This is a genomic window from Streptomyces sp. NPDC048479 (assembly GCF_040651435.1).
Lineage (GTDB): Bacteria > Actinomycetota > Actinomycetes > Streptomycetales > Streptomycetaceae > Streptomyces.
Window position 1 is genome coordinate 1 of sequence record NZ_JBEZKA010000030.1, and the last position, 40,442, is coordinate 40,442.

The 40,442-nt window shown below is 67.6% G+C and carries 48 protein-coding genes and 4 pseudogenes; 11 read left to right on the forward strand and 41 right to left on the reverse strand.

Annotated features, from left to right (window positions below; genetic code table 11):
* The 3 genes and pseudogenes from AB0D12_RS33275 to AB0D12_RS33285 form a co-directional block, all read left to right on the forward strand.
* Window positions 1-248 (forward strand): annotated as a pseudogene (locus AB0D12_RS33275) (ATP-dependent helicase); the annotation flags it as partial.
* Window positions 249-307: 59 nt separating this feature from the next.
* Window positions 308-706, forward strand: a complete 399-nt coding sequence (locus AB0D12_RS33280; protein WP_362691285.1) for a CBS domain-containing protein — start codon at window positions 308-310, stop codon at window positions 704-706.
* A 59-nt stretch (window positions 707-765) separates the two neighbouring features.
* Complete coding sequence (locus tag AB0D12_RS33285) at window positions 766-1,074, forward strand: SCO5918 family protein (protein WP_362691288.1); 309 nt, start codon at window positions 766-768, stop codon at window positions 1,072-1,074.
* A gap of 92 nt (window positions 1,075-1,166) precedes the next feature.
* Here the strand turns inward: AB0D12_RS33285 and AB0D12_RS33290 are convergent, their stop codons facing one another.
* Both AB0D12_RS33290 and AB0D12_RS33295 read right to left on the reverse strand, forming a co-directional pair.
* Window positions 1,167-1,715, reverse strand: coding sequence for a hypothetical protein (locus AB0D12_RS33290; RefSeq protein WP_362691291.1), 549 nt, complete (start codon window positions 1,713-1,715; stop codon window positions 1,167-1,169).
* A gap of 206 nt (window positions 1,716-1,921) precedes the next feature.
* On the reverse strand, window positions 1,922-3,400 hold the full coding sequence (locus AB0D12_RS33295) for a glutamate--cysteine ligase (RefSeq protein WP_362691294.1): 1,479 nt from the start codon (window positions 3,398-3,400) through the stop codon (window positions 1,922-1,924).
* Between the two features lie 242 nt (window positions 3,401-3,642).
* Here AB0D12_RS33295 and AB0D12_RS33300 point away from each other — a divergent pair, with 242 nt between their 5' ends.
* Complete coding sequence (locus tag AB0D12_RS33300; protein WP_362691297.1) at window positions 3,643-4,587, forward strand: DUF5996 family protein; 945 nt, start codon at window positions 3,643-3,645, stop codon at window positions 4,585-4,587.
* 66 nt (window positions 4,588-4,653) lie between these two features.
* Here AB0D12_RS33300 and AB0D12_RS33305 read toward each other — a convergent pair whose 3' ends face one another.
* The 6 genes and pseudogenes from AB0D12_RS33305 to AB0D12_RS33330 all read right to left on the reverse strand — a co-directional run bounded on the left by AB0D12_RS33305 (window position 4,654) and on the right by AB0D12_RS33330 (window position 8,815).
* Entirely contained in the window at window positions 4,654-5,013 is a 360-nt protein-coding gene (locus AB0D12_RS33305) for a UBP-type zinc finger domain-containing protein (protein WP_362691300.1), read from the reverse strand.
* A gap of 245 nt (window positions 5,014-5,258) precedes the next feature.
* Window positions 5,259-6,599 (reverse strand): DUF1996 domain-containing protein, encoded by a 1,341-nt coding sequence (locus AB0D12_RS33310; protein ID WP_362691303.1) that lies wholly within the window; start codon window positions 6,597-6,599, stop codon window positions 5,259-5,261.
* A 385-nt stretch (window positions 6,600-6,984) separates the two neighbouring features.
* Entirely contained in the window at window positions 6,985-7,188 is a 204-nt protein-coding gene (locus AB0D12_RS33315) for a heme-binding protein (protein ID WP_362691306.1), read from the reverse strand.
* Between the two features lie 74 nt (window positions 7,189-7,262).
* A complete protein-coding gene (locus AB0D12_RS33320) occupies window positions 7,263-7,769 on the reverse strand; it encodes a GNAT family N-acetyltransferase (RefSeq protein WP_362691309.1) in 507 nt (168 codons plus the stop codon).
* 441 nt (window positions 7,770-8,210) lie between these two features.
* Window positions 8,211-8,344 (reverse strand): annotated as a pseudogene (locus tag AB0D12_RS33325) (DUF4291 family protein); the annotation flags it as partial.
* A 105-nt stretch (window positions 8,345-8,449) separates the two neighbouring features.
* Window positions 8,450-8,815 carry a MerR family transcriptional regulator gene (locus AB0D12_RS33330; protein WP_362691312.1) on the reverse strand — a complete coding sequence of 122 codons (366 nt, stop codon included), beginning with the start codon at window positions 8,813-8,815 and terminating at the stop codon, window positions 8,450-8,452.
* Window positions 8,816-8,906: 91 nt separating this feature from the next.
* On the opposite strand from AB0D12_RS33330, the gene AB0D12_RS33335 reads away from it, so the two are divergent.
* Window positions 8,907-9,398: a hypothetical protein gene (locus AB0D12_RS33335; RefSeq protein WP_362691315.1), complete on the forward strand. Its 492-nt coding sequence runs from the start codon at window positions 8,907-8,909 to the stop codon at window positions 9,396-9,398.
* Window positions 9,399-9,802: 404 nt separating this feature from the next.
* Here AB0D12_RS33335 and AB0D12_RS33340 read toward each other — a convergent pair whose 3' ends face one another.
* Window positions 9,803-10,726, reverse strand: coding sequence for a glutamate ABC transporter substrate-binding protein (locus AB0D12_RS33340; RefSeq protein ID WP_362691318.1), 924 nt, complete (start codon window positions 10,724-10,726; stop codon window positions 9,803-9,805).
* Between the two features lie 108 nt (window positions 10,727-10,834).
* A pseudogene (locus AB0D12_RS33345) lies at window positions 10,835-10,951 on the reverse strand (amino acid ABC transporter ATP-binding protein); the annotation flags it as partial.
* Between the two features lie 297 nt (window positions 10,952-11,248).
* Here AB0D12_RS33345 and AB0D12_RS33350 point away from each other — a divergent pair.
* The gene (locus AB0D12_RS33350) at window positions 11,249-12,472 is read left to right on the forward strand and encodes a 4-hydroxybenzoate 3-monooxygenase (RefSeq protein ID WP_362691321.1); all 1,224 of its coding nucleotides are present in this window, start codon (window positions 11,249-11,251) and stop codon (window positions 12,470-12,472) included.
* Between the two features lie 48 nt (window positions 12,473-12,520).
* On the opposite strand, the gene AB0D12_RS33355 is transcribed toward AB0D12_RS33350, so the two are convergent.
* Complete coding sequence (locus tag AB0D12_RS33355) at window positions 12,521-14,395, reverse strand: transketolase (RefSeq protein ID WP_362691324.1); 1,875 nt, start codon at window positions 14,393-14,395, stop codon at window positions 12,521-12,523.
* 475 nt (window positions 14,396-14,870) lie between these two features.
* On the opposite strand from AB0D12_RS33355, the gene AB0D12_RS33360 reads away from it, so the two are divergent.
* Window positions 14,871-15,689, forward strand: coding sequence for a VOC family protein (locus AB0D12_RS33360; protein ID WP_362691327.1), 819 nt, complete (start codon window positions 14,871-14,873; stop codon window positions 15,687-15,689).
* Window positions 15,690-15,848: 159 nt separating this feature from the next.
* On the opposite strand, the gene AB0D12_RS33365 is transcribed toward AB0D12_RS33360, so the two are convergent.
* From AB0D12_RS33365 to AB0D12_RS33430, 14 genes are all read right to left on the reverse strand, one after another.
* Complete coding sequence (locus tag AB0D12_RS33365; protein WP_362691330.1) at window positions 15,849-16,226, reverse strand: DUF2795 domain-containing protein; 378 nt, start codon at window positions 16,224-16,226, stop codon at window positions 15,849-15,851.
* A 249-nt stretch (window positions 16,227-16,475) separates the two neighbouring features.
* Complete coding sequence (locus AB0D12_RS33370) at window positions 16,476-17,711, reverse strand: aromatic acid exporter family protein (RefSeq protein WP_362691333.1); 1,236 nt, start codon at window positions 17,709-17,711, stop codon at window positions 16,476-16,478.
* A gap of 64 nt (window positions 17,712-17,775) precedes the next feature.
* Window positions 17,776-18,024: a DUF5133 domain-containing protein gene (locus tag AB0D12_RS33375; protein WP_362691336.1), complete on the reverse strand. Its 249-nt coding sequence runs from the start codon at window positions 18,022-18,024 to the stop codon at window positions 17,776-17,778.
* Between the two features lie 151 nt (window positions 18,025-18,175).
* Window positions 18,176-18,841 (reverse strand): HAD family hydrolase, encoded by a 666-nt coding sequence (locus tag AB0D12_RS33380; protein WP_362691339.1) that lies wholly within the window; start codon window positions 18,839-18,841, stop codon window positions 18,176-18,178.
* Between the two features lie 208 nt (window positions 18,842-19,049).
* The gene (locus AB0D12_RS33385; protein WP_362691342.1) at window positions 19,050-19,328 is read right to left on the reverse strand and encodes a gas vesicle protein K; all 279 of its coding nucleotides are present in this window, start codon (window positions 19,326-19,328) and stop codon (window positions 19,050-19,052) included.
* Window positions 19,325-19,522 (reverse strand): gas vesicle protein, encoded by a 198-nt coding sequence (locus AB0D12_RS33390; RefSeq protein ID WP_327327759.1) that lies wholly within the window; start codon window positions 19,520-19,522, stop codon window positions 19,325-19,327. Before AB0D12_RS33390 ends, AB0D12_RS33385 begins: the two co-directional genes overlap by 4 nt.
* Complete coding sequence (locus tag AB0D12_RS33395; RefSeq protein ID WP_362691346.1) at window positions 19,519-20,289, reverse strand: GvpL/GvpF family gas vesicle protein; 771 nt, start codon at window positions 20,287-20,289, stop codon at window positions 19,519-19,521. Before AB0D12_RS33395 ends, AB0D12_RS33390 begins: the two co-directional genes overlap by 4 nt.
* On the reverse strand, window positions 20,286-20,624 hold the full coding sequence (locus AB0D12_RS33400; RefSeq protein ID WP_362691349.1) for a gas vesicle protein: 339 nt from the start codon (window positions 20,622-20,624) through the stop codon (window positions 20,286-20,288). The genes AB0D12_RS33395 and AB0D12_RS33400 overlap by 4 nt, the downstream gene beginning before the upstream one ends.
* Window positions 20,621-21,655 (reverse strand): SRPBCC family protein, encoded by a 1,035-nt coding sequence (locus AB0D12_RS33405; protein ID WP_362691352.1) that lies wholly within the window; start codon window positions 21,653-21,655, stop codon window positions 20,621-20,623. The genes AB0D12_RS33400 and AB0D12_RS33405 overlap by 4 nt, the downstream gene beginning before the upstream one ends.
* Window positions 21,648-22,223, reverse strand: a complete 576-nt coding sequence (locus tag AB0D12_RS33410) for a DNA primase (RefSeq protein ID WP_362691355.1) — start codon at window positions 22,221-22,223, stop codon at window positions 21,648-21,650. The genes AB0D12_RS33405 and AB0D12_RS33410 overlap by 8 nt, the downstream gene beginning before the upstream one ends.
* Window positions 22,220-22,465: a gas vesicle protein GvpG gene (locus AB0D12_RS33415; RefSeq protein WP_362691358.1), complete on the reverse strand. Its 246-nt coding sequence runs from the start codon at window positions 22,463-22,465 to the stop codon at window positions 22,220-22,222. The genes AB0D12_RS33410 and AB0D12_RS33415 overlap by 4 nt, the downstream gene beginning before the upstream one ends.
* A gap of 3 nt (window positions 22,466-22,468) precedes the next feature.
* Window positions 22,469-23,185 (reverse strand): GvpL/GvpF family gas vesicle protein, encoded by a 717-nt coding sequence (locus AB0D12_RS33420; protein WP_362691361.1) that lies wholly within the window; start codon window positions 23,183-23,185, stop codon window positions 22,469-22,471.
* Window positions 23,182-23,610 carry a gas vesicle structural protein GvpA gene (locus AB0D12_RS33425; RefSeq protein ID WP_362691364.1) on the reverse strand — a complete coding sequence of 143 codons (429 nt, stop codon included), beginning with the start codon at window positions 23,608-23,610 and terminating at the stop codon, window positions 23,182-23,184. The genes AB0D12_RS33420 and AB0D12_RS33425 overlap by 4 nt, the downstream gene beginning before the upstream one ends.
* A 48-nt stretch (window positions 23,611-23,658) precedes the next feature.
* Window positions 23,659-23,967, reverse strand: coding sequence for a gas vesicle protein (locus AB0D12_RS33430; RefSeq protein ID WP_327327751.1), 309 nt, complete (start codon window positions 23,965-23,967; stop codon window positions 23,659-23,661).
* A 149-nt stretch (window positions 23,968-24,116) separates the two neighbouring features.
* Here AB0D12_RS33430 and AB0D12_RS33435 point away from each other — a divergent pair, with 149 nt between their 5' ends.
* Complete coding sequence (locus AB0D12_RS33435; RefSeq protein ID WP_362691367.1) at window positions 24,117-24,323, forward strand: hypothetical protein; 207 nt, start codon at window positions 24,117-24,119, stop codon at window positions 24,321-24,323.
* Between the two features lie 49 nt (window positions 24,324-24,372).
* The gene (locus tag AB0D12_RS33440; protein ID WP_362691370.1) at window positions 24,373-25,398 is read left to right on the forward strand and encodes a PHP domain-containing protein; all 1,026 of its coding nucleotides are present in this window, start codon (window positions 24,373-24,375) and stop codon (window positions 25,396-25,398) included.
* A 71-nt stretch (window positions 25,399-25,469) separates the two neighbouring features.
* On the opposite strand, the gene AB0D12_RS33445 is transcribed toward AB0D12_RS33440, so the two are convergent.
* The 3 genes from AB0D12_RS33445 to AB0D12_RS33455 form a co-directional block, all read right to left on the reverse strand.
* Entirely contained in the window at window positions 25,470-26,153 is a 684-nt protein-coding gene (locus AB0D12_RS33445; protein WP_362691373.1) for a DUF6766 family protein, read from the reverse strand.
* Between the two features lie 87 nt (window positions 26,154-26,240).
* Entirely contained in the window at window positions 26,241-26,606 is a 366-nt protein-coding gene (locus AB0D12_RS33450; protein ID WP_362691376.1) for a hypothetical protein, read from the reverse strand.
* A gap of 166 nt (window positions 26,607-26,772) precedes the next feature.
* Window positions 26,773-27,144 carry a DUF6479 family protein gene (locus AB0D12_RS33455; protein ID WP_362691379.1) on the reverse strand — a complete coding sequence of 124 codons (372 nt, stop codon included), beginning with the start codon at window positions 27,142-27,144 and terminating at the stop codon, window positions 26,773-26,775.
* Between the two features lie 186 nt (window positions 27,145-27,330).
* Between AB0D12_RS33455 and AB0D12_RS33460 the strand changes: the two genes are divergently transcribed.
* Window positions 27,331-28,137: a VOC family protein gene (locus AB0D12_RS33460; protein WP_362691382.1), complete on the forward strand. Its 807-nt coding sequence runs from the start codon at window positions 27,331-27,333 to the stop codon at window positions 28,135-28,137.
* Between the two features lie 142 nt (window positions 28,138-28,279).
* Here AB0D12_RS33460 and AB0D12_RS33465 read toward each other — a convergent pair whose 3' ends face one another.
* From AB0D12_RS33465 to AB0D12_RS33495, 7 genes are all read right to left on the reverse strand, one after another.
* On the reverse strand, window positions 28,280-29,701 hold the full coding sequence (locus tag AB0D12_RS33465) for a cytochrome P450 (protein ID WP_362691385.1): 1,422 nt from the start codon (window positions 29,699-29,701) through the stop codon (window positions 28,280-28,282).
* Between the two features lie 3 nt (window positions 29,702-29,704).
* The gene (locus AB0D12_RS33470; protein ID WP_362691388.1) at window positions 29,705-30,793 is read right to left on the reverse strand and encodes a terpene synthase family protein; all 1,089 of its coding nucleotides are present in this window, start codon (window positions 30,791-30,793) and stop codon (window positions 29,705-29,707) included.
* Between the two features lie 355 nt (window positions 30,794-31,148).
* Window positions 31,149-33,911: an AAA family ATPase gene (locus tag AB0D12_RS33475; RefSeq protein WP_362691391.1), complete on the reverse strand. Its 2,763-nt coding sequence runs from the start codon at window positions 33,909-33,911 to the stop codon at window positions 31,149-31,151.
* Between the two features lie 214 nt (window positions 33,912-34,125).
* On the reverse strand, window positions 34,126-34,392 hold the full coding sequence (locus AB0D12_RS33480) for a DUF4235 domain-containing protein (protein WP_362691394.1): 267 nt from the start codon (window positions 34,390-34,392) through the stop codon (window positions 34,126-34,128).
* Window positions 34,392-34,853 (reverse strand): DUF3618 domain-containing protein, encoded by a 462-nt coding sequence (locus AB0D12_RS33485; protein WP_362691397.1) that lies wholly within the window; start codon window positions 34,851-34,853, stop codon window positions 34,392-34,394. Before AB0D12_RS33485 ends, AB0D12_RS33480 begins: the two co-directional genes overlap by 1 nt.
* Window positions 34,850-35,269, reverse strand: coding sequence for a phage holin family protein (locus AB0D12_RS33490; RefSeq protein WP_362691400.1), 420 nt, complete (start codon window positions 35,267-35,269; stop codon window positions 34,850-34,852). The genes AB0D12_RS33485 and AB0D12_RS33490 overlap by 4 nt, the downstream gene beginning before the upstream one ends.
* Window positions 35,270-35,419: 150 nt before the next feature.
* Window positions 35,420-36,493, reverse strand: a complete 1,074-nt coding sequence (locus AB0D12_RS33495) for a YihY/virulence factor BrkB family protein (RefSeq protein ID WP_362691514.1) — start codon at window positions 36,491-36,493, stop codon at window positions 35,420-35,422.
* A gap of 111 nt (window positions 36,494-36,604) precedes the next feature.
* On the opposite strand from AB0D12_RS33495, the gene AB0D12_RS33500 reads away from it, so the two are divergent.
* Window positions 36,605-37,081: a GNAT family N-acetyltransferase gene (locus AB0D12_RS33500; protein WP_362691403.1), complete on the forward strand. Its 477-nt coding sequence runs from the start codon at window positions 36,605-36,607 to the stop codon at window positions 37,079-37,081.
* A 74-nt stretch (window positions 37,082-37,155) separates the two neighbouring features.
* On the opposite strand, the gene AB0D12_RS33505 is transcribed toward AB0D12_RS33500, so the two are convergent.
* The 6 genes and pseudogenes from AB0D12_RS33505 to AB0D12_RS33530 form a co-directional block, all read right to left on the reverse strand.
* Window positions 37,156-37,434: a gas vesicle protein K gene (locus tag AB0D12_RS33505; protein ID WP_362691406.1), complete on the reverse strand. Its 279-nt coding sequence runs from the start codon at window positions 37,432-37,434 to the stop codon at window positions 37,156-37,158.
* On the reverse strand, window positions 37,431-37,658 hold the full coding sequence (locus tag AB0D12_RS33510; RefSeq protein WP_362691409.1) for a gas vesicle protein: 228 nt from the start codon (window positions 37,656-37,658) through the stop codon (window positions 37,431-37,433). Before AB0D12_RS33510 ends, AB0D12_RS33505 begins: the two co-directional genes overlap by 4 nt.
* Before the next feature lie 3 nt (window positions 37,659-37,661).
* Window positions 37,662-38,459, reverse strand: a complete 798-nt coding sequence (locus tag AB0D12_RS33515; RefSeq protein ID WP_362691412.1) for a GvpL/GvpF family gas vesicle protein — start codon at window positions 38,457-38,459, stop codon at window positions 37,662-37,664.
* A complete protein-coding gene (gvpJ, locus tag AB0D12_RS33520; RefSeq protein WP_362691415.1) occupies window positions 38,456-38,818 on the reverse strand; it encodes a gas vesicle protein GvpJ in 363 nt (120 codons plus the stop codon). Before gvpJ ends, AB0D12_RS33515 begins: the two co-directional genes overlap by 4 nt.
* Window positions 38,805-39,845: an SRPBCC family protein gene (locus AB0D12_RS33525; RefSeq protein WP_362691418.1), complete on the reverse strand. Its 1,041-nt coding sequence runs from the start codon at window positions 39,843-39,845 to the stop codon at window positions 38,805-38,807. The genes gvpJ and AB0D12_RS33525 overlap by 14 nt, the downstream gene beginning before the upstream one ends.
* A gap of 6 nt (window positions 39,846-39,851) precedes the next feature.
* Window positions 39,852-40,442 (reverse strand): annotated as a pseudogene (locus tag AB0D12_RS33530) (hypothetical protein); the annotation flags it as partial.

A 40,442-nucleotide genomic window follows, 5' to 3' on the forward strand; every position in this document is an offset into this window, starting at 1 on the left:
CCGGCATCACCCCGCACACCACCCACGTCCGCTCCGGCGAAGCCGAACTCAACCGCATCACCGGCGCCCAGCCCCCCTCCGGCATCCCCATCACCGTCACCGCACCCGTCACGGAGCGCCCCAAGCGCGGCGCCTCGTCGTCCCGCAGCCGGCGCAGCCGCCCCGCCCAGACCCGCCGCTCCCCCGCTGCATCCCAGGGGCAGACGGGCACCTCACAACGCCAGTCCTCGTTCAGAAGCGCCGCATGAAATCACAGCCCTGGCAGTCGCGCTCGGCCCATTGATCCACCGAACACGAAAGGTGTCCCTTGACGCTGATTCTCACGCAGCCACGGCAGACGGCCCGCATCGAGCTGACTGCCGCCGACGCCATGACTACACCCGGACCGCAGGTCGGCGATGACATGATCGTCGACGTCGCCCTGTCCGTCCTCATCGGCGCCGGCGTGGGGCACCTGATCGTCCGCGGGGAGGACGATCGCTGTGCCGGTCTGGTCTCCCGGGCCCAGCTCACCGCGTACCGCAGTGGCTCCTGGTACGCCGAGGACACGCGGTTGCGGGACATCGTCCACGACCGGGGACCGTTCACCCTGTCAGAGACGTCGCTGACCGAAGCGGAATACGCCATGCGGGCCCGAGAACTCGGCGTCTCGCCCGTGGTCGACGAGGACGGGTACATCCTCGGCGTCCTCGCCCTCGCACACTGATATTCCCCGGCCGGCCGGCTGGCCGTGTCCGCTCTTCCCTCCAACCCTGTTGAGGCACTATGCGCTGCGTCATCGCCCGCTTCCCCTTCGACCTGGTCAAGAGTGACGTGCAGCAATCGATGAAGGGCATCAAGCCCGAACCCGTCACGGGTGAGTCCGTGACCATCGGCCGCCGCACGTTCCCCGTCAAGCAGGTGGGCGAAGTGATCACCGGACAGGATCGCCGCGATTTCACCGCCGGTGAAGTAACCAGGGCTCTCACCCGCCTCGGCTTCACCTGCCACACCGCCCCCGCGCTCGTCCATCCGCCCGTCCTCACCCCGCTGCAAACGGCGTCGGCACAGCTCGGGGCAGCGGCGCACATATGACTGAGACCGGACAGCACTGAGGGCTCCGACCGGCCACCGCGCGGAGCCCTCTTCTCGCCGGCCTCCACGACGGCTTCGTCCGGACAGCACGCTCAGTGGCCCGCGAGGAGCTTCACGCCCACGACCCCTACGCCGATCGCAGTGTCCAAGAGGCCTGAAGTGAGCGCGCTCAGCGGGCCGTTGCCCATCCGCAGGCCGGTCCGCCAGCCCCACAGGAACAGGGACGCCACCTCCACCCCGGCGCTGGTCAGCAGCGCGGTGCCCAGATCCATCGCGCCCAGCGCCGACATGCCGATCAGCGCCAGTGGCCCCACGGCGCTCAGCAGCAACGGACTGGAGACATGCAACCCCGTCCGGATTTCTGCCCGGCTCGCGCCGCGCCCGGTCACGGCACGGTGCGCCTGCTCGTCGGCGACCAGCGTGGCCAGCCATACCCCGAGCGCTGTCACCGCCACGGTGAGCGCCGCCTCGGTGTGGTCGGACTCCTCTGCCTCGGCAAGGGTCACCACGACGGCGGCCAGGGTGATGGTCGCGTAGATCCGCTCCTTCAGCCGTGCGGCCGCGATGTCACCGGCGCGGGCGGCGGTGGCAGCGTTCTGCTGGGGGGCGACCGGTCGCGGTTTCGGGTCCGGTCTCGTCATGCCGACCCGGATTCGGGCACGCTGACCGCAGCGTCGGCCAGGATCAGGGTCATGCGCGCGCCCTTCCGCCGTGAAGCCACGTGCCCGAAGTACCGCTTCAGTGACAAACGGTAACCGACCGGACACGGCGCAGACCTGTCCACGAGCGTGCGGGTGTCGGGCACGGGTCCGTGTGCGGTGCCGCCGACCCGCGAGGCCTCACCGGATCACTCGACCGGCCAGGTATGTGCAGGTGCGTTGAGGTGCATGTAGTCGATGTACTGCTGTGTCATCCGCCGCAACGCTTCATGGCGCCCCACGTGGGTGGAGTCGTCGATGTGGTGGAACATCTCCTGCTGCCACACCGCGCCGTTGCGTCCGGTGACGCACCGCTGTTCGATGATCCCCAGCAGCGGTTCCCGCCACGCCGCGTCCATGCCCCAGCGCTCCAGCCCCTGGTGCGCCAGCGGAAGAAGACGCCGCAGTACCAGTTCGGACACCGGCACCTCACCCATCCCGGGCCAGTACAGACGCGCGTCCATCCCCCGCCGCGCCGCGGCGTGCAAGTTGTCCTCGGCTGCCGAGAACGACATCCGCGACCAGACCGGCCGTTCCTCGTCGACCAGGCCGCGCGTCAGCCCGTAGTAGAAGGCGCCGTTCGCGAGCACATCGGCAACCGTGGGACCAGCGGGGAGCACCCTGTTCTCCACCCGCAAATGCGGTTTGTCATGGGCGACGGCGTAGACCGGGCGGTTCCAGCGGTAGATCGTGCCGTTCTGCAGAGTGAGCTCGGCCAGTTGAGGCGCGTCTCCGCCGTCCAGTGTCTCCTTCGGATCCTCCTCGTCGCACAAGGGCAGCAGGGCGGGGAAGTAGCGCAGGTTTTCTTCGAAAAGGTCGAAGACGCTGTTGATCCACCGCTCTCCGAACCACACCCGGGGTCTCACCCCCTGCACCTTGATCTCTTCCGATCGGGTGTCGGTGGCCTGCTCGAAGAGCGGGATACGCGTCTCGTGCCAGAGCTCCTTGCCGAAGAGGAACGGCGAGTTCGCAGCCAGGGCTACCTGCACCCCCGCGATCGCTTGCGCCGCGTTCCAGTAGTCGGCGAAATCGTCCGGCGAGACCTGTAGATGGAACTGGGTACTCGTGCATGCCGCCTCGGGCGTGATGGTGTCCGCGTACGTCCGCAACCGGTCCACCCCGTCCACGTCGATCCGCAGATCCTCACCCCGAGCCGCGAACACCTGCTCGTTCAGCAGCCGGTACCGCGGGTCCTCCGACAGTCCCGCCTCACTCACATCCGACTGCCGAAGCGTCGGCAGGATGCCCACCATGATCAGATGCGCGCCGACCGCCGCGGCCCGCTCCTCTGCGTGGTTGAGGGCGTCCCGGATCTCCTTCTCCCACGCATCGGGACCACCGGCCGTCAGTGTCCGCGGTGGGATGTTGATCTCCAGATTGAACCGGCCCAGCTCAGTCGCCCAGGCCGCATCCGCGATCGCCTCGAGCACCTCCGTGTTACGCATGACCGGCTCGCCGCTCGCGTTCACCAGATTCAGCTCGATCTCCAGACCCACCTGCGGCCGCTCGAACTCGAATCGTGCCTCACGCAGCATCTGCTCGAACGCGTCGAGGCACTCCTGCATCTTGATCCGGTAACGGCGGCGGTCCTCACGGGTGAACACCATCGCCGGGACATCTCGACCCATCGGCCCTCCCGAGTCCCCTCGGCAGACACCCCCGCTCCGCTCCAAGCGTCCCACTCCCCCGCCGCCCGGACCAGCCAAGACGGGCCCGTAGGCCACCCGTATGCCCCGTGACGTGCACCGTGACCGCACGTAGGGCTGCGGACACAAGGAGTCCCCCTGCGCGACGAGGTGCCGTACGTGTCGAGCCATGGTCATCATGGAATTGCCCGGCCGCAGGAGCGCGGGGCAGGAAGGGAAACGCGATGGAGCTGTTCCCGCCAATGCCGCTCGCGGAGTGGCAGGAAACCAAAGAAACTCTGCACCGATTCGCGCAAGTCGTCGGCAAGATCCGTCTCGCCGCGAGCGCCCGCCGCAACCACTGGTGGAACGTTCCGTTCCATCTCACCGGACGCGGCGTCACCACACGTCCGATGCGAGAGGTCGACGGTCATTCGGTTTTCACGATCGACTTCGACTTCGTCGACCATCAACTGGTCCTCGCGACCTTGGACGGCAGAGCGATGTCCGTCCCGCTCCTGGGCCAGTCGGTGGCGTCCTTCCACAACAGCACCCTTGAGGCACTGGCCGCACTGGGCGTCCGGGTGAGCATCAACATTCCCCGGCCGTTCGACCTGCCCGATGCCGATCGGCCGTTCGCCGAGGACACTGAGCATGCGGCCTACGATCCCGTGCTCGCCAACCGCTACTGGCAGGTACTCAGCCAGGTGGCGTTGGTGCTGGAGGAATTCGCAGCCGGCTTTTCGGGAAAGGTCAGCCCCGTACACCATTTCTGGCACACCTTCGATGTCGCCCACAGCCGGTTCTCGGGGCGTCACATGGACCAGCCGCCGCAGGTCGATCCCGTATCACGGGAGGCGTACTCCCGGGAGCTGATCAGCTTCGGATTCTGGTTCGGTGACGATGCGTTCGCCGCGCCCGCTTTCTACTCCTACACCGCGCCCGAGCCTGCGGAACTGACCGGGGAGCCGCTCACGCCCGCTTCGGCACATTGGGTTGCTCGCAATACTGGCCACCTGGCCGTGCTGCCGTACGACTCGGCCCGCGCCGAGAGCGATCCTCGCGCCGTTGTGCTCGCCTTCTACGAAAGCGCGTACCAGGCCGGAGCCCGACGGGCCGGCTGGGACATCGCCGGCTCCGCAGCACCGGGCGGTATTACGGACCCTCAACTGCCGGTCCCAGGTCTGTGAAGGCCAGGGGGTGACCGCTCGGAGGCCCTCGAAGCACGGCAGTGTCCGGAGCCCTCAACAGCAACGTCACCGCAGGCGTTGCTGCCAGTCCGCGGGGACCTTGCCCTGCGGGCCCGGGGTCGGCTGGGAGGCCGGGTGCGAGGCAGGCGGGAGCAGCTGCGGGCCCTCGTAGTACTGATCGGTCTCAGTGTTCCAGAACCAGTTCTCTCCCGGCTCGAAGCTGGTCAGGAAGGCGTGCCCCGCCTGGCGTGCATGCTTCGTACCGTGTTGCGAGGGGGATGAATCGCAGCATCCGATGTGCCCGCACGCGGCGCAGCGGCGCAGGTGAAACCACCATCCCGGTCCGTCGCCTGCCAGGCAGTCCGCGCAGCCGTCGCCGCTCGGAGTCGCTGTTGGATCGATGCCCGGAATCCGGTCGTGTGCCATGTGACATGCCTCTCTGGTGAGGCTGAGCAGGCGTCCTTGGGGACCTGTTCCGTGTGCTGAGATCAGCAACCTGCCTTCTTGCATCGTAACCGGCCGGGCAGCAGTGAGCGCTTCCATCGCCGCTGCCACGCACGACGCCCGGCCATTCAACGGTCCCGCACAGGTTCTCAGGGCGCTGTGCCGGGCTCCCCCGCACCATGGTGGACCCGGCACGGCGTGACATCCGCCGTGCCGAGTCCCGGGCGTCAGCCGCACCTACGGCCGCTGTTGATGCAGCCCACTGCCTTCCTCATCAGCGATGCGGACATCACGTTGATGAAGTCACCGTGGTCCGTCACTGGCTTGTGCAACTGCTCGGGGAAGCTGTCGACGGCGAACAACGAGCCGGGCGCAATGTTGTACGTGATCCGCTGGACCAGCTGAGGGATGGCCCGGAATCCCTGGGGGCAGGCGCCGTTGGGGCCGGCGAAGGCCACATGCGTGCGGTGATTCGCGCTGTCGGTGTTGCTGCCGTCCCAGCAGCTCTGGAATTTGAACGTACGCACCACGTTGCTGCCCCGCGGGCACAGCGGGTACTTGTCCTTCAGTTGCCGGTTCTCGAAGCCGGTGCAGCTCCAGGAGGCGTTGGCGTTGGTTGTTCCGTTGGTGAACGCCTTGGCATCGCCGGTGATGATGCGCAGGAACGTGGGCATCGCGGTGACCTTGCTGACAGGGCTGCCGCGGAAGGTGAGTTGCGCCGAAGCCGGCTGGAGAATGCGTCCGACGTTGCCGTCCTTCCCTCCACCGGGGAGGTTGGCGTCGCCCTCGTTCTTCCCGTTGCGCAGCCGCAGGACCGGCCAGTAGTGGGTGGAGCGGTCACCGTTGGTGCACGTCGTGCCGGCGGCGGCGAGGTCGTCATTGGTGGCGAAGGCGTCCGTCTCAAGATTCCCGACATAGTCGTGCATGTGGTGGGCACCGTTGCTCACACCCGGAGCGACGATGACGTTGTCGGGGTTGAAGTGCTTGTTCTCGTTGCGCCCGCAGCGCGACTGGAACGTACCGCGGGAGGCGTTCGACTGCAGACGGGGATTGACGGCATTGGGTCGTACCTTGCGAATGTCTACGAAGTCCGACCTTTGGGGACCGGTCTGCGCCGGGCTGCCGACGGGCGGAGCGGAGGCACCCGCGGCAGGGGGGTTCGCAGCTGCAGCGACGGAGGGCGACGCGGAGGCGGAAGCGGGGGCCACCTCGTCCCGCTTGACCGTGCAGGACGCCAGCGAGTCCAGTTGCTCCGGCCGGTTCGACACCCGGTCGATCTCGGCGGCGATGCGGTCCAGTGTGAGGCGGCGCTGGGACGACAGGGGGTCCAGCACTCGCGTGCGCACCCACTTCTGGTCAGCCTTCCCGCCGGCCGCGGCGAGTTGCCCATAGGCATCCGCGACCTGACTGTCCAGCTGCGCCAGCTCGTTGTCCACGGTGGGCCGCGCCTGCTGCGGCACTTGCGACAAACGGACGGCGACGTCCGGACAATTGATGGTCATCGCAGCCGCCGCGGCCCACTGCGGGCGCGCGGATCCCCGCGCGGCCTCGGCGTTGTTGTCGGTCATCAGGAGAGCTCCGCCCCCCACCGCCATTGCTGCCACCGCGGCGACCGTCATGCCGATCCATCTGGACCGCTTGTGTCTCTGCCCGTACCTCACAGGCTCGCCCCTCTTTGGTTGCTATGTCACACCGGGGACTTCATGCCCCTCGGCCGAGTCGAACCGTGCCGTGCCCTCACCCGCTCGGGCGCAAGACACAGCACAACGCAGTGAGATACGGAAACCAGGGCTGTTCTACTCAGTACGGGAAAAAGAAGTCACCGCCCCCGGCCCTCGCGGATTGACGCCCCCCACCACTGAGCTGAGCCAGTCCGCGTGGATCCCTGTCATCCCATGGTGCCGCCGCAGGTCAGGTCCTCCGCCCAAACGGCCCCGCGCGGACACTAAGCGGCTACAGGGCCTGGATACATGCCTTGGCGACGAGCACATCCTGTTCGGCGGTACCACCAGAGACACCCACAGCACCGATGGTCCGCCCGTCCGGAGAGACGACGGGCAATCCGCCGCCGAAGGAAACGATGCCTCCATTGCTCCACTCGATGCCATGGACCGGCCCGCCCGGTTGCGAGACCTCGCCCAGGGCAGCGCTGGGCATGCCACCGGGGATCCGGAACGGCCGCCGCACGTGGAACTGCGGTACCGCACCGGCCCTCGAAGACCTTGACTCGGTTACGGGGCGGCACCTTCACGGACTTCACTCAGATTCCGTGCGTAGGAAATTCCTGCGCGTCCGCCCAGCAGGACCTCTCCAGTGGGTTCGAATCCTGTACGGGCCAGCACGGCTCGCGAACCGGCGTTGTCGAGTGTCGTCGAGGCCCGCAGCGTGGTCAGACCGTACTCCGCGGCGGCAAGGGCGCATATCTGACGGACGGAGGTCGTAGCCAGGCCTTGACGGGCGGCCTTCTCGGCGATCCGGTACCCGAGCTCGGCAGAACCGCCCTCCACATCGATCAGGTTGACCCGTCCCAGCACCTCGCCACCGCTGCCCACCAGTACGTGGAAGAAGTGCAGCCCAGCGGCCTGCTCGGCGAGCAAGTCGCTGTGCCGTGTGTCGAAATGGGTGAAGTAGTCGTCGCCACGGTCCGGAATCGAGGCGGCGAAGTAGGCCCGATTCTCCTGCTCGAACGCGAGCAGGGCTGGGGCGTGGTCGAAGCGAAGAAGTTGAAGTTCGGGCATGGGAGAACATTACGCATCCCCGCACCTGGGGATGGATCTGCCCCGCTCGGTGTCCCGAGTGGCGACAACCGTCAGCGTCACGGGCGTAGATGAGCCAGTAGCCCGTCCCCGACCAGTTAGGTGTGGCGTCTCAGGACGTTGGTTCCACGAAGTCCTCGAACACGAGTTGCTGCGGGTAGGAATCGATAGCGGCTCCGGTGGCTGGTTGAAGGAGACGCGGGGTCGCCGCGGCCGTCGCGGTCGCCCTGAGCTCGGAGGAGAACGACAGTCGCCGATCTTGTCGACGGGCAGGCGAAGAGGTAGGTCTCCTTGCTGACAACGGCCCCCTTGTCGAGCGAGGGCGTGCACTCGTCGTCCACACCGTCGCTGGGCACGCAGTCCGACCCGACCACGGACAGACGGTTGCAACACGTGGGCGGTGTCGCCGTCACGTACGAGTGCGCGCAGCGAGCGGTAAGGCAATGGCCGCAGGTGCTGATCACGCTCGGGATTCCACTGAACGCGGGCGTGGGCACACCGCAGTTGGCGCTTCCAGGCGGCGCGGCCGGCATGCAGTCTCGCCCGTATTCGGAGAGGCAGCCGTGTCGCAGTGTTGCTCATGGCATTCGGTGAACCCGTTCAGGTATGACCTGGTCAGGGGTCAGTCATCGGTCAGGGCCGCGACGCTCTCAACCTCGTAGTCAGCCGGGTTTGCCGGCCGCCCGCAATGGGCAGCCAGTGCCGACACGCGTAGCGAGTTCGGCCCGCAGGGTGAGGAGTTCGGCCATGCGTGCGTCGATGACCTGGATCTTCTCCTCGAACAGCGCGGACAACGCTTCCGCGGCGTCCGGCGCCTGGCTCAGCTCCTCGCCGTGCCGCGCGATCTCCGCCAGCGAGAATCCGAGTGTCTGCGCAGTCCGGACATACTCCAGCCAGGCCACTGCCTCGGGCGGGAAGTCACGGTAACCATTGGCCAGCCGCCGGCCCGTGACGAGGCCGACCTTCTCGTAGAACCGGATGGTGTCCCTGGTCATGCCCGCCTGCGCGGCCAACTCTCCGATACGCATGACCCTCCGTCGAATGATGGGCTTGACCTTGGAGCGTACTCCACTGTTTACCGTGAGGCGTCGCTGTCGTGAGACCACCAGGAGCCTCATTGTGATCCGTCTCTTCGCCCCCGCACGCCCCACCTATCTTCGCGTCGTACGCGCGAGCGCCTGGTACGACCTCGTCGTCACGGCGGGATTCGCGACGCCGTGGACGTACGCGCTGCTGCACGACGCGCTGTCATCGTTGGGCAACACACTCGGGCTGGGCGTCCTGCCCGAACTCGACCCGATGCAGACCCTGTACGCGAATCTGATGGGTTCGGTCGTGGTCGTCTGGGCCGTCCTGCGTATCGTCAGGCCGCTGCCGGTGCACGGACTGCTCGACGGCATCGCGCGCACACTGTTCGCGGCATGGCAGGCGTACGCGATCGCCCACGGCGCCCCGCAGCTGCTGTGGCTGTTCTTCAGCATGGAGGTGGCGTTCGGCCTCGTCCAGCTTGTGCCGTGGTGGCGGAACCGGCACACGAACCTGTTGGACCACGAAGCCGGCCCGACCGATAGGCACCCGCTCAGCACGGCGAGTCAGCGAGGCCCGGCTTGAGGCACATGCACCGGCACCCCTCGCACGTGCTCCTGCTCGATGACTGTGCCGATGGACTACCGATGAACCGGCTCGTCACTGGGACCCGACCAGGAGACCCATGTCATTCGATCACGCTGCCAGGCAGGGGGAAATCGGTTGTGGCGAGCCGCGGGCAGGCCGAGCGTCGGCCGGGTCCAGGTGCTGCGGGAATCCGGCCACCTGCTGGTGCGCGGGCTGCCCGCACAGCACACACGGCAGCGGAGACGGGAGGTGTCGAGTTTGTCGGGCTCCGCACCTGGCGTGCTGGTGTCGGCCGTCTCCTGTACCGCAGGTACCTCTTCCGGCAGGCGCGCCCGGGCATGATCTCCACGCCGCCGACCGTTGCCGTGCCGTCGAGGTGCCGATAGGCACCGTCGGCGGCGTCAGTAGCGCTCGACCGTCGACGCCCCACCGTATTCGGAGCCGGACAGACCAAGCGTCGCGTCGTAGGCGTTCTTGTGATCGCCATTGCTGTCGTGCGCCTCGATGGCGTCCGAAACCGCTTCGCGCAGCGCCTTGTCATCCTTGTTCATGCCGACGCCGTAGGGCTCCTCGGTGAACGGGCTGCCGACGACCCTCAGCTTGTCCGGGCGCTGGGCGGCGTAGCCCATGAGGATGGCGTCGTCCGTGGTGACGGCATCGACCTCTTTGCCGATCAGTTTGTCGACGCACTCGTTGTACTTGGATGTCTCGACGGTCTTGGTGTTGTAATCGGGCTTCTTTATCTCCCGGAGCGCGGTGGAGCCCTTGACCGAGCAGACCGTCTTGCCCTGCAGAGAAAACGGCCCACTGATCGTCCTGTCGTCCTTGCGGACCAGAAGGTCGGCGCCCGCCGTGTAGTACGGGCCGGCGAATCCCACTCGCTTCTTGCGCTCGTCGTTGATCGTGTACGTGCCGATGTACAGGTCGACCTCGCCGTTGGAGATGGCGGCCTCGCGGTTCTTGGTGTCGACCGTTTTGAACTCGATCTTTTCAGGGGAGAAACCGAGGTCGGCGGCGACCATCTTCGCGATCTCGATGTCGAAGCCGGACCGCTGGCCGTTCGCGTCCTGGAAGCCGAGGTACGGCTGGTCGTTCTTGGCGCCGATGACGAGCTTGCCGGCCCGCTGGGCCTTCCGCAGGGTCGGGGAGTCGATCTTGACGTCCTTGGCGACCTCGTACGTGGGCAGCCTTGGCTTGTCCCAGCCGCCCGAGCTGGCGGTGGGCTTGTCAGCAGCATTGCCGGACTCGCCATCACAGGCGGTTGCAGTGAGGGCGACCGCAAGCACAGCGATCGCCGCGGCTGCGGCGGACGTGCAGGGCTTCATGGTGAAACATCCTTATATCAACAGGTTCGGCAGATTCGGCGGTTGGAGACAGGGGCGTCGCCGCATGGAGTCACGCGTCAGGGGTGCAGAATCTTCGCAGGAGGTCCATGCTCGGTTGCTGCGTGGGTTGTCGCGGAACTCATGCGGTGAAGCCGCTTCGACGATCTTCCCGTCGGCAACGAACACGACCCGTTTCGCGGCGGATCATGCGAAGCCCATCTCGTACCGAAGGCCAGGCCGACGACAGCGCACAGCCGGGCCCGCTGCTCGCTCTCCGGGGCAGCGGCTTCCCGCCGATCGAAACCAGGCCGACCCGCAGCAAGGACGGCGCCCCCGGCCACCGAAGTGCCCGTCATTCGGCTCTTTGCTCCGTCCTCGTCGTTGGGCAGGACAATAGGGACAGGGCGGTCTCGCCGTCACTAGATCTGAGCAAAACTTGAGCATCACGGTCCGGCTACGCATATCTCCAGTCCGTGCGCGGTGAGCGGACCCTTGTTGACGGATCACCGTCATAATGCTCGGATGACTGCCGCCTCCTCCCCTCCCTCTTCTGCGTCGGTACAGCGCGCCCGCGTCGTCATCGTGGGCGCAGGACCTGCCGGTCTCACAGTCGCCAACATCCTGCGAGCCGCCTCCGTCGACTGCGTACTGCTGGAAACGGAGAGCAGAGAGTTCATCGAACAGCGGCCCCGCGCGGGCTTCATCGAGGAGTGGGCGGTACGCGCCCTTGAACAGCGCGGGCTGGCCAACCGGCTACTGGAACATGCACAGGCGCACAGCGAGTGCGAATTCCGTTTCGCGGGTGAGCGCCACCGGTTCCGGTACGGCGAGCTGTCCGGGCACCGTCATTTCGTCTACCCACAGCCACTGTTGGTGACAGATCTGGTGCGCGAGTACGCGGACGACGGGGCCGGCGACGTCCGCTTCGGCGTACGCGATGTGGAACTGCACGCCATCGACACAGATCAGCCGTCGGTGTCCTATACGGACCCGGAGACGGGCGAGCGCCGGCGCATCGACTGCGATGTCATCGCCGGCTGCGACGGCGCACGCGGCGTGACGCGCACCTGCTTGCCGCCGGAACACACCACCGTCGCCCGGCACGACTACGGTGTCGGCTGGCTGGCTCTCCTCGCGGAGGCGCCGCCGTCCTCCGACTGTGTCGTCTTCGGCATCCATCCGCGCGGCTTCGCCGCCCATATGGCTCGCAGCCCCCAGGTCACCCGCTACTACCTCGAATGCCCGCCCGGCGACGACCCGGAGAACTGGCCGCACGAGCGGGTGTGGTCCGAGCTCCGCGACCGGCTGTCGGCGGATGGGGCCCGGCCGCTCGCCGAGGGACGGCTGATCGAGAAGCGGGTGCTGGACATGCACAACTACGTCGTGGAGCCGATGGCATACGGACGGCTGTATCTGGCCGGCGACTCGGCCCACCTTGCGGCACCGATCGCTGCGAAGGGCATGAACCTCGCGCTGCACGATGCGCTGCTGCTCGGCGACGCGCTCGTCGCGTACTGCGGCATGGGCGACGACAGGGGTCTGAGCGACTACTCGGCGGCCTGTCTGCGGCGCGTGTGGCAGTACCAGGAGTTCTCGCAGTGGCTCTCCGACGTGCTGCACGGGGCCTCGTCGGGCGACCCCTTCCGGGCGGGCTCCGCGGCTGCCCGGCTGCGACGGATCCTCGGCTCGCCCGCCGCCGCGGCCGCTTTCGCCGAGTTGTACATCGGCAAGGACACCGATTACTGACCTGGACCGGCGGCTGGGCCGGCTGCCTCTCGTACTCGAAGTCGCCCTTTACCCGAAGTTGTCCTTCGCCACAGCTGGCTCAGCGCACACAGCTTCTTCCACCAGCAGCCGTACGGCGGCCGCGATCGACTCCGCGTCGATTCCGGACGCGTGCAGTTGCTCCTCCGGCTCAGCCGAAGCGGGCATGTTCTGGACGGCGAGCCGTACCAGTCGCGGTACCGGGCGGCCGTCCGAGAAGACTCCCGCCACCGCGTCGCCGAGGCCGCCCTCGTGGCGATGGTCCTCCACCGTCAGCAGACAGCCGGTCTCGTCGGCCGCCTTCTGGAGCGTCTCCGCATCGACGGGCTTGACGGAGTAGAGATCGACGACGCGCACGCCGATGTTCTCCCGGTCCAGCAGCTCGGCTGCCGCGAGCGCCTCATGGACCGTCACTCCGGCGGCGACGACAGTGACACGGTCCCGCTCCCCCGAGCGGAGCACCTTGGAACCGCCCACAGGGAACTCCTCGTCCGGACCGTAGACGACCGGCATCTCGCCCCTGCTGGTGCGCAGATAGCTCACATTCGGCAGGTCTGCCATGGCCTCGACGAGCCGGGCCGTCTGGTTGCCGTCGCACGGGTAGAGCACCGTGCTGCCGTGCACGGCACGGAACATCGCCAGGTCCTCAAGACCCATCTGGGACGGCCCGTCCTGGCCGATCGCGACCCCCGCGTGCGAGCCGACGAGATTGATCGAGGCGCGGCTGACGGCTGCCATCCGTACGAAGTCATGGGCGCGGGTCAGGAACGCCGCGAACGAGGAGGCGTACGGGACGTATCCCCGTGCCTGCATCCCCACAGCCGCCGCGACGAGCTGCTGCTCGGCGATGTAGCACTCGAAGAAGCGGCTCGGATGTGCCTTCGCGAAGTATTCGGTACGCGTCGAGTCGCTGACCTCCCCGTCGAGCGCGACGATGTCTCCGCGCACCGAGCCGAGTGCGGCGAGCGCCTGTCCGTACGCCGTGCGGGTGGCGACCGAGTCGCCGATGTCGAAGCGCGGCATCGGAAGGTGCACGCCGCGGGCGCCGTGCAGCACCCGTCCCGCGGGCGGGGACTGGACCTCCACCCGGATGAAGCGCGGCCCGCCGAGTTCCTCGATGGCCGCGTCCGCGTCCGGCAGCGGTTTGCCGTGCATGCCCTCCCGGTCCTCGACGGTGGAGACGCCGCGTCCCTTGTGGGTCCGGGCGATGATCGCGGTGGGCCGCCGGAAGGTGGAGCGGGCTTCCGCCAGCGCCGCGTCGACGGCGGCGACATCGTGCCCGTCGATCTCGATGGTGTGCCAGCCGAAGGCCTCCAGCCGCCGCGCGTAGGCGTCGAGGTCCCACTCGTGGCGGGTGGGCCCGCGCTGGCCGAGCCGGTTCACATCGATGAGCAGCGTCAGATTGTCGAGACGCTCGTACGCCGCGTGCTCGACGGCCTCCCAAACGGAACCCTCGGCCATCTCGCTGTCGCCCGACAGCACCCACACCCGGTAGGGGATCTGGTCGAGTTTCTTGCCCGCCAGCGCCATGCCGACGCCGATCGGCAGACCCTGCCCGAGGGACCCGGTGGCTACGTCCACCCAGGGCAGCCGGGGCGTCGGATGCCCTTCGAGGCGGCTGTCGAGACGCCGGAAGGTGAGGAGCTCCTCATCGTCGACGACGCCCGCCGCCCGGTAGAGGGCGTACAGAAGTGGCGACGCATGCCCCTTGGAGAAGATCAGCCGGTCGTTGCCGGGGTGCTCCGGCCGGTCGAAGTCGTAGCGCAGATGGTTGGCCAGCAGGACGCCGGCCAGGTCCGCGGCGGACATGGAGGACGTCGGATGCCCGGAACCGGCCGCGTCCGCGGCGCGGACGGCGTCCACGCGCAATTGCTGGCCCAGTTCAGTCAGTAGTTCGGTTCGCATGTCACTCCTCCTTGACGGTGGGATCCGGGACCCAGGACCCGGGCGAATCCGTACCGGGACCGCCGTGCGCGGGGCCCGTCATGCGTTGGCAGGGGAAAAGGAGGGCTACCGGGCGGGGACCGCCGTCCGCGCCAGGAGCTGATGATTCCTCCTCATTTATCCCATGGCCGTTCGGTCGATTCGTCGAGTCCCCTGCCCGGACACAGCCAAACCTGCCGTTCCACGTCGAGGCATGGGGCGGGCGACTTCGGGTACCGCTGGGTCAGCGTGCATCTCACTGCCGCAGAGATCGACGATGCCGCCCGCGCGCGTCGTGACTTGCAGGCTCGTGAGGCATCCGGCGCGCAGGAGGCGGAGCGAGCGCGCCCTCGCGGCTCGCGCGTACCTCGCCTCCGGGGCACGATGAGGAACGAACCGTTTTCCCCTTTACTCCCCGTGACGTGCTAAGAACCATTCGACCGGGACACCGAGTGTGATGGACAAGGAAACGAGAGCGGCCAAGTCCGCAGCAGCTGCAACCTCGAGCGCCGCCGCTTTCGGCGCGCCCTGCTGGGTCAGCCTCATGGCCCGTGACCTGGAGGCTGCCCAAGATTTCTACGGAGCGGTCCTGGGGTGGCGCTTTCGCAAGGGCAGACTGGGCGACCAGTTCAGCGTCGCCTTCCACCAGAGCACACCGGTCGCCGGCATCGGGGCCCTGGCACCTCAGCTGCAGATCGCCGTCGCGTGGACTCCGTACTTCGCTGTCACCGATACGGATGAGGCAGCAGCACGTATCCGGGAGCGCAGCGGCACGGTCGCGGTCGGTCCGCTCACCTTCTCGCTGGGGCGCGGAGCCCTGGCTTCCGACCGGGACGGCGCCGTTTTCGGCATCTGGGACGGCGAGCTCATCCCCGACTGGCACAGCTGGCGCAAGCGCACGCCCACCTGGCTGAGGCTGCGGACCCGGAACGCATTCGAGGCCGCCATCTTCTACGGTGAAGTGCTCGAGTGGGCGTGCGAGCGCCCTGGCAGCTGTGAGGTCAGCTACGAGGAGAACGAGGTCGTCCTGCACAGCGACGGGCACGTTCTCGCGCGCCTCAGCTCGGGGGCGGAAGATGCAGTGCCGGATCCCATGATCCAGCCCCGGTGGCACATCCACTTCCCGGTCAAGGACGTGGACGCCACCGCCGATGCTGCCGTCAAGAACGGCGGCTTCGTGCTGGTCCGGCGGTCCACACCTCATGGACCTGAGACGACGCTGTGCGATGCCGACGGCGCCCTTTTCACGGTCACCAGCCGTCAGTTCCTCGAGTGACGTTCCCCGGCTGATCTACGCCAAGTACTGATCTACGCCAAGTGCGCGTGGTCGCCGAAGCGCCACGTCTTTGCACGGGCGGCCCCACTCCGGGGCCGCCCGCACACACTTACCGGCCTCCGCCCGGCCGGGAAGCGCCGCCTTGCGCCCTGACAGCAGCTACGACCGGCGCGACACGGCGTCCACGATTTCCCGCGCGCTGCCGTACGCCCCGTCCGCCGGCAGGCCGTTCACCAGATCGATCAGTCGGTCCGGGGCGTGGCGCTCGCTCAGAGTGTGCACCAGGTCCCGGCGCTTCGCCGGGAAAGCCGCGCGGCCCAGGTGACGGGCCAGCTCAACCCTCAAGTGTTCATCGGCTCCCAGCGAGCCCACCGCAGGCACCGGGCCCGACGCGATGTCCGGGTCGTCATCGGCGCCCGGCTCCGGGTCGTGCCATTCCTCTACCCGAGTGGGGTGTCCTGAACGGAGCAGTCCCTGCAATTCGTGCTTCATCTCGTCATCCTTGCGGACACTGAGGCGGTCGCTGCCTCGCTGCATGTCTCCTCCTCGCTCATGGGGACTGTGCACGTACCCGATCCGTCCTCCCTGACACAGGCGATGGAGGAGCGGAATGCACAGTTCCAGCATGCGGCTCCGGTGCAGCAAGTTTCCATACGGTTCAGCCGGGCACGTGCGCTTCCTCGAACACCGGACGCCGCACAGCAGGCGAAGGCGTGGATGAATCGGGTGCGCGTACCGACCGGCCCGCGACGCCCACGACCCGCTCGTTCGAGGTGATGGTCCCGGTCAACGGGCCGCACTGCGCCTCGATCGCTTGTCACGCACCCATCGGCGTGCGGCGGCGAGCTGAGGGTGCCGTTCGCGCTGTTCGCGTGCGCTGCGGTCCAGCTCTTCCATCAGGCGCTTGGAGCGTTGGGCGATGTCCAGCTCTGCCAGGATCCGGTCGATCTCCGTGAGCAGTGCGCCAAGAAGCTGCCAGTGGCGCGGGTGCCGCTGAACGCCCTCAAGCAGCAGCTCCGCCGCCCTCTCGCGGGCCGCGGCGGCCGCGGCGAGTTCGCCGGCCAGCCGGGACTCCGCGGCATCGGCGCTCTCGCTCACCTGCGTGGTCACCAGTACGGCGAAGCTGACGAGGGCGTCGGCGACATGGGCCAGCAGCTCCTCGAGGGCGACCCCCTCCTCCGGCGGGAACAGATCCTCCTCACCGCGCGCCTTGGCGAGGTCGGTCATCGTGCGGGCAAGTACCCGCAGAACCACCGCACAGATCTCCAGGGTGTCGAGCCCGGTGCGCAGCACCACTCGGCGCAGCAGTCCTTCCTTCACCCGCGGATTCAGCCGAAGGCTGTCCTCGGCCTGGCGCAGCGCTCCGTCGACGTCGGCAATGTCGTGGTCGAGGCGGCGTGCTTCATGGAGCCGGGCGGCGGCGCGCTCCACCGTGGTGTGGCTGCTCAGTTCCTCCCCGATGCGCAGAAGCAGCCGGCGCATCCGTCGGGCCAGGTCCTGGATGGAATCACCGGCCGGCCCCACCCAGACGGGGGGCACAAGCAGAACGTTGAACAGGAGGCCCACCCCCGCGCCGATCAGTGTCTCCAGCACACGGTCCCATGCGGTGTACGCAATCCGGCTCACGCCGAGCACGAGCATCGCGCTGATCGCGACCTCCGGGACGAACTCACCGACGCGCACCAGGCGCCCCACCACCAGGGAAGCCAGGATGATCAGTCCCAGGCTCCACCACGTCAGGCCGACGAGAGCGCTGAAGCCGCTGGCGATCAGAACACCGGCGATCACGGAGTTCACTCGGCGGATGCCGGTGGTGAGAGTGGAGTAGAGAGTCACCTGGACTACGAGGAGCGCGGTGAGGGGAGCGGTGAGAGGAGCGGGTTCGCTGGTCAGCCACAGGGCAGCGACGTAGGCGAGAGTCGCGGCCGCCGTCGAACGCAACGTCTGGACGACGGTGGCTTCCCTGCGCCGGCTGACGAACTCGACAATCGGCTCTCTTACTGGGTTGAGAAGATCAGGCACCCCTTGGTCCTTCCCGCGCTCGAGCGGGCCAGACGTAGTCCAGCTGTCCGGCCCGCCGCCGCGGTCAGCGTTTCCTCGGCGCCGCGCGTTTCTCGGCGGGCCCGTGCTTCGGCCGGCCTCGCGCGACGTAGCGTTCCGCAGCGAGCACGGCTTCTCTGGCCGTGCGCTCTCCCATCAGTACACACAGGGTGTAGGCGGTGTCCTCGAAGCGCATGCGCGCTTCACCGTCGTGGGGGGCAGCCAGATAGAGGTGCTCATGTGCCCGGTAGCGGGCCATCAGTCCGGCGATGACAGCGAGGTCAGGCATCAACATCAGTGCCCTCCTTGAGTGAAAGCACCAGCGGGTGCGCACCCAGCGGTCAGTCCGGGCCAGTGTTACCCGGGGCAGCAACAACCGCCATTCGCGTGACTACCCTCAGTGAAAGCCCCAGGCCAGAGGCGGAGCTGGACCCGCTCAGGTTTCGCTACTGGAGCTGCGCGAGGGGGCTGCCTTCGAGCTGCTCCAGGAGAGCAGCAGGACCCTCGTAGACGGCTGACGCGCCGGCTTCCTCGAGCTCGGCGCGGGAGATGCCACCGCAGAGAAGACCCAGGCACGTCACATGCGCCTGGGTCGCGGCCTCCATGTCCCACCGTGAGTCGCCGACGAACACCGCGCGCTCGGCGGGCGCCCCGGCCAGTTTCAGGGCATGCTCAACCGGATCGGGAGCGGGCTTTCCCCTCTCCACGTCGTCGGCACTGGCCGTCGCGCTGATGGCGTCGTCGGCGTCGATGGCCCGTCGCAGCGCGGTGAGTTCCGCGCCCCCGGCGGAGGTGACCAGGACGACCGTCCAGCCATGGTCGGCCAGGGCCCGCAGCAGGTCCCCCGCCTTCTCCTGCGGCGGCAGCCGGTCGGAGTACGTCCCGTACAGCGCCTTGTGCGCCTTGCTGATGACGTCGTCCCGGCCGGTGTCCCGGCCCTCCCCGAGCAGATGCGCGATCAGGTCACCGCTGGGCAGTCCGAGCGCCCGATGGATGTCGTGCATCGCCACCCGGTGCCCGGCCTGCCGGAAGGCTTCCCACCACGCCGTCACATGGAGGTGATTGGTGTCGGCAAGTGTGCCGTCGACGTCGAAGAGAGCCGCACGTTGCATAGGGCAGGTTCCTTCTACCGGTATCCGGTCGTGCCTCTCGTCCGGACGGATGAATGTTGAGTTCAGTCCGCGACGAGGGCCCGGACGCTGCAGTCCGCGACGAGCGCTCGGATGCTCTCGAAGCGGCAATGTCTGATCTCTCACCTCTATCAGGCATTGGCAACTGTCGCCGTCCGAAAGGCACGGCCATGCTCCGGACCCGCTCCCATCACCTGGGGAGCAACGGCCCCAGCGGCCCCAGGTCGATATTGAGGTCTTCGGGCTCCAGTCCGAACCTCTCCCTCAGGACGTCCATCCGGTCCTCCAACAGCATCAGAGTGAGCCCGATCCGCTCCTCCTGGTCCTCCGTCAGGTCCCCCACGTCCACGCGGCGCAGTGCCTGCCGCTCCATGAGCTGGCGCAGCAGCTCCACCACCGTCAGAACCAGCTTCGCCAGATCGCGTTCGACAGTGTCGGGGTCCAGGTCGACCCTGCGCCTGCCGCTCATCCGGGCTCCTCCCAAGGGGATGCGACTCGGGCGTTCACCGAGCTGACCAGCGCCTTGAGGTCGATGCGTACGAGATCGACGTCGGCGATCCGAAGGGTGACGTCGCCTGCGATCACGACACCGCCCGCGAGCAGTCTGTCGAGCAGGTCGACCAGCGCGATTTCGCGATGGGCCAGCGGCGCCGGGGCAGTCATCGGTCCCCCACCTCGCCCGTGAAGGAGTACGGGGCCCACGGGCCGGTCAGCTCAACCCGTATGCCCGGCTCGTGCGGTCGCAGCTCGTCCAGGTTCTCGACGAAGACCGCGCTCTCCTCGCACGGAACGAGATAGGCCGCGTTGAGGACATTGTGGCCGGCTGCCCCGGAGAGCTGTGCCTGCTGCGGGCGGTGCAGCCTCTCCGCCTCCGCATGACGGGACAGCTTCTCGTGCAGTCGCCGCGACACCGCGTCGGCGCGCTCCCAGATTCCTTCGTCGGCGCGGCGCTCCTGAAGGCGCCTGCGCAGGTAGTCGCGGCCGGTCGATGCGGGGGCGGGGGCGGGCGCGGGGGACGCTGCTGCGGGTTCCGGCGTTTCCGCGTACACCTTGACGCCCCATTCGACGCGCCCGTCGAGCCTCTCCAAGGTGCGGACGAACCGGTCGTGGCCCGCGTCGAGCAGTCGTCGCACGCCGTCTTCGTCCCGGCATACGGTGGCGAGCCGCAGCGGCAGCGGACAGCTCAGCGACGTGAGCGCCGCGATCACGGCCTGGTGGGCGTGGGCGGTCTCGGTCAACCAGTCGAGTTCCTCGAGATGGGCGCGGAGCGGGATCTCATTGAAGTCGTCGGCGGACACCGCGGATACGACGGCGACCAGGTCGCCGTGGTGCAGTACGTACGGCCGTGTGTCCGCGACCCCGCGGAGACCTTCGGCCAATGGCCCGTCGAATGGGCGGGTCACGGCGTACACATAGCGCAGCTCATTCATGCCGACTCCTTGCGCTCCTCACTGGTTCGATGAGCCGATTCCAGTTCCGCGATGCGGCGCTGCAATCGCTCGTTCTCCTCGGCCAGTTCGCGGCGGCGGGCACCGGAGGAGAGCGCCGGGTCGTCCTCCCACCAGTCGATCCCCATTTCCTTGGCCTTGTCGACGGAGGCGACGATCAGGCGGAGTTTGACCGTCAGCAGCTCGATGTCCAGAAGATTGATGCGGATGTCGCCCGCGATGACGATTCCCTTGTCGAGCACGCGCTCCAGGATGTCGGCGAGATTCGCGCCGCCGGAACCGCCGTAGGGGTCTGGGAGCCTGCTTGCGGTGGTCATCGGCGCCCGCGGTTTCCGGTCCCGGCGTACTCGGCCTCGTCTTCCACCTCGGCCTCGTCCTCATCCAGGCCCTGGTCCTCGTCGTCGGCCTCGGCCTCGTCCTCGTCCTCGTATTCGTACTCGTCTTCCGGTTCTTCCTCCGCTTCGTCGTCCTCGTACACGATCTGCTCGTCCCGCTCGTCCCGCTCGTCCCGCTCGTCCTGCTCATCCGCTGCGGCGTCATCGTCGCGGCGCACCACTTCGCCGTCCCGGATCTCGCCGCGCCACCCGTCTTCTGCCTCACCGCGCATTGAAATATGGCGGGCGAAGTTCTTGAGATCGAGCCGGGCGCGCCGGCCCTGGGCGCGCCAGAGGTTGCCTGTCCTCTCGAACAGCCCCTTGGGGTAGTACTCCAGGACAAGCAGCACCCGGGTCAGGTTCTCGCCCAGTGGATGGAAGGTGACGACACCGTTCGCACTTCCCTTGGCTCCTTGCGACGTCCACTGGATGCGGGTGTCCGGTATCTGCTCGGTGACGTGGGCCTGCCAGCTACGGCTCGACCAGAAGATCTTCAACTGCCAGTCCGATGTGGCGTCGTCGGCGGTGCTCACGCTCTTGACGCCCCTGGTGAACGTGGAGAAGTCCTGGAAGAGTGACCACTGGTCGTAGGCCTCGCGCACCGGGACTCCGACATCGACGGACTCCATGATGACGACGGGCTTACTCCCTCCCCTGGCCTTCTTCCGCTTTCCGCCGAAGCCCTTGAGGGTCTGGGTGACATTTTCCTTGATCCGCGAGGCCCCCAGTTCGACTGCGCTGCGGAGCGGGCCCTTGCCCTGGGCGGCCTTGCGGCCGCCTTCCACAGCCAGCTTGGCGAGGCCGGGACTGCGGCCCTCCGCGATGTCGTTGAGCTTGACCGTGGTACGGCCGAGGGTTCGGCCGACCGAAGTCATCTTCTGCTGGGCCTGCACGGCCAGATAACTCAGCAGCTCCTCTTTCAGTTTCTGGGCAGCGGGGTTGTCCGCGCTCAGCAGGCTCAGTTTCTCAGCCATGGCTCCGGCCTCCCCTCGAGGTGGCCTTCTTGGCAGCCGCCTTCTTTGTGGTGCGCCGGCCGGTCCCGGTCGCCTTCTTGGCGGGGCTCCTGCGCGTGGGCGTCGCCTTCTGCGCCGTCTTCTGCGCCGTCTTCTTCGTCCGCTTTCCCGACGTGCCTCGTTCCTGCGGCTCCTTCTCCTCGTCCTCCTCCAGGTCCTCATCGCCCTCGGCCTTGTCCTCACCGAGCACGTCGGAGGCAGCGCCGTCGATTCGGTCCTGCACATTCAACGTCCGCTCGTGCAAGCGATCGGCGATCCCTTCGAGCTGCCGGTTGACCAGCGCCCCGGTGGCCGCCCTGCCCACCCCGCGCAGGTCCTCGCGCAGTTGGTCGCCTATCTCCTTGAACTGCGGGTTGTTCTGCAGCTGTTGACTGACGAGGTCGCCGAGTGCCCTCGGGTTCAACTGCAGCCGCTTGCCGGCCACCATCGTGCCGATGGCGAACGCCAGCTTCGCCTTTCTCGTGCGCCCGAGCACATACCCGGCGCCCACGGCGAGTCCCATCACCAGACGGTTGTTCAGCTTGTTCATTGCTTCTGCTCCCTGTTCTGCATGATCTGCAGCCGCTCCAGGAGTTCGTCCTCGCGGCGGTCGAACTCGGCCTCGTCGATGTCGCCCGCATCAAGTTGCTCCGCGAGACGGGCAAGTTCGGCCTGGACGGCCGACGGGTCGTAGTACTGCCGCTCCGCCTCGTCCACCACCTGTTGCAGCACCCAGACGGTGCCGCGCACGGGTGCGACGGGCAGCAGCAACAGCTCTCCGAGCAGCCCCATCTCTCACTCCACGAAGCTGTACGGAGGGAGGGGTCCGGTCACGGTCAGCGCCAGGTGCGACTGTTGCCGGCGCAGCTCGTCGACGGCATTCAGGAAGTCGGCACCGTGTTCGCGGATCACGAGGAAGGAGAGATTCATCAGCCATCCGGTGCTCTGCGGCCCGGCGCTCACCTCCTCGGCCGATCCTTCGAGCGTCGCCCGCACCAGATCGGCGTCCCGGGTCTCGCGCAGCTGCACGGCGGCCGCAATGCGCTCGCCGAGCTGCATCTTCTGGTCGTGCGAAGCGCCCTGGGCGGTCCGGCCTGCCTCGGCCATGGCCCGTAGCCCGGGATCGTCGGCGAGCACCCGGTGCAGGACAGCCTCTTCGTCGTGCGTGGCCTTGACGTTGTACTCGGTCTTGCCGTCGAGTGCGCTCAGCCGGTCGAGATAGTGGTCCTCACGTTCCGCGAGCACGGCTGTCAGTGTCTCGTCGTCCGGCGAGATACCACCGAAGCGCAGGGGCAGTACGGTGCCCTCCTCGCCCGCTTCGCGCAGCACGTTCTGGTGCGCCAACAAGTCGCGCCGCTTGGGCTTCAGGTCTTCGGGTGCATCGCTGACCAGAGCCACGAGCCTGCCCTGCCTCAGGATGCGTACAGGCCGCGGCGGGTCGCCCACTCCGGTCGCCATTTCCGGGAGGCTCGGGTGCGAACTCCGTGCGATGCCGTAGACGTACGTACTCACTCCGTCTCCTCCTTCTTGCTGCGGGACGTCGTGCGCCTGGTGCGCGGCCTGGATTCGGCCTTCTCCTTCTCGTCGTCACGGCCCTGCCGGAACGAGTCCGAGATCTTCTCCGCGGCACCTTCCAGCACGCCCTTGGACTTACCGCGCGCTCCGGACTCCGTGATCTCGCCGACCAGATCGGGCAGACCCGGGTCCTTGCGCGGCCCGGCCTCGAGGTCGAGCCGGTTGCATGCCTCCGCGAAACGCAGATACGTGTCGACGCTGGCGACCACGATCCGGACATCGATCTTCAGGATCTCGATTCCTACGAGAGAGACCCGTACGAAAGCGTCAATGACCAGCCCACGGTCGAGTACGAGTTCCAGGACGTCGTAGAGGCCACTGCTGCCTCCACCCCTGCTCTGCTGTGCCGGCACAACGGTCATCGATACCAGTCCTCCTTTGTCGGTTTGGTCGGTCGCGCGGCGGACCTGCTACTTGGGGTCGGCCCTGCCGCGCTCGTAGCGGCGGACGCGTCGGTAGCCGGTCAGCTCGCCCTGGGCGTCGAGGGTCACCTCGTACGTCGCGAGGAGGCTTGTCGTCGTGGGGACGCGGGCCAGTTCGAGCACCTCGACCTCCAGCGACCAGCCGTCCTCCGTCTGGACGAACGACGAGACCGATTCGGCCTCCATGCCGGTGAGCTCCGTCAACTGGCCACGCGCCTGACGCAGCAGCTCCATCGGGCCCGGCCTGTCCGCCGCACTCTCGTTCTTCTTCGGTGTGTTCTCTGATGAATTCGCCATGGCTCCTCCTTTCTGCGAGTAACACGAACGCGCGATTTCAAACACCAACTTGCGAGGAGTGGCGTCGAGTTGGTCATTCCGGACATGTACGGAGGTTTGCCGAGACAGGAGGGGGAACCCGGAGAGGAGGTCCCAGGAAAGGAGAGGCCATGGAGCTCATCGCCGTGCTCGTTCCGATAGCGATGCTGGGCATCGTCCTCGCGCTCGGCCGCTATGAAGAACTGATGCTGCCGCCTCAGGAGGAGGTGAACGTCGAGTACGCGACCGGCCGCCACATGCAGCCGCTCGGCGTGCCCTCGCTTCCGGAAGGCGCGACAGTGGAGGGAGCAGTCGGCGGCCGTCCGGGACGCGGGTAGTTCCCCGCGCCCGGCTCCGCGGTCGCCGTCGCGGTGCGAAGGAGCTGAGATGCACCCTGTGGAGGCGCTGGAACGGATCGCGTTTCTGCTGGAGCGCTCCCTCGCGGAGACCTACCGGGTCCGCGCCTTTCGTACCGCCTCCGCCGTGCTGGCCCAGATGTCCGACGCCGAAATCCGCCGGCGCGCGAAGGAGGGGTCACTCGAAGCCGTCAAGGGCATCGGCCCGAAGACAGCGGGTGTCGTACGGGAGGCGCTGGCCGGAGACGTACCGCTCTACCTTCAGCGACTGGAGGACGAGGCGTCCAAGCCGCTTGCCGATGGCGGGACCAAGCTGCGCTCCCTGCTGCGCGGCGACTGCCATCTGCATTCGGACTGGTCGGACGGCGGCAGCCCCATCGAGGCGATGGGGCGGGCGGCGATCGCCCTGGGCCACGAGTGGGCCGCCCTCACCGATCACTCTCCCCGGCTGACCGTCGCGAGTGGGCTGTCCGCCGAGCGGCTGCGTGAGCAGTTGGAGGTAGTGGCGGAGCTCAACAGTCAGTGGTCCCCCTTCCGGCTGCTGACCGGCATCGAGTGCGACATCCTGTCGGACGGCTCGCTCGACCAGGAGCCGGAGCTGCTGGATCAGCTGGATCTCGTGGTCGTCTCGGTCCACTCCGAGCTGCGTATGGAGTCGGCGGCCATGACACGGCGCCTGGTCAAGGCTGTTCAGAACCCCTTGGCCGATGTGTTGGGCCACTGCACGGGCCGACTGGTCGCCGGCAAAAAACGGCCCGAGTCGCAGTTCGACGCGGACGAGGTCTTCGCGGCCTGCGCGGCCCACGGCACGGCCGTGGAGATCAACAGCAGGCCCGAGCGACGGGATCCCCCCAAGCGTCTGCTGCGCCAAGCGGTGGCTGCCGGAACCTGCTTCGCCATCGACACGGACGCACACGCCCCGGGGCAGCTCGACTGGCAGATCATCGGCTGCGCCCGGGCCGAGGAGTGCGAGGTGCCCGCGGAACGAGTGATCAACACCTGGAGGGCGGCGGACCTGCTCGACTGGACCGAATCCCGCGTGCGCCCGACCTCGTGACCGGAAGCCGTTCGACTACCTGCTTCGACTACTTGCGGGCCGGTGCTCGACGCGGGCATACGGATCGGATCCTAGCCCTCGACGCCGGTAGCGCTGTGGGGAGTTCCGACGGGCTTGGACTCCGGCGAGCCGCGCTGGCGAAGATAGACGGAGAGAATCACCATCGAGGCGACCGCCAGCAGCTCCGACTGCCAGTTCTGCAGGGTACGGTCCCAGAAGTCCGCCGACTTGACGTACTGGGACCAGCTCATCGGCGGCCGCAACCCGCGCAGTCGCTCCTCGTTGTGGGCGGCCGCGCCGGCGATGGACTGGGCGAGCCACGACAGCACGAACACGGAGCCCATGACGGTACCCAGCGAGCTGGAGTACAGGGCCTGGCGCAAGCGCCCGCCGGACGCCCACCGGGGCGAGTCCGGCTCGGCGAACACACCGACCTTCTGGTCCCTGTCCGACTCCGGTCCCGCCTCGTCGAGCTTCTTGGATTCCGGCGAACCTCGCTGGAGCAGCCAGACCGTGCCGAAGATGTAAAGGGAGAACTGGAGATACTCCGACTGCCAATTCTCCGTCACGTCCACGGCGAAATCGGAAGTGGTGAGGTAGGCGCCGAGGCCGATGGGGTGGAGGCTGTCGGCGACCAGTTGGTCGTTGAAGCTGGCGTGGCCGGCGAAGGCCTGTCCCGCCAGGGCAAGGAGGAAGCCCCCGCCGAAGACCAGCGTGAGGCCGTGCTCCTTGAGGACGCGGCGTACGGAAGTCACCGATGTGTCGCCCCCACCACGATGAAGTAGGCCAGGCCGCAGTAGACGACCGCCAGGCACAGGCCGAACAGTGTCCGTGTCATGTCGTCATCCCCCCTTGACGATGCACTTGTACGGCTGCCCGGCACGAGGGGAGCAGCCGGCAGCCGTGACCTTCCAGCCGTCCGGGAACACGGACAGGAACACTGTGTCGCCGTTGAGAACCACACGCGCCTGCCGGCCGTACACATTCACCAGTCGGACCGCGCCCGCCTTCGGCGGCGGCGCGTCGGCCACAGCCGCCGGGCAGTCCGCCTCTGCCGTGTCCTCGAGCTCCTCGACTGTTCCTGGGGCAAGGGCGGCGCAGGCCTGTACGCCGTCGCCTTCACGCAGGCTGGTCTCGAACCGCTCAACAGCGCGGGAGGCCGCCTGCTCCCGCCCGGTGACCGCGGCGCAGCCGGTCAGTGCCGTCATAGCCACCGTGAACGACAGGAGACGGCACAGAATCGGGCACGGCACGCTTCCTCCACTGCCGTCGGGATGTCGCAGACCGACCATGCCCGGCACACAGCCACGGGTCTCGCCCACCCCCTCCGACACGCACGTCATTCACCCGGCTGCGCCCCGATCGCAGGTGAGATCAGCCGCCGAGACCTCCGCTGCCGAAGGGCCCGCCGGAGTCGTGCGGCCGCTCGGGTGGCACGGGCCTTGAGCCCATATTTCCGTAGCCCCTGAGCTCGTGAGGCGCGAGGCGTACGCCTCCTTCCGCGAACTCGTCGGGTTCCCGGCGGCTCTCGACATGGGCCCGATGAACGGGCCGCCGCGGCTGCTCGTCCGGTCGCGGTGGAGGGTCGCGCCTGCTGCGCGCGCCCCACCACCAGACCAGTCCGACGAGCAGCACGAGGAGAGCGAGGGCGAGGGCGACGAGGACGAAGCTGACGCCTGCGAGTGCCCCAGTACCGGCGCCGAACTCGGTGAGCCCGTCGCCGGCCGGGTGACTGAAAGTAACCATGATGACCGGGTACCCCAACTGAGCGCCGTACTGCCAAAACCGGAAAATTCGCCCGGCCTCCGCGGCCCGCCCGGAGAGACATCCGTGGTCGCTTGCAATAAGTGATCGCGCGGACGCTGCACGTGAGCGAAACGAGACAGGATATTCTGCCCGTGATGCCCCTATTCGACCGGGACGCTGAGTGCGATGGACAAGGAACCGAGACGGGCCGATAGGACGTCGAGCCACGATGTCTACGGCGCGCCCTGCTGGATCACTCTGCTGGCGCGCGACCTGTCACAAGCGCAGGCCTTCTACGGCGCGGTACTCGGATGGCGATTCCGGCGCGCCAAACTCGGGGACCAGTTCAGTATCGCCATGCTCGAGGGCATGCCGGTTGCCGGCCTCGGCACGCCCGACCCCGCACTGCGGGCACCGGCCGGCTGGACGCCGTATTTCGCGGTCGCCGACGCGGACGAGACCGCGGCGCGGATACTGGAGCGCTGCGCCACGGTCGCAGTGGGCCCGCTGACCTTTCCCGTCGGCCGTGGCGCGCTGGCCGCGGACCGGGACGGAGCCGTCTTCGGCATCTGGGAAGGACAGCTCGTCTCGGACTGGCTGAGCTGGCGCAAGAACGCGCCGGCCTGGCTGCGTCTGCGGACACGGGACGCGTTCGATGCCGCGATCTTCTACGGGCAGGTCCTCGACTGGGCATGCGAACGGCCCGGCTGCTGCGAGGTCGAGTACGAGAAGGAAGAAGTCGTACTGCGCCACGACGGGCACATCGTGGCCCGTCTGAGCTCCGGCGCGGTCGAAACCGCACCGGACCCCATGATCCGGCCGCGCTGGCACGTCCACTTCCCCGTCGCCGATGTGACCGCCACTGCCGAGGCGGTACGCCGTAACGGAGGCATGGTTCTCGGACAGCGCGACACTCCCGATGGCCAGGCAGCGACCGTGTGCGACACCGAGGGCGCCCCCTTCACGGTCACCAGCCGCACATTCCCCGACTGAGCCACCACCCTGCCCACCGCGCCGAGTCCTGGCGGCGGCCATCGCGGCGAGGAAGGGCTGCGCGAGCACGGCCAGGGTGATGTGCCGGGCGCAGCCCGAGGTGGTTTCGTTGCCCGGTTGGTGACGCTCCCGCAGTTCGGTGTCAGGGACTCGTGCACCCCGAACCTGCCCCGAAGCGTCGCGGTTGGGGCAGCATGCGGAGGGGACCGGTGCCCAGGGCCGCTTCCGGCTTCGGCCGGATCGTCGTTCCGGGCACGGGCCGGAGCTGCCAGCGCGTGCTGATGGCGGCGAGAGCCAGGGTCGCCTCGGCCAGGCCGAAGGCGTCACCGATGCATTTGCGGCTGCCGGCGCCGAAAGGCACCATCGCGCCATGCGGCACTGATGCTGCCCGTTCAGGAAGCCAGCGATCGGGGTCGAAGCGACCGGGATCGGGGAAGAGATCGGGATTGCGGCCGAGGACGTAGGGGCTGTACAGGACGATCGCGCCCGGCTTCAGCTGCTCCCCAGCGAGTTCAGTCTGGACGGTGGCTGTCCGGCTGAGCAGCCAGGCCGGCGGGTAGAGACGAAGGGTTTCGGTGACGACGCGTCGGGCGTAGTCCAGGGCGGGCAGGTCGGCGAAGGCCGGCAGTCGTCCAGCGAGGATGCGGTCGGCTTCGTCGTGCAACTGCTTCTCGACCTCGGGGTGTCGGCTCAGCAGGTGGAGGGCCCATGCCAGGACGCTCGCGGTGGTCTCGGTGCCGGCGATCAGCAGGGTCATGACCTGGTCGCGGATGTCGTCATCGGTGAAGCCCTCACCGCTCTCCTCGTCCCGGGCGCCGACCAGAATCGACAGCAGGTCTCCGTTGTCCGCCCCCGAGCGCCGGCAGCCCTGGATCGTCTCGTCGATGACTGCACGCAGCCTCCTGCGTGCCTCCTTGAAGCGCCTGTTCTCGGGGGTGGGAAGTCTCTCCAGGAGACCGACCGGCGAGGTCATCCGCCGGTAGATGCCCCGGAGGATGACGGGGAGACAATGCTGTACGTCGGCAACGGCACGACCTCCGATCGTGGTGGAGAACAACGTTCGCGTGGTGACCCGGACCGTCAGGGCATGCAGCGTGGCGCCGAGGTCGATGGCACGGCCTTCCTCCCATGAGCCGAGCATGGACTCGATCTCTTCGCACATCACTGCGGCGTAGGAAGCCGTGCGGCTGGAGTGAAAGGCAGGCTGCACCAGCCGGCGCTGCAACCGGTGCTCCGCCCAGGCCGAGGTGAACAGGCCGTTTCCCACGAGGGGTCGGACCTTGTCGAACAGCGGGCCGCCCTTGTCGTAGGTGCGCGGGTCCAGCAGCACCTGCCGTACGAGCTCGGGGCGGCAGGCCAGATAGGCGCGCTGGGGGCCGAGACGGATCTCGACCAGGTCGCCGTGCGCGGGCAGGGCAGCCAGGAACTCCAGCGGACGGCGCCGCAGAGGGATCGCATGGCCGAGAACGGGGAGCCGGCCGGGAGCGTTGCCTTTCGTCGGCGGCACAGCCATGCCGGTTGTCGACAGGCGTGTGCTCGGCCGTATGCGTGCAGTCTCTGCCACTCTTCAGCTCCTCGTCATGGACGGTGTCGCTGCCCGCGACCCGCTGCTCTCAACATTGGTATCCGTATCGGTGTTGGGCCGTGCCCGGAATCGGGCGACGGGTGCGGTGAGGCTGATCCAGCCCGAGGTGGAGCCGTCCCAGACATAGCCGTCGCCGAAGTAGCGAGGCGTGAGGTACTCGAACTCCGCACTGCCACCGATCAGGTGGTCCAGGCCGTTCAGATAGGCACGGATGTCCGCGCGCGTTCCGTGAGGACCGTTCAACATCCGGTCCCGAGCCACGATGTAGGCGTTCTCGTGATGACCGACCAGCTCATGAAGCCGGTCGACGCACTGCTGCAGACCCAGTCCCCCACGCTCGATCAGCACGCGAACCACCGTCATCTTGTCGCCCTGAGCGTGCTCCTTGCGCCACGAGAGCAGGTCGTTGACGATGATCATCTGCCGCATACAGTGCTTGTGCACGTCCGCGAGCAGCCGATCGAGTCCGGTCATGTCGACGCCCGCCGCATATTCGGTCATCAACCGGATGAAGTCGCAGCCGAAACTCTCCAGACGCACGGTCATACAGGTCTCGTAGTCCGGCACCCGCTCCGTCAGCTTGAACCGGATCTCGGTGACGCACCCATGCAGAAACGCTTCGAGAGCACCGGCGAACCGTCGTTTCTGACCGGGAGAGAGCCCAGGGCTGATACGACGCCACAGCTCCTTGCCCGCTACGCCGTAGGGAAAGTCCTCTCTCCCGCCGCAGTCACCGTGGAAGTCGTCCATGATCTCGGCGAACGCATCGCGGGCACTGGCCTCATCGGCTCCCAGCGCCGAACGGTCCGAGACGAAGCTGTCTATGACGGTGACGTACTGGTACCAGTCCGCGACATCGAGCGCCCGCTGCTCATCCGCGTACGGCACGGTCAGTGGCCCGTACAGTCCGTTGCGCTGGCGCAGGTAGCGCAGCAGGTCTTCCTCGCTCGCGAAGCAGTCGCCGAGCCGGCTGCGCACCCAGCCGTTCGACCGGAACTCGATCTGCGCTGCCTTGGGGTGGTAGGCCACCGGCAGCAGGCGAGGCAGCTCGGGCAGGAAGAATTCGGTCATGACGTCCTCACGGAAGCGGAAGCGGCGTGGGCGAGTTGACGCAAGGTTTCGACGGGGCCGCCTCCGCGAAAGGGGCGTGGTCGAGGGCTTTCACGTACAGCTCGACATCGGTGCGAGCCGCCATGGTGTGGCCCTTCGCACCTGCCACAGCAGCACGCATGGCTCCCCTCCGAGGGAGCGAGACGAGGAAGCAACAGCGAGCAAGTCAGAGCGGGGATCAGGCGCTCCCCCGTCCGTTCGCCCTGGATGCTTCACCTCTCGACGCACAGGGAAACCGACGATGCTGCCCCTGGCGCACCATGCCCCCACGATGTGGTGCACGGCACGGCGCGCGCGGGCTACCGTGCGCCGTTGACTACGCGGGTGGTGCTCCGCTAAGCGGCTCATGCCGCACCACACTCAAGCGGCGAGGCCTCAGCCCCGCCGCGACCAGCTCGTCGCGCGCCCGTGCCGCAACACCCCCGGCCCCGCACTGACCGGCCAGATCCACACCACGGTGCAGAGGCTCGGCCGCTTGCGAGAGAAGCCCGGCACGGCGCAAAGCTGTGCCGAGCTCGACCAGAGCGCCCGCGAGTTCGTACGACGACGGCGACAACTCCAGCGTAGTGACGGCACGCCGCAGCAGAGCAATTCCCTCGGGCCCGTCCGTCATCCGGGCGAGCACAGACAGCGCCTTCCCCACTGCCGTGGCCGTACCGAAGCGCTCGGCGCGGCGCAGTGCCTCCTGCGCCAGATCCAGCGCCCGCCCAGCATCCGTCGTCCGGGTAGCCAGCGCGAGTTGGGGCAGCCACGGGCACCAGGCCGGATTACGCATTCCACGCAGGTCGAGGCGACGGCCCACCGAGGACAGCCCTTCAGCGGCCTCCTTGTCCATACCCCGGGCCAACAGCAGTTCGCCGTGGACAGTCTCGGCGTCGGGAAGCGTCACGGCCGACGGGAACGGCTTGCCGAACCGGCGGGCGACCGCCAGCTCCTGGGCAGCCGCGGTCTCTCCGCGGGCCATCAGGATTTCGATCAAGGTGGCCATCGCGTACCACTGCGCATGAATGCCCGCGGGCCCCAGGCGGTCCGCGAGTTGCAGCCCGGCGCGTACAAAGTCCTCGGCACCGGTGAGCTGACCTTTCCAGAACCGGATGTAACCGAGCAGGCTGTAACCGAGCGAGAGATGCACCCCGCGCCAGCCCTGCTGTTCGTACTCCGCGATGGCTCCCGCGTACAGATGCTCGGCCCGGTCCGGGCGGTCGCAGTACAAGAAGGTGAGGGCCACCAGCGACGGGACTTCGAAGCCCCACCTCTCGTCCGTCCAGCTCATCCCGCCGGAACCCAGCGCCCGCTCCGCGAACTCCACCGCGGTTGCCGCCGGTTCGCCGCGCACCATCGCATCCCATGCGCGCAACCCGTAGAGGTAGCGCTCGGTCTGGCTCTCGCCGGACAGCCGCTGCGTGAGGTGGCTGAGCCGACGGGACAGAGCCGGGGCTTCCCGGTCGTCGGCGGTGAACGCGGACATCCTGAAGTGCTCCATGAGCATGCGAAGGCGTTCTCGCGAGTCCGTGGCCGTACGGAATTCCTCCATCGCCAGGTCCGCCGCCTCCGTGAGCCGGTCGCAATGCGACAGCGCCCGCCCGAGACGGATCACGATGCTCTGCCGCAGTGCCGGCTGCAGATCAGGCTCCTCCAGCGCAGCCCGCAAATGGTTGACCGTCACCGCCGGATCGTGCAGGAGCGCCGGGGAACCGAGTTCGTGCAGCACCGTGGCCCGCAGTCCCGCGGGCGGAGGCTCGCGCAGGGCGCGGCTCAGGCAGCGCCGGGCAGCGTCGGGAGCGCCGCGGCGCACATACTCCCGGGCCGCGTCGCGTAGCTGCTCCGCCACCCAGACATCCCCCTCCGGCTGTGTCTCCAGCAGATGTCGGGCCGCCGCAGCCGGACCCTTGCCCGCCTCCACGAGCTCCCAGGCGGCCTTGCCGTGCAGTGCCACCCGCATCGCGGGCGGGATGGCCCGATAGACCGCCGTCGCGATCAGCGGATGGACGAACTCCGGCTTCATGCCGTACGTCAGAATGCGCTCGGTCCGCAGCGTGTCCGTCGCTTGCGCGGCCTCGGCCGGTCCCTGCGCCGCCAGCGCCGCAGCCATGCCGAAGGTCGCCTCCGAGCCAAGGACGGCAACAGCCCAGGCCAGCCGCACCGCGAGCGTGCCCAGCTGCTCCAGCCGCTCCGCCAGGCCGCCGCCCCTGGTCTCGGCAGCAAGGTCCCGCAACGCGCAGGCGTTCTCCCTCCCGGGGACCAGCTGGCCGTCGCGTACCTTCGCCGCCAGCTCGACCGTCTCGAAGGGATTGCCGCCGGTGACCAGCCAGGCTTCACGGCAGAAGTCGTCGTCGGCCTCGGTGCCCAGCGCCTCGCGCATCAGATGGGCGACCGCGGCCGGCGTCAACGGCGCCAGGTCGAGCGGACCCACCCGGTTCCGCTCGACCATGTCGCTGAACGTCGTGGCTTCATCGGTCATTTCCTCCGCGCGGTACGCGACGACCAGAAGTACGGGCAGTTCCTCGACCCGTACGGCAAAGGAGGTCAGCCAGGCCAGGGATTCGGCGTCCGCCCAGTGCGCGTCGTCGACGACCAGGACCAATGGGCCGCGCTGTACCGACACATGCGTGACCACCCAATCCAGACCGTCCCGCACACCTTGAGGATCCGGCACCACGCCTTCCACGGCGGGACTCAAGCCGACACAAGGGCCTACGATGCCGTACCAGTCGCCCAGCAGCTCCCGGCGCTCGCTCTCGGAGTACGAGGCCAGCAGCGGCTGGAGCAACTGCCGCACCACATGGAAGGCCAGACTCCGCTCCTGCTCGCCGCCCTTCGCGAAGAGCCCTGTGCACTCCCGCTCGGGCGCAAGGCGACGCACCTCCTCCAAGAGGGTCGTCTTGCCTGCTCCGGCCGGTCCTGTGAAGGCCAGCAAGCCACCGCGCCGTGCTGAGGGAATCACCTCACCCGTCGTCGAACGGCCGCTCACGGCATCCAACGCCGCCTTGACAATGACCAGTTCGGCATCTCGCTCAAGGGCTCTCGGCACGATCCGTATGTCCCCCTCGCGCTGCTCCTCGTTCGGTGCTGGACCCACGGCTCGCTGCGTGTCCGACCAATCCGTGGCCACCCGTTCCCCTCCTGGCACGACGAGCATGCCCGTCGGCGATCCCGCCCTTGACGTAGCGTATCCCCGGGATCACCGTCAGCGAGAGGGCGGCGGGGCAGAAACATCCTCATGAGTGGACACGCCATGACGATGTCCCGCTCCGCCGGCGCGTTGACACTCCGTGAATGCGGCGGTGTGGTGGTCAGCCGGGCCAGGTTCCGGTCAGACGGTGCACGGCACTGGCGCCGCCGCGGTCGACCGCCGCCTTGACCGCGGCGAAGATCGCACCCTGCAGGCCGGCGGCGATCAGAACTTCCCGCCAGCTGCGATCTCTGTCGGTGGCGTCGGGAGCATCCTCGTCGTGGCCGGTGGCCTTCCATACCTGCTTGAAGACCGCGCCGGCGAGAGCACCGCTCGTGGCGCCCAGCACCAGGCCGACCGGCTTGTAGGCAACCTTGGACGCTTTCATCAGCTCTTCCTCCTGCGCCGGGCGAGGACGATGACGGCCAGGGCGGCTGCACCGGCGATGAGCAGGTTGCGGTTGCCACGCGCGACCCGCACCGTCCGGGCGACCTTGTCGCGCACCGGCTCCGGGGTGTTGTCCTGGATCTTCTCTCCGAAGGCGTGGGCAGTCTCGGCCAGTTGCTGCTTGGCATACGCGGCCTTGTCGCGTACCGCCTCCGGAGTCTTGTCCTGCGCAACGTGGAGGGAGTGGGCAGTCTTGTCCTGCGCACTGTGGAGAGCGTGGGCTGCCTTGTCCTGCACCTCGCTCTTGACCCTCGCCGCCTTCTGCTGTGCCTGGGCCTTGATGTCGGCCTTGGCGGCAAGCGCCTCGACTGTCCGACCGAGTTCCTCGCGGGTTCCCTGCGCCTGCTCGCGCAGTGCTTCAGGGGTGCGTGTGGCGTCGTTGTTCCGGGACTTGTCCGTCATCGGTGTGCCCTCTCCTTGATCTCGGCGACGTCGTCCTTGACGCCCTCGATGGCTTGCTCGGGGCTGGGCGGGGCGGCCAGGCTGATCTGCTTCCTGCCCACGGCGGCAAGCACGCCGGCCACCGCGAGGAGGACGGCGGTCACGGCCAGCGCCGAGATCCACAGCGGCCAGATCAGGTCCAGAGCCACGATCGCGGTGGCCGCTAGGGCCTGCAGGGCGATGAAACCGATGACGCCGGCTCCGCCGTACAGGCGGCCACCCCTCCCGAACCGTTTGCCCTTCTGCTGCATCTCCGCCTGCGCCAGTCGCAGCTCCTGCCGCATCAACCGGGATATCTGCTCCGATGCCTGCTTGACCAGGTCGCGCACGGATTCCTCGGAGTCCTGGCGCGGCGGGTGGTCCGGTGACCTGTTCATCGTCGTGACCCTCCGTTCGGTTCGTGCACGGCTTGATCTCCACGGCGAGTACCCGAGCCCGGTCGGCCCATTCGTCCGACCACCGCCGCAACTGAGGGAGTCGCAGCAGAGTGCGGAGCAGCGGCCGGGGGCGCGGTGCACGGGGGCGAGTCAGCGGTCGCCCATCTCCTTGCGTTCCTCATCGGTCCACGTGCGGGTGTCCCGCGGCTCCACGTAGGGCTCTTCCTCCTTGGGGTGGCCGCCGATGATCGCGCGTTCGCGGACCATCTCCGCGTCGAATTCCAGGCCGAGCAGGATCGCCAGATTCGTGATCCACAACCAGACCAGGAAGATGATCACTCCGGCCAGGGTCCCGTAGGTCTTGTTGTAGGAGGCAAAGTTCCCCACGTACAACGCAAAGCCCGCCGAGGCGATCATCCAGATCACCAGAGCCAGGAAACTCCCCGGAGTGATCCACTTGAATCCGCGACCCTTGGCGTTCGGTGACGCCCAGTACAGGATCGCGATCATGATGGTGACCAGCACCACCAGCACCGGCCACTTGGCAATCGACCACACCGTCAGCGCCGTGTCCCCGATCCCCAGCGCCGTACCGACCTCCCGGGCCACACCGCCGGTGAACACCACGATCAACGCACTGACGCAGGCAAGGGTCATCAGCACCAGGGTGACGCCCAGCCGGACCGGCAGCACCTTCCACACCGGGCGGCCCTCAGGCACGTCATAGACGGCATTGGAACTGCGAATGAACGCCGCCACGTACCCCGACGCCGACCACAGCGCGACCAGCAGACCGACAATCGCCACCACCGAACCGGTGCCACCGTTGCCCTGGAGCTGTTCGATCGCATTCGAGACGACATCCCGCGCCGGGCCGGGAGTCATCTTCTTGATGTTGTCCAGAACCCTTTTGGTCGCCGACTCACCGGCGATGCCAAGCAGCGAGACGAGGACCAGCAGCGCAGGGAAGAGCGCCAGCACCCCGTAGTAGGTCAGCGCCGCAGCACGGTCAGCCAGCTCATCGTCCTTGAACTCCGCCACCGTCCGCTTCAGCACCGCCCGCCACGACTTTTTCTGCATCGCTGTCGGATCATCCGGAGCGTCACGCTCCACCTGCGGATCCGGCCCGGGCCGGCCGCCGTCCGGCTCCGAATCCGTCCCACGAGCCGCACGCCGGTGCTCGCCATCCTGCCGACGTTGCTCATCCCGCTTGGCCTGCCACATTGGTGCCATACCGTGCGGGTGACCGCAAATCACTGTCCTGAAACTGGCGCCTGGTGCCTTATCCCTGGTGCCTGGGCGCGCGCCCCCCGTGGGCGCCCGTAGCGTGCTGGCATGACAGCGTCACTTCGCCTGGAGAAGGTCACTCCCGACAACGTTCTTGCCGCATGCCGGTTGGCGGTCCGCCCCGACCAGGAGCATTTCGTGGCTCCGGTCGCGCGGTCGCTGGCCGAGGCGTACGTGCAACCCGATATCGCCTGGCCCCGGCTGATCTTCGATGGCGAGCAGCTCGTGGGCTTTGTGATGGCCTTCTTCGAGGTCCGTTTCAACCCGGACGATCCGAACGACCGGCCACGCTCCGGACTGTGGCGGCTGGCCATCGCCGCCGGTGAACAGGGGCGGGGGTACGGCCGCTTTGCGGTGAAGTCCGTGTGCGAGGAGATTCGCCGACGCGGACAGATGCGGGCGACGGTGACCTGGAAGCCGGGCGAGAACGGACCCGAGCAGTTCTATCTGCGGCTCGGTTTCCTCCCGACCGGAGAGAAGAGCGAGGACGAACTCGTCGGCGAGCTGGATCTGACCGGGGCCTGAGCACACCGGCCCGTAGCCCCGGCATGATCCACCGGAAACACTCTCGACGAAGCGGGACCGCGTCAGGTGCGCATTCAGCTGCGCGGAAGAAGGGTACCGAGTGGTCCGAGGTCGAGGTTGAGGTCTTCGGGACGCAGCCCGTGCTGGTCGCAGAGTTCGGTCATGCGTTGCTCGAGCAGCATGAGTGTTGTACCGATCTCGTCGACCTGTTTGTCAGTGAGATCGCCCAGTTCAACACGGCGAATCGCCTGACGTTCCATCAGCTGTCTGAGGAGCTCCACCACGGTCAGGACAAGCGCGACGAGGTCATGTCCCATCTGGTCCCGGTCCAGGTCGAGTCGACTGGCCGTCATAGGGGGCCTCCATCCGCCCAGGGTGCGGGAACTCGCTCGTTGACGGACGACAGCAGTGCGTGCAGGGACAGCCGCACCAGTGGAACGTCGGCGATCGCGATGACCAAATCGCCGCTGATGACCACGCCAGTGGCCAGAAGACGGTCCAGGAGGTCGACGAGCGGAACTCCGATGGGGCCCGACAGGGGCCCCGGAGCATCCCAGGGCACCACCTCGTGCGTCATGGCTTACACCTCGCCGACGAAGGAGTACGGCACCCAGGGCCCTGAAACTTCGATCTGCGCCCCGGTCCGCTGCTGCAGCGCCTGGGCCAGGCGGCCGAGTTCATGAACCCGGTGCTCGGCCACCAGGTAGGTGGCGTTGAGGATCTGAATACGCCGATTACCCGCCGGCTCCTGGCCGTGGGACCGCAGCCGGCGGAACGCGGTTGCAAGGGCCTGGAGTTCGGCATCAACTTCGTCGGCGATGCGCAACGTCTCTTCTTGGTGGCGTTCGCGCCGTTGCTGAATACCTCGCTTGCGATCCAGGTAGGCAAGTCCGGTGCCGGGGGCCGGGGGGGCGGACACAGCTGGTGGGGTGGTAGGGCGCGCGGTGTCCGTCGGGGTGCTGGGGGCGTACACCTTCACTCCCCATTCGGCGTGATTCTCGATGCGTTTCAGAACAGCGTGGAAACGGTCCGCTTCGCTCGCCAGAGCTTTCCGTGCGCTCGCGTCGCTGAGGTACAGAGTGGCCAGCGGAAGGGGAACCGTAGGGCCGCCGACGGAAACGGCGGAAACCACTTCATGGTGAGCGCGTGCACATCGCTCGAGCTCATCGCGGTCCGAGAGGCGTTCCTGCCAAGCCTCGTCGATGAAGTCAGCAGCGGGCACGTGCTGGACGACAGCGGTGAGCGTCCCGAACGGCAGACTTCGCACGGGCGCTTCGCCCGAGAGGCCGGGCAGCCCCGTCACCGTGGCCGGCTCCAGGCTCCGGCAGACAGCGAAGACGTAGGTGGCGACGGCGGAGTCGGGGGCCTGCTCCTTCATGCGCCTCGTTTCTCCTTGGTCCGTTGCAGGGACGAGGTGTCGTCGTACCCCTTCGATTCCAGCGCCTCCAGGCGATCACGCAGCTGGCGATTCTCGTCCTGCAAGGCGCTGCGGGACGCGCGGGAGCTCAGTGCCGGGTCCGTCTCCCACCAGTCGATGCCGGCCTTCTTCGCCGTGTCCACGGATGCCACGAACAGACGGAGCCGGATGGTCAGGAGCTCGATGTCGAGAAGGTCGATCTTGATATCACCGGCGATGACGATCCCCTTGTCGAGGACGCGCTCAAGAATGTCAGCGAGGTTGGTGGCCTGGGGCCCGCCGACGGGTTGGGAGCCTTGTCTGAAGTCAACGTCGGTCACGTCGCCGCCTCATTCCTCTCTCCTCGTCGTCAGGTTCCTCTTCCTCTTCCTCTTCCTCCTCCCACTCACCGTCCTCGTCTTCCTCGTCTCCCTCGTCTCCCTCGTCTCCCTCGTCTTCCTCGTCTCCCTCGTCTCCCTCGTCTCCCTCGTCTCCCTCGTCTCCCTCGCCTTCCTCCGTGTCCTCGGCCTCTTCATCAGCTGCTTCTTCGTCCTCCATGGCCTCTTCATGGGACACCACAACCTCGCCGTCACGGATTTCGCCGCGCCAGCCTTCGGGCTCCTCGTCGGTGAGGGTGACGTACCGCTGGAAGTGTTTGAAGTCCAGTCGCAATCGGCGACCCTGCGCGCGCCACAGGTTGCCGGTCTTCTCGAAGAACCCGGATGGGTAGTACTCCACGACCAGGACGATGCGGGTCAGAGTCGGCCCCAGCTCATGAAAACTGACGGCTCCGCGGGTGGTGCCCTTGGCACCCTCGGACGTCCATACAATGCGGTCGTCGGGAATCTGCTCTTGTACGGTCGCTTTGAAGCTCCGCGAGGAAGGCCCGACCTTGACCTTCCAGTCACTGGACATCTCGTCCTCCATCGAGACGTCGCGGACCCCCTTGGTGAAACTGCTGAACTGGTCGTACTGCGTCCAGTGGTCGTAGGCCGTGCGTAGAGGCACTCCCACATCAAGGACTTCGATGATGTTCATGGACTTGCCGCTGCCGGCCTTGCGCTTCCCTTTGCCTCCGCCAAAGGCTTCTTTGGCTTTGTCCACGACGTTGTCCTTGACGCCTTTTGCCTTCTCGGTGACAAAGGCTTTCAGCGGTGACTCTCCCTGCAGGACGGAGCCGACCGCAGGCATGAGGGACCCGCCGTTCTCGGCGACGTCGGTGAGCCGATCTGTAACACCGGTGAGCTTGTCGCCTGCCTTCTCAGCAAGTTGCCGCATCTGTGCGCTGAGGAAGTTCGACAGCTCTTCGCGGAGACGGTCGATACCCGACTCTTCTGCCTCGGGCTCGTCTCTTTTCGTCCTGGCCATGGTTGGCTACCTCCGGCGATCGGCGCGGTTGGTTGTCTTCTTGGCGGCGCGCCGCGACGACGTCGTCTTCTTGGCCGCGCTCTTCTTGGCCGGGGCGGTCTTCTTGGCCGCGGCCTTCTTGGCGGGAGCCTTCTTGGCCGGGGCGGTCTTCTTCGCCGCGGCCTTCTTGGCGGGAGCCTTCTTGGCCGGGGCCGCCTTCTTCGCCGCAGCCTTCTTCGCAGGAGCCTTCTTGGCCGGGGCGGTCTTCTTCGCCGCAGCCTTCTTGGCGGGAGCCTTCTTGGCCGGGGCCGCCTTCTTCGCCGCAGCCTTCTTCGCAGGAGCCTTCTTGGCAGGAGCCGCCTTCTTCGCCGCAGCCTTCTTGGCCGGGGCCGCCTTCCTGCCTGCGGCCCTCGTGGAGCGCCCTCGGGGCGTCCGCGTTCGTGCGGATTGAGACCGCTTTGCTGCCGCTTCTCGAGAGCTGCGGCGCCGTCGCGGACTTACCTCCTCGGGCTCTTCCTCTTCCTCCTCGGGCTCTTCCTCTTCCTCCTCGGGCTCTTCCTCTTCCTCCTCGGGCTCTTCCTCTTCCTCCTCGGGCTCTTCCTCTTCCTCCTCGGGCTC

What these genes read in the sequence shown, in the direction of transcription:
- AB0D12_RS33360 (WP_362691327.1), top strand. Translation starts at nt 14,871, where the DNA reads ATGGACAAGGAAACGAGAGCGGCCAAGTCCGCAGCAGCTGCAACCTCG.
- AB0D12_RS33410 (WP_362691355.1), bottom strand. Translation starts at nt 22,223, where the DNA reads ATGAACAAGCTGAACAACCGTCTGGTGATGGGACTCGCCGTGGGCGCC.
- AB0D12_RS33355 (WP_362691324.1), bottom strand. Translation starts at nt 14,395, where the DNA reads ATGCGAACCGAACTACTGACTGAACTGGGCCAGCAATTGCGCGTGGAC.
- AB0D12_RS33440 (WP_362691370.1), top strand. Translation starts at nt 24,373, where the DNA reads ATGCACCCTGTGGAGGCGCTGGAACGGATCGCGTTTCTGCTGGAGCGC.
- AB0D12_RS33470 (WP_362691388.1), bottom strand. Translation starts at nt 30,793, where the DNA reads ATGACCGAATTCTTCCTGCCCGAGCTGCCTCGCCTGCTGCCGGTGGCC.
- AB0D12_RS33525 (WP_362691418.1), bottom strand. Translation starts at nt 39,845, where the DNA reads ATGGCCAGGACGAAAAGAGACGAGCCCGAGGCAGAAGAGTCGGGTATC.
- AB0D12_RS33385 (WP_362691342.1), bottom strand. Translation starts at nt 19,328, where the DNA reads ATGAGCGGCAGGCGCAGGGTCGACCTGGACCCCGACACTGTCGAACGC.
- AB0D12_RS33435 (WP_362691367.1), top strand. Translation starts at nt 24,117, where the DNA reads ATGGAGCTCATCGCCGTGCTCGTTCCGATAGCGATGCTGGGCATCGTC.
- AB0D12_RS33380 (WP_362691339.1), bottom strand. Translation starts at nt 18,841, where the DNA reads ATGCAACGTGCGGCTCTCTTCGACGTCGACGGCACACTTGCCGACACC.
- AB0D12_RS33320 (WP_362691309.1), bottom strand. Translation starts at nt 7,769, where the DNA reads ATGCCCGAACTTCAACTTCTTCGCTTCGACCACGCCCCAGCCCTGCTC.
- AB0D12_RS33375 (WP_362691336.1), bottom strand. Translation starts at nt 18,024, where the DNA reads ATGTTGATGCCTGACCTCGCTGTCATCGCCGGACTGATGGCCCGCTAC.
- AB0D12_RS33330 (WP_362691312.1), bottom strand. Translation starts at nt 8,815, where the DNA reads ATGCGTATCGGAGAGTTGGCCGCGCAGGCGGGCATGACCAGGGACACC.
- AB0D12_RS33300 (WP_362691297.1), top strand. Translation starts at nt 3,643, where the DNA reads ATGGAGCTGTTCCCGCCAATGCCGCTCGCGGAGTGGCAGGAAACCAAA.
- AB0D12_RS33510 (WP_362691409.1), bottom strand. Translation starts at nt 37,658, where the DNA reads ATGACGCACGAGGTGGTGCCCTGGGATGCTCCGGGGCCCCTGTCGGGC.
- AB0D12_RS33485 (WP_362691397.1), bottom strand. Translation starts at nt 34,853, where the DNA reads ATGACGGACAAGTCCCGGAACAACGACGCCACACGCACCCCTGAAGCA.
- AB0D12_RS33450 (WP_362691376.1), bottom strand. Translation starts at nt 26,606, where the DNA reads ATGACGGCACTGACCGGCTGCGCCGCGGTCACCGGGCGGGAGCAGGCG.
- AB0D12_RS33390 (WP_327327759.1), bottom strand. Translation starts at nt 19,522, where the DNA reads ATGACTGCCCCGGCGCCGCTGGCCCATCGCGAAATCGCGCTGGTCGAC.
- AB0D12_RS33285 (WP_362691288.1), top strand. Translation starts at nt 766, where the DNA reads ATGCGCTGCGTCATCGCCCGCTTCCCCTTCGACCTGGTCAAGAGTGAC.
- AB0D12_RS33495 (WP_362691514.1), bottom strand. Translation starts at nt 36,493, where the DNA reads ATGTGGCAGGCCAAGCGGGATGAGCAACGTCGGCAGGATGGCGAGCAC.
- AB0D12_RS33365 (WP_362691330.1), bottom strand. Translation starts at nt 16,226, where the DNA reads ATGCAGCGAGGCAGCGACCGCCTCAGTGTCCGCAAGGATGACGAGATG.
- AB0D12_RS33405 (WP_362691352.1), bottom strand. Translation starts at nt 21,655, where the DNA reads ATGGCTGAGAAACTGAGCCTGCTGAGCGCGGACAACCCCGCTGCCCAG.
- AB0D12_RS33340 (WP_362691318.1), bottom strand. Translation starts at nt 10,726, where the DNA reads ATGAAGCCCTGCACGTCCGCCGCAGCCGCGGCGATCGCTGTGCTTGCG.
- AB0D12_RS33315 (WP_362691306.1), bottom strand. Translation starts at nt 7,188, where the DNA reads ATGCCCAGCGCTGCCCTGGGCGAGGTCTCGCAACCGGGCGGGCCGGTC.
- AB0D12_RS33500 (WP_362691403.1), top strand. Translation starts at nt 36,605, where the DNA reads ATGACAGCGTCACTTCGCCTGGAGAAGGTCACTCCCGACAACGTTCTT.
- AB0D12_RS33290 (WP_362691291.1), bottom strand. Translation starts at nt 1,715, where the DNA reads ATGACGAGACCGGACCCGAAACCGCGACCGGTCGCCCCCCAGCAGAAC.
- AB0D12_RS33480 (WP_362691394.1), bottom strand. Translation starts at nt 34,392, where the DNA reads ATGAAAGCGTCCAAGGTTGCCTACAAGCCGGTCGGCCTGGTGCTGGGC.
- AB0D12_RS33400 (WP_362691349.1), bottom strand. Translation starts at nt 20,624, where the DNA reads ATGACCACCGCAAGCAGGCTCCCAGACCCCTACGGCGGTTCCGGCGGC.
- AB0D12_RS33415 (WP_362691358.1), bottom strand. Translation starts at nt 22,465, where the DNA reads ATGGGGCTGCTCGGAGAGCTGTTGCTGCTGCCCGTCGCACCCGTGCGC.
- AB0D12_RS33460 (WP_362691382.1), top strand. Translation starts at nt 27,331, where the DNA reads ATGGACAAGGAACCGAGACGGGCCGATAGGACGTCGAGCCACGATGTC.
- AB0D12_RS33430 (WP_327327751.1), bottom strand. Translation starts at nt 23,967, where the DNA reads ATGGCGAATTCATCAGAGAACACACCGAAGAAGAACGAGAGTGCGGCG.
- AB0D12_RS33455 (WP_362691379.1), bottom strand. Translation starts at nt 27,144, where the DNA reads ATGGTTACTTTCAGTCACCCGGCCGGCGACGGGCTCACCGAGTTCGGC.
- AB0D12_RS33515 (WP_362691412.1), bottom strand. Translation starts at nt 38,459, where the DNA reads ATGAAGGAGCAGGCCCCCGACTCCGCCGTCGCCACCTACGTCTTCGCT.
- AB0D12_RS33310 (WP_362691303.1), bottom strand. Translation starts at nt 6,599, where the DNA reads ATGACCGACAACAACGCCGAGGCCGCGCGGGGATCCGCGCGCCCGCAG.
- AB0D12_RS33395 (WP_362691346.1), bottom strand. Translation starts at nt 20,289, where the DNA reads ATGAATGAGCTGCGCTATGTGTACGCCGTGACCCGCCCATTCGACGGG.
- AB0D12_RS33305 (WP_362691300.1), bottom strand. Translation starts at nt 5,013, where the DNA reads ATGGCACACGACCGGATTCCGGGCATCGATCCAACAGCGACTCCGAGC.
- AB0D12_RS33295 (WP_362691294.1), bottom strand. Translation starts at nt 3,400, where the DNA reads ATGGGTCGAGATGTCCCGGCGATGGTGTTCACCCGTGAGGACCGCCGC.
- AB0D12_RS33425 (WP_362691364.1), bottom strand. Translation starts at nt 23,610, where the DNA reads ATGACCGTTGTGCCGGCACAGCAGAGCAGGGGTGGAGGCAGCAGTGGC.
- AB0D12_RS33490 (WP_362691400.1), bottom strand. Translation starts at nt 35,269, where the DNA reads ATGAACAGGTCACCGGACCACCCGCCGCGCCAGGACTCCGAGGAATCC.
- AB0D12_RS33505 (WP_362691406.1), bottom strand. Translation starts at nt 37,434, where the DNA reads ATGACGGCCAGTCGACTCGACCTGGACCGGGACCAGATGGGACATGAC.
- AB0D12_RS33350 (WP_362691321.1), top strand. Translation starts at nt 11,249, where the DNA reads ATGACTGCCGCCTCCTCCCCTCCCTCTTCTGCGTCGGTACAGCGCGCC.